At 37.7% G+C, this 57671-nt stretch carries 50 protein-coding genes (1 of these 50 running past the window's edge); 2 read left to right on the forward strand and 48 right to left on the reverse strand.

Annotated elements, in window-relative coordinates; translation table 11 throughout:
- From IJ535_RS01235 to IJ535_RS01435, 41 genes are all read right to left on the reverse strand, one after another.
- A partial coding sequence (locus IJ535_RS01235) for a hypothetical protein (protein ID WP_294297670.1) occupies positions 1 to 333 on the reverse strand: 333 nt, incomplete at its 3' end.
- Positions 334 to 400: 67 nt separating this feature from the next.
- Entirely contained in the window at positions 401 to 1762 is a 1362-nt protein-coding gene (locus IJ535_RS01240; RefSeq protein WP_294297673.1) for a hypothetical protein, read from the reverse strand.
- Between the two features lie 18 nt (positions 1763 to 1780).
- Positions 1781 to 2266: a hypothetical protein gene (locus IJ535_RS01245; protein ID WP_294297676.1), complete on the reverse strand. Its 486-nt coding sequence runs from the start codon at positions 2264 to 2266 to the stop codon at positions 1781 to 1783.
- A gap of 15 nt (positions 2267 to 2281) precedes the next feature.
- Complete coding sequence (locus IJ535_RS01250; RefSeq protein ID WP_294297681.1) at positions 2282 to 2593, reverse strand: WXG100 family type VII secretion target; 312 nt, start codon at positions 2591 to 2593, stop codon at positions 2282 to 2284.
- 1 nt (position 2594) lies between these two features.
- Positions 2595 to 7127 carry a type VII secretion protein EssC gene (essC, locus tag IJ535_RS01255; protein ID WP_294297684.1) on the reverse strand — a complete coding sequence of 1511 codons (4533 nt, stop codon included), beginning with the start codon at positions 7125 to 7127 and terminating at the stop codon, positions 2595 to 2597.
- A gap of 10 nt (positions 7128 to 7137) precedes the next feature.
- Positions 7138 to 7389, reverse strand: a complete 252-nt coding sequence (locus tag IJ535_RS01260; RefSeq protein WP_294297687.1) for an EsaB/YukD family protein — start codon at positions 7387 to 7389, stop codon at positions 7138 to 7140.
- 9 nt (positions 7390 to 7398) lie between these two features.
- A complete protein-coding gene (locus IJ535_RS01265) occupies positions 7399 to 8460 on the reverse strand; it encodes an AAA family ATPase (protein ID WP_294297691.1) in 1062 nt (353 codons plus the stop codon).
- A gap of 8 nt (positions 8461 to 8468) precedes the next feature.
- Positions 8469 to 9398 carry an FHA domain-containing protein gene (locus IJ535_RS01270; RefSeq protein ID WP_294297694.1) on the reverse strand — a complete coding sequence of 310 codons (930 nt, stop codon included), beginning with the start codon at positions 9396 to 9398 and terminating at the stop codon, positions 8469 to 8471.
- A 9-nt stretch (positions 9399 to 9407) separates the two neighbouring features.
- Positions 9408 to 9869, reverse strand: coding sequence for a hypothetical protein (locus IJ535_RS01275; RefSeq protein WP_294297697.1), 462 nt, complete (start codon positions 9867 to 9869; stop codon positions 9408 to 9410).
- An 8-nt stretch (positions 9870 to 9877) separates the two neighbouring features.
- Entirely contained in the window at positions 9878 to 11560 is a 1683-nt protein-coding gene (locus IJ535_RS01280; protein ID WP_294297700.1) for a serine/threonine protein kinase, read from the reverse strand.
- A gap of 3 nt (positions 11561 to 11563) precedes the next feature.
- Positions 11564 to 12355 (reverse strand): PP2C family protein-serine/threonine phosphatase, encoded by a 792-nt coding sequence (locus tag IJ535_RS01285; RefSeq protein WP_294297703.1) that lies wholly within the window; start codon positions 12353 to 12355, stop codon positions 11564 to 11566.
- Positions 12356 to 12365: 10 nt separating this feature from the next.
- A complete protein-coding gene (locus tag IJ535_RS01290) occupies positions 12366 to 13868 on the reverse strand; it encodes an FHA domain-containing protein (protein ID WP_294297706.1) in 1503 nt (500 codons plus the stop codon).
- Positions 13869 to 13996: 128 nt separating this feature from the next.
- The gene (locus tag IJ535_RS01295; protein WP_294297709.1) at positions 13997 to 17719 is read right to left on the reverse strand and encodes an Ig-like domain-containing protein; all 3723 of its coding nucleotides are present in this window, start codon (positions 17717 to 17719) and stop codon (positions 13997 to 13999) included.
- Between the two features lie 242 nt (positions 17720 to 17961).
- Positions 17962 to 18738: a class B sortase gene (srtB, locus tag IJ535_RS01300; RefSeq protein WP_294297712.1), complete on the reverse strand. Its 777-nt coding sequence runs from the start codon at positions 18736 to 18738 to the stop codon at positions 17962 to 17964.
- A gap of 6 nt (positions 18739 to 18744) precedes the next feature.
- The gene (locus tag IJ535_RS01305) at positions 18745 to 19779 is read right to left on the reverse strand and encodes a MucBP domain-containing protein (RefSeq protein WP_294297717.1); all 1035 of its coding nucleotides are present in this window, start codon (positions 19777 to 19779) and stop codon (positions 18745 to 18747) included.
- A gap of 2 nt (positions 19780 to 19781) precedes the next feature.
- Positions 19782 to 20609 (reverse strand): hypothetical protein, encoded by an 828-nt coding sequence (locus IJ535_RS01310; protein ID WP_294297720.1) that lies wholly within the window; start codon positions 20607 to 20609, stop codon positions 19782 to 19784.
- 17 nt (positions 20610 to 20626) lie between these two features.
- Positions 20627 to 21355, reverse strand: a complete 729-nt coding sequence (locus IJ535_RS01315; RefSeq protein WP_294297766.1) for a hypothetical protein — start codon at positions 21353 to 21355, stop codon at positions 20627 to 20629.
- 12 nt (positions 21356 to 21367) lie between these two features.
- Positions 21368 to 21865, reverse strand: coding sequence for a hypothetical protein (locus IJ535_RS01320; RefSeq protein ID WP_294297769.1), 498 nt, complete (start codon positions 21863 to 21865; stop codon positions 21368 to 21370).
- 4 nt (positions 21866 to 21869) lie between these two features.
- Entirely contained in the window at positions 21870 to 22919 is a 1050-nt protein-coding gene (locus IJ535_RS01325) for a DUF5979 domain-containing protein (RefSeq protein ID WP_294297772.1), read from the reverse strand.
- Between the two features lie 151 nt (positions 22920 to 23070).
- Positions 23071 to 24423, reverse strand: a complete 1353-nt coding sequence (locus IJ535_RS01330; protein ID WP_294297774.1) for a SpaH/EbpB family LPXTG-anchored major pilin — start codon at positions 24421 to 24423, stop codon at positions 23071 to 23073.
- Positions 24424 to 24446: 23 nt separating this feature from the next.
- Complete coding sequence (locus IJ535_RS01335) at positions 24447 to 28100, reverse strand: DUF7604 domain-containing protein (protein WP_294297777.1); 3654 nt, start codon at positions 28098 to 28100, stop codon at positions 24447 to 24449.
- Positions 28101 to 28363: 263 nt separating this feature from the next.
- Positions 28364 to 29245 carry a class C sortase gene (locus tag IJ535_RS01340; RefSeq protein WP_294297779.1) on the reverse strand — a complete coding sequence of 294 codons (882 nt, stop codon included), beginning with the start codon at positions 29243 to 29245 and terminating at the stop codon, positions 28364 to 28366.
- 116 nt (positions 29246 to 29361) lie between these two features.
- Positions 29362 to 30378: a glycosyltransferase family 2 protein gene (locus tag IJ535_RS01345; protein ID WP_294297781.1), complete on the reverse strand. Its 1017-nt coding sequence runs from the start codon at positions 30376 to 30378 to the stop codon at positions 29362 to 29364.
- Positions 30379 to 30502: 124 nt separating this feature from the next.
- Positions 30503 to 33424: a glycoside hydrolase family 3 protein gene (locus tag IJ535_RS01350; RefSeq protein WP_294297783.1), complete on the reverse strand. Its 2922-nt coding sequence runs from the start codon at positions 33422 to 33424 to the stop codon at positions 30503 to 30505.
- A gap of 223 nt (positions 33425 to 33647) precedes the next feature.
- Positions 33648 to 34205, reverse strand: a complete 558-nt coding sequence (locus tag IJ535_RS01355; protein ID WP_294297786.1) for a GtrA family protein — start codon at positions 34203 to 34205, stop codon at positions 33648 to 33650.
- Positions 34206 to 34445: 240 nt separating this feature from the next.
- A complete protein-coding gene (locus tag IJ535_RS01360) occupies positions 34446 to 36806 on the reverse strand; it encodes a glycoside hydrolase family 3 C-terminal domain-containing protein (protein ID WP_294297791.1) in 2361 nt (786 codons plus the stop codon).
- 97 nt (positions 36807 to 36903) lie between these two features.
- A complete protein-coding gene (locus tag IJ535_RS01365) occupies positions 36904 to 39939 on the reverse strand; it encodes a glycoside hydrolase family 3 N-terminal domain-containing protein (RefSeq protein WP_294297793.1) in 3036 nt (1011 codons plus the stop codon).
- 94 nt (positions 39940 to 40033) lie between these two features.
- The gene (locus tag IJ535_RS01370) at positions 40034 to 41284 is read right to left on the reverse strand and encodes a GHKL domain-containing protein (RefSeq protein ID WP_294297795.1); all 1251 of its coding nucleotides are present in this window, start codon (positions 41282 to 41284) and stop codon (positions 40034 to 40036) included.
- Positions 41285 to 41288: 4 nt separating this feature from the next.
- Positions 41289 to 41993, reverse strand: a complete 705-nt coding sequence (locus tag IJ535_RS01375; RefSeq protein ID WP_294297798.1) for a LytR/AlgR family response regulator transcription factor — start codon at positions 41991 to 41993, stop codon at positions 41289 to 41291.
- 123 nt (positions 41994 to 42116) lie between these two features.
- Positions 42117 to 43475, reverse strand: coding sequence for an ATP-binding protein (locus tag IJ535_RS01380; RefSeq protein WP_294297802.1), 1359 nt, complete (start codon positions 43473 to 43475; stop codon positions 42117 to 42119).
- A 9-nt stretch (positions 43476 to 43484) separates the two neighbouring features.
- Positions 43485 to 44207: a LytR/AlgR family response regulator transcription factor gene (locus IJ535_RS01385; protein WP_294297805.1), complete on the reverse strand. Its 723-nt coding sequence runs from the start codon at positions 44205 to 44207 to the stop codon at positions 43485 to 43487.
- A gap of 315 nt (positions 44208 to 44522) precedes the next feature.
- Positions 44523 to 45455: a cysteine synthase A gene (gene cysK, locus IJ535_RS01390; RefSeq protein WP_294297807.1), complete on the reverse strand. Its 933-nt coding sequence runs from the start codon at positions 45453 to 45455 to the stop codon at positions 44523 to 44525.
- A gap of 143 nt (positions 45456 to 45598) precedes the next feature.
- Complete coding sequence (locus tag IJ535_RS01395; protein WP_294297810.1) at positions 45599 to 46933, reverse strand: O-acetylhomoserine aminocarboxypropyltransferase/cysteine synthase family protein; 1335 nt, start codon at positions 46931 to 46933, stop codon at positions 45599 to 45601.
- A 170-nt stretch (positions 46934 to 47103) separates the two neighbouring features.
- Positions 47104 to 47844, reverse strand: a complete 741-nt coding sequence (locus IJ535_RS01400) for an amino acid ABC transporter ATP-binding protein (protein WP_294293958.1) — start codon at positions 47842 to 47844, stop codon at positions 47104 to 47106.
- Positions 47844 to 48518 (reverse strand): amino acid ABC transporter permease, encoded by a 675-nt coding sequence (locus IJ535_RS01405; protein WP_294297814.1) that lies wholly within the window; start codon positions 48516 to 48518, stop codon positions 47844 to 47846. Before IJ535_RS01405 ends, IJ535_RS01400 begins: the two co-directional genes overlap by 1 nt.
- Complete coding sequence (locus IJ535_RS01410) at positions 48499 to 49158, reverse strand: amino acid ABC transporter permease (RefSeq protein ID WP_294297816.1); 660 nt, start codon at positions 49156 to 49158, stop codon at positions 48499 to 48501. The genes IJ535_RS01405 and IJ535_RS01410 overlap by 20 nt, the downstream gene beginning before the upstream one ends.
- Before the next feature lie 25 nt (positions 49159 to 49183).
- On the reverse strand, positions 49184 to 50101 hold the full coding sequence (locus IJ535_RS01415; protein ID WP_294297821.1) for a transporter substrate-binding domain-containing protein: 918 nt from the start codon (positions 50099 to 50101) through the stop codon (positions 49184 to 49186).
- A gap of 19 nt (positions 50102 to 50120) precedes the next feature.
- The gene (locus IJ535_RS01420) at positions 50121 to 50738 is read right to left on the reverse strand and encodes a GDSL-type esterase/lipase family protein (protein WP_294293937.1); all 618 of its coding nucleotides are present in this window, start codon (positions 50736 to 50738) and stop codon (positions 50121 to 50123) included.
- A gap of 138 nt (positions 50739 to 50876) precedes the next feature.
- Positions 50877 to 51269, reverse strand: coding sequence for a C-GCAxxG-C-C family protein (locus IJ535_RS01425; RefSeq protein WP_294297826.1), 393 nt, complete (start codon positions 51267 to 51269; stop codon positions 50877 to 50879).
- A gap of 3 nt (positions 51270 to 51272) precedes the next feature.
- The gene (locus IJ535_RS01430; RefSeq protein WP_294297829.1) at positions 51273 to 51857 is read right to left on the reverse strand and encodes a 4Fe-4S binding protein; all 585 of its coding nucleotides are present in this window, start codon (positions 51855 to 51857) and stop codon (positions 51273 to 51275) included.
- On the reverse strand, positions 51858 to 52055 hold the full coding sequence (locus IJ535_RS01435) for a 4Fe-4S binding protein (protein ID WP_294297831.1): 198 nt from the start codon (positions 52053 to 52055) through the stop codon (positions 51858 to 51860).
- Between the two features lie 114 nt (positions 52056 to 52169).
- Here IJ535_RS01435 and IJ535_RS01440 point away from each other — a divergent pair, with 114 nt between their 5' ends.
- Together IJ535_RS01440 and IJ535_RS01445 are read left to right on the forward strand one after the other, a co-directional pair.
- Positions 52170 to 52502: a winged helix-turn-helix transcriptional regulator gene (locus IJ535_RS01440; RefSeq protein ID WP_294297836.1), complete on the forward strand. Its 333-nt coding sequence runs from the start codon at positions 52170 to 52172 to the stop codon at positions 52500 to 52502.
- Between the two features lie 152 nt (positions 52503 to 52654).
- The gene (locus tag IJ535_RS01445; protein ID WP_294297839.1) at positions 52655 to 53056 is read left to right on the forward strand and encodes an RrF2 family transcriptional regulator; all 402 of its coding nucleotides are present in this window, start codon (positions 52655 to 52657) and stop codon (positions 53054 to 53056) included.
- Here the strand turns inward: IJ535_RS01445 and cobA are convergent.
- The 7 genes in view from cobA to IJ535_RS01480 are tightly spaced (at most 18 nt apart) and all read right to left on the reverse strand, a layout consistent with a single transcriptional unit that may run on beyond the window.
- Entirely contained in the window at positions 53053 to 54561 is a 1509-nt protein-coding gene (gene cobA, locus IJ535_RS01450; protein WP_294297842.1) for a uroporphyrinogen-III C-methyltransferase, read from the reverse strand. The genes IJ535_RS01445 and cobA overlap by 4 nt on opposite strands.
- Before the next feature lies 1 nt (position 54562).
- Positions 54563 to 55468 (reverse strand): hydroxymethylbilane synthase, encoded by a 906-nt coding sequence (gene hemC, locus IJ535_RS01455; protein ID WP_294297846.1) that lies wholly within the window; start codon positions 55466 to 55468, stop codon positions 54563 to 54565.
- Between the two features lie 2 nt (positions 55469 to 55470).
- Complete coding sequence (locus IJ535_RS01460) at positions 55471 to 56049, reverse strand: biotin transporter BioY (protein WP_294297849.1); 579 nt, start codon at positions 56047 to 56049, stop codon at positions 55471 to 55473.
- An 11-nt stretch (positions 56050 to 56060) separates the two neighbouring features.
- Entirely contained in the window at positions 56061 to 56492 is a 432-nt protein-coding gene (locus tag IJ535_RS01465; RefSeq protein WP_294293908.1) for a M67 family metallopeptidase, read from the reverse strand.
- Positions 56479 to 57318 carry a thiazole biosynthesis adenylyltransferase ThiF gene (thiF, locus tag IJ535_RS01470; protein WP_294297852.1) on the reverse strand — a complete coding sequence of 280 codons (840 nt, stop codon included), beginning with the start codon at positions 57316 to 57318 and terminating at the stop codon, positions 56479 to 56481. Before thiF ends, IJ535_RS01465 begins: the two co-directional genes overlap by 14 nt.
- Positions 57318 to 57524: a sulfur carrier protein ThiS gene (gene thiS, locus IJ535_RS01475; protein ID WP_294297855.1), complete on the reverse strand. Its 207-nt coding sequence runs from the start codon at positions 57522 to 57524 to the stop codon at positions 57318 to 57320. Before thiS ends, thiF begins: the two co-directional genes overlap by 1 nt.
- Before the next feature lie 18 nt (positions 57525 to 57542).
- Positions 57543 to 57671, reverse strand: the end of a protein-coding gene (locus IJ535_RS01480) for a thioredoxin family protein (RefSeq protein ID WP_294297858.1). It continues 189 nt past the right edge of the window; the window shows 129 of its 318 coding nt (coding positions 190-318); its start codon lies beyond the right edge, outside the window; the stop codon is at positions 57543 to 57545.

Raw genomic sequence — 57671 nt, forward strand, 5'->3', positions numbered from 1 at the left:
GTTACCAGTTAAAGAACCTAAGCCTTCCATTGCAATACCGTCACGGCCCATTTCATTCGGCAAAACTATTCTAAATAAAATATCATTGTACATACTGTATATAGATGCATTTGCCGTTGTCCATCTAGTTGACCAAATGAAGAAAAAGAGCACTATCACAACAGCCAGTATTGCTATACCTGTCATATCTTTTCCGGTAGCTTTCTCCATATGACTAAAAAAAGCTACTGCTCCAAAACCGAATAAAGTCAAAAAAATAGCTCCATATTTAAAAAAATTTGAATAGGAATCATTATCAATAAAAACCTTGTTTTTAAATAAATTTTTCTTCATCTTAATATCCTCTCAATTGTGTCCTTTTTTTGCCCCTCTGGTTCATTTATTAAGCTAAGATTTCTACCTAACAAAACAGAGGTGAACGTGGTCTTGAATTTAGCTCTCTCAAGTTATTTTCGAAATTTTGTCCAAATAAACTTACTTTATAATTAAACTCACTAAATTGATAATGTATAGCGTTATTTGAATAAGAATTAGGCGGAATTTTCCCTCCCTTATCCATTGTTTTTTGTATCTTATCCTGGAACTTATATGTCTGTGATGTAGATAATGCTCTACTTACAGGATTATATTGCTTAAATGCATCTCCCAAAGTTTTATGGCTCATGGCAAGTCCAACTGCAACATCAAAATCCTTCTGCATAGTTTTTAAACCTGTACCAACTGCCTTATAATATTTTGATGTTTCTTTTGTTAATCTAAAACCGCCTTTAAAACCAGCATTATATAATCCCTTAATGTCATCCACCAATCTTGTAGAATTAGGCTTTAAGCCTCTAATAGTTCCTGTAAATGATTTGTATAATCCTTCTCCACTTCCTAGTGAATTTATTTTATTAGCCATATTCGCAATAGAAATTGTATCTGTTACAAATTCTGCAGTATCTACAGCATCTGCTCCCACGTAACTAAGAGTATTTCCCAACTTAGAATCAAATCTTGTCAACCTAAGCCAATCTGATGCTTTATCGGTGTCTCCATATATTTTTGCCCAAGCTGGGTCTCCACCATTTCTTGCCTCTAATGCCTTTTTTGATGTATATATGTTTGCAAAAGCATTTACAACTCCTATAGCACCTGAAACAACAGCAGATATAGATACTATAGCTTCAAACAATCCTGCTGCCAACGAGAGCGGAAATGCTGCTAATAATATACATACTGATGCTGCAAATAATAAGGCGGCTCCTACAATCTGGCATAGTTCCTTTCCACCACCACACTCATAAAAATACTTCAGCGCATCATACCCACTAGATATCTTATCGTGTACCCATACAGTTGCATCACAGAATAAATTGAATATTGGTCTTGAATTTTTAGCTTCTATACATAAGCTAATCATCAATGCCTCTATTCCTTCTGCCGCTTTTATTTCACTATGGTTCTTCAAAAAATCTTCTTGATTGTTTTCAATTTTAGTGGCCACATCCAAATCAGCTTGAATGGCATGCGCCATTAAAACTCCAACATTTTTTGCAAATGTTGCGTATTCATTAGCCTTATCTGCTAACTGTTGTTTCTTTGCCTTTACATAATATTGAGCCGATTCCAAAACATCATTCACTCCTGCTGTAACGCCGCCGAAGGAATTTATAACATCATTCTGGAGGCTCTCATAATATGACTCCGCCTTAACCGCAAGTGTATTAGCGCTGTCTATAATACCTTGCAAATTATCATAATCAATTGTTAACTCTGCCATTTTATATTTCCTACTACTTTATTTTCTTGAAGCAGCAGCTGCTGCCGCTCTTTCTGCGGCCTGTCTTGCCGCTTCTTCAGCTAATCTTCTTAACTCAGCTGCAATCGCATCCTCTGTTGAGCGTATATTAGCATTGCATGTCTGCAAGTCAGAATATAATCCATCTAGAATTCTATCAATTCTATTAATCTCGTTAGCTAGTTCATTTAAGCCGCTAGAAATAGATGAATCCGATGAACTGGCTTTTTCCAGCTCATCATTAACCTGACTAGAGATTTTTCCAACACTGGAAGTACCTTTCATAGCACTTGCGAAATTATCAATTATTTTATTTCCCCACTTATTAACTTCACCGTAGTTATCATCTCCAACGTTTGTTAAGTCCTTTTGGATTTTTACTACATCTGCTCTACGCTGCTTGTATTTACTTATTTCAGCTTCAATGTGTCTCTTCTGAGCTTGTAATGAAGCCAATCTTGATTGTAAGTCTGATAAGTAACTCATACCTTTATTCTCCTTTTATGATTGTGTACTAGCAAGCTTTGCTATTTCTTCATCAGTCTTTATGTAGGCTGCTTGAGCGTCAACTAAAGCATCACGCAAATCATAAAGAACATCTGAGACATCTTCCAACTGCCTATAAATTTTTGTATAGTCCTTCTCAAACTGTTTTTTACCTTCACCTTGCCAATACATAAACAATGTTGATGTTGTCGTCTTAACACCATCAATGATTCTCTCATATTCTTTGATGCCACTTTCAAAATCTTTAATAACTTCACCAAATCGTTCACTATCAAGATGTTTTACCTGTTCATCATTAGCGCCCATCCTATTGTCCTCCTTCATAAACTACTTTTATCTTAGAAACATCCTGTCCCTTGAATAAATAAGCATCACCAAGCTCTATAGGCTTTTTATATTGTTTTGCTGCACCGTTAGGCAAATCAACATTCTTAATCGCACTAATATCTTCCATTGCAATCATTGTATTAATTTCCTTCACCTGTTTGAGCATCTCTGATGCACCAAAACCTGTGGCAGCATTTTCAACATCTGCAAATACAAAAAGTAGTTTCATATTCTTGTATGTCTTTACTATTCGCTTGTATACCTCCACTGTAGCCTTGCTAATTCCATCAGTAGCAAATATATCCTTATTGTTTACAAGAATTGTAATTAATGGAAATGCATTAAGTGCATCAGCGCCGCCAGCCTTTACCATATCCATCCTTGTGATAAGTTCTTGTTCTACCTCTTCTAATATGAGTTCAAAGTCATTCAAATCAACTGAATATTTTTCAACTATTCCCATTGAAGAAGCACTCTTTAATTTCTGTTCGAAGCTATCTATTACATAAACCTTAGAATCAAAATTAAAGATATTTTTCTGGAGATAATTCAATAAATACATAGCAAATGAAGACTTACCAAAGCCCTTACGACCTGTAATACCCAAAGTACAAGTATTTAATAAATCAAGCTCAACAAAATCGACTAAATTGTAATCAATACCAATTGGGACTACATAATTTTCATTATCAAAGTAATTTGTCTTTACATAATCCAAATCAAGTACCTTTGGTACCTCTGGAATTCTTACAGCCTTTTCTGTAGGATTCTTACTATTGATAGATGCAATAAATTCTTTAATCTTTTGAACTCTGTCTATTTCCTTTTCACCCTCGAATGCAAGATATGTCTGCATTTCATATACAGTCTTATCAATTGAATATAAACATCTACCTGGGACATTCTTTGGAGACATTCGGCATCTATCAAACAATGTGCTATATTCATCGCTCTGGTTACAATACAAGCAAATTCTATTTGCGAAATTACTCATGTATTTATAACTGATTCCAGATGTTTGGATAGAAGTAAATATTAAACTAATACCAAGTGCTACACCTTCACGGCAAATATTTATTATGTCATCCTCATATTCTCCATAGAGTTCTTTAAGGGCAAGGAAATTATCAACCATGATTATAATCTGTGGGATGTCTGTATTTCCTGCCTCTTTATAAGATGAAAATGAAGTGATTCCCATATCGGCAAAACGCCCTTTTCTACGGACCATTTCCTTTCGAATCATTCTTATAAAATTCTTTAGCTTTTCATCATCTGCTGCAGAAATAACACCACCAATATGATTCAAATCCGCAAATACATTCAGTGCCATAGAAGCAAAATCCAGAATGTACATATTAACCTCTGAAGGTCTGTAATTTGTAGCAACAGCCCTGATAATCATCTGCAATAGGTTTGTCTTACCATACTGAGATGAACCAATAATAATTGTATTACCACTTGAAATATCCAGCTTTGCCACACCCTGATACTGATTATCCGGGTCATCATAAATTCCCAAATCTATAACTACACTGATATCATCATGTGATTTATCAGAATCCGCATATACGATAATCTCTTCCAAAGGTGGAAGGCAAATTCCTGGCAATCTATTGATACCATTTTCACTACAATACTCAGCAATATAATTTGTTATTGCATCAAGCTGAGTCTCTGATTCTTCATCAGATTTTTTCTTCTTTCGTGTATATACCGGAGTATGCTTACCCGCTAAATCAAGTGAATATATAGTAAACGGTTTCTGTTGTGCACTTGCATCAAAAGTAGCTGGTGCTCCACTGTATGCAGACTGGAATAATTCAAATATCTCATTATTACCTACTTGCAAATATGCACGACCTGGCTCTTTAATCTCTGCTGCAACTGGTGTCTTTAATACTTCATTACTGTCTTCCTTATTCTGAACCTTTAAGCAAAGCTTAAATTTAGAGTTTGACCAAATCTGTGCATCTACTACACCACTAGGCTTCTGAGTTGCAAGAATCAAATGTACACCAAGGCTTCGACCTATTCGAGCTGCAGAAATCAACTCTTTCATAAACTCTGGCTGATCCATCTTAAGCTCCGCGAACTCATCTACAATAAGAATCAAATGTGGAAGCGGAATTTTTGCCTCTCCCTTTTTGAAGAGCTTTATATAGGCATCAATGTGGTTAACATCATATTCTGCAAAAAGAGCCTGTCTTTTTCTAAGCTCGGCCTTAATTGATGAAAGTGACCTATTGATTTCTCGACCATCAATATTTGTAATAGCACCTATAAGATGGGGAAGATTCTTAAACTGGTTAACCATTCCACCACCCTTGAAATCGATGATTACAAAACCTACATCGTAAGGGTGAAATAATGTCGCCATCGATAAAATATATGACTGAAGTATTTCTGATTTACCTGAACCTGTTGTACCAGCCACAAGTCCATGTGGACCATGATGCTTTTCATTAAGGTCTAAGCTAACCACCTGACTTTTAGACTTTACACCAAGTGGGGCTGCCATAGATGTATATACCTGTGACTCTTCCCAATTCTTCGACAAGTTTATATCTTCAACATTGAGAATATTCATAAGCTCAAACAATGTAATATTTTTTGTTAAAGATCCTTCTAAGCTTACTTCCTCGCAATATACAGGTGCTAATTTATTTGAAATAAAAGCTGCTTCATTGTTATTTACAACTTCATATTCAAATCTAGAAACCAAGTTTTTATCGTCCGTATCTGTCACAATTCCCCTTGTGCCTTCAATCTGAATCACGCTATTACATCCGCTTGGCAATAGTTCCTTGTGCTCTTCAAAGAAGATAAATGAAACTCCTACCTGATTAGCATAATCAATAAACTTTGATATTGGATGATTCTTTATGCCATTATCTCTGTAAACCATGATTACATAGTTTGGATGAGTCTGCTCAGCTGTCTCTCTACTAGAAAGCTCCTTGTACAAGAAATCAAATAGAATACTTCTACTATCAGAATCACATACAATATTTCTCATATTAAGCTGCTCGTTTTTTATATGTGGTAAAAATCTGAGCCACTTAAAGTCCTCTTCATCATCTTCATCTAAAACGTAGAACAACTTAGTATCTGTGTAATACTGTCTTACTGCCAAATCAGTTGTTAAAGTCTTAATAAATGCATATAAATCATTTCTATTACCAATTACGCCAACAGCATTATTGTTCTTTAAATCAAGTGTAATTGGCACATTATGAACATCCCTATACTGAGCCTGAAGTTCGGTAGGAATCTTCATTAGCTCATCTGTACAGTTAAGCTCTTCTTTCTTTTTAATGCTTAATTTCTGAACTGCATTTTTCTTTCCGTTACCAAGACGTACTACTAAATAATCTTCATCCTTTGTACTTCTATCAAAAAGATAATCTGAAAAATCCCTAACAAATGCCTTTTCCTTGCTAATAGAATAATATGTATCATTCAATAAATGTTCTTCATTGCTCCGGCATTCTTCTATAAAAGTCTTCTTGTTTGCTATATATTCTGTATAGCTTGCTATTCGCTCATCAGATTCCTTTTTATAATTCTTCCTAGCATTAATAATACTTGTTACTGATGTAACAATACCTATACTCATGGAAATTACGCTAATCCATATATACGCACCGCCACCATTTCCCATTATTCCTCTAAGAACAACTGTTACAGCAAGCATAATAATAGCTGGTAATAACTGCATTACAATATTTCCTTCAGGCTTCTGTGGCTCCGCTGGAGGATCTAAAATTTCAATCTCATCATCTGGTAATACGGCTTTAAAACGTGGATTTCTGTTAAATTTAGGATATTCCAATTCATTTACAGAATCCTCTACCTTTTTACTAACAATAGAGTTGATATTCACTATTTTGGCTGAGTTACAGTAAAGCATATTATCTTTGAGGCACATTCCAAAAGTAGCAAATGATATAAAATCATTTTCAGCAATACCAACACTTTTTTCTATTTTAATGCCATTTACTCTAACGCCATATTTAGTATTGTTATCTGTAACAACATACCCGTTTTTCGTTCGTTCAATGGATATAAAATCGCTACCAATATATTCATCATTTATCTGAACATTGCAATCACTTCCACCGCCAACTAAAACTCTCGATTGATTTGTTAAGTCTAACGCTAAATCATAAGATTTTTTCTCATAGTCAAAATCAATCAATAACTCAACACTAAATAATTCTATACCAGAAGACTGATAACAAACAGAAACTGTATCTCCATGCTGTAATTCCTTGGTGATTAACTTTCTTACATCACCTTGGCTCAAATAAAGGTTATCCGAGCAAACTACTACCCACTTTTCATTTCTAGAAAATACTATTTCAAATTCTTCAAAAAAATTGTCTTTGTTAAGTCTAATATCACTCTCAATTCCAGTACCTACTCTAAGTGTTTGAACTTCAGGTGATATTTCTATCTCCCTATATATGTTTTTTTTTGATAATATAATTCTATATCTGTTAGTTTCCATAAGTTTCAACCTACTCCGTGAAATTTATTACTGTTCCATTTCTTACACCAAAATCAGATAGTTTTTTACTCCCCTTTAATAATGCAAATGGATTTTCTGCTTTTAAAAAACATTTCTTCTGATCCGATGTATCTATCCCTAACTCATACGCCGTATTAAGTCCTATTACCAAATCATTTGCAGTTATATCAAGTGGAATTTCTAAATCTATGCTTTCATTCTTTTTAATATTATTAAAAATAATTACTGCTGAATTTTCCATTTAAAACACCTACATTACTAAAAAAGCAACCTTTCTCATATTGTTATTTGCTTCCAAATTCTTTGGTTTTACCAAATCAACATCATTAATCATTTCTATGTATTCATTAATGCTAAATTTCGATATTACTTCCGTTGCCAACAATGCATTAAATTTGCTTCTTTCAAACTTATTACAAATGAATATATATTTTTGAGCGGTAATACCATTAATATTATTAACAAGATAATTAGTGCTATTAACTGCTGCAACAGATTGATCTGTTACCAAGATTACTTTATCTGCTGCATCCAGCATATTCAGTTTTTCCTCACTGAAAGTAGCCTCAGCATCAATAATTATGAAATCATAATCACTATTCTTTTTTGCTGATAAAGCAATTTTTAAGAATATCGAAAAATCAATTCCTAGAGATGGTAATGCAGCTTTAAATTCAGGAAGATAATCAAATCCATCATTTTTGATTTCAGATTTAATATCTAAAAATACATTATCAGTAGGACTGTAAAGTGCCGAATATATACTAGCTCCTGTTATTTGTTCTTTATCCTCTAAGAGATATTGAAAATTCTGCAACATTGCTGCATTTATATACAATACCTTCTGATACCCAGCCACCAAACTGGCAGCTAATCCCATGGCAATAGTTGTTTTTCCTACTCCGCCACATGCAGATGTAACAAGTACAATCTGTGTTTCCTTCTTTTCTACTGCGCCTCCCACAAGCTCTGATGCACTCTTAGCAACTACTTCACTAAATATTTCCATAATACTGGTATATTTATATAGTTTAGTAATGCTTAGATCACCTGTAGCACCATCATCAATATTTTCAGACATAACAAATACATTTTTTATATCATGTCTTTTTATCGAATTATCATATAAATCTTCTGACACGATTAGTATCGCTGCGCTCTTCGGTTCTGAAAAATATTCGGCAAAATAATTTCTATCTGTTATTATTTCTAAATCTATATTATTCAAATACTCGTTTATAAATTTATATTGTAAAGGAGCAATATAATTAACATCTGTATCTGCAATTATTACTTTTGGATTCGCCATCATACACCTTCCTATTCAACCCTAAAATCACTATTTGCAAGCTTAAGCGTATCACCTGGATTTAATGGCATTCTTTGACCTACCTCAACACGAGCTCCGTTTACATACGTTCCGTTTGCGCTGCCTTCATCCATTACATAAAAAACTCCATTTTGTCTAATAACTCTACAGTGTCTTCTGCTTATTGCACTGTTGAAATCAATGACTTTATCCACTAATTCAGCCTTCTTACCAATCAATACATCTTCTTCAGATATTTTTAATTCAAATGGATAAGGACTATCACACGCTATAAGCTTTAGGCAATTTAGATTTCCTGACATTCCTGCGCTTGATGGCATTGTTTGATTTATATTCGTAGTCTGCGTTTGTGCTGCTGGAACAATTTCTCTACATTTCTGATATATTAACTCCATTGGTAATCCTGCTTGTATATCCGCAAGAATAGCAGCCAATTGTTCACTTGGCATAGCACTGACACTATTAAGTAACTCACATATTAATTCTTTAAGGTTATGCTCAAAATCTTCTACATCCATGTACAATTTCTTCTCTATAGGTATGTACATCATTTTTACTTGCATGGTGTTTCTATCTACAAATATTTTGCGCTTCTCTAAATCTATACTTTGACATGTTAGGAATCCGTTTTCCTTAACCTTCTTGATTATGCCCAAAATATCTGCTGCAATCGAAATGGCTGTTTCAGATTTCATACTTTGCATCATTACGTCTAAAGATGTATAGTTCTCTCCTAAATAGCAAAGTGATGTCTGACCATTTCTTGTTATTTTTACGCATTTTAAAAAACCATCATTGCTTTGATTCTGAAGTACTTTATAATCTGTCTCTAGAAATGGCACTTGATTATTAATCACGTATTCTAAATTATTTCCATATACCAATTCTGTTATTACATTGTTCTCTATCAATCTATTCATTACTATTACCTATATATTTTTGTCGGAGCCTGTGATTTTAATATCATCCTGCATCTGAAATACCACGTTTTCATTTCCTGTATTAAGCACCGTTGTCTCATCTGATGCAAGCACAGTGGTAGCATCATTATCCATAAGCACTGTAGTGGCATCTGAGTCTATAAGTACCACCGTTTCATCGTTGCTTAACACTGTGGTAGCATCTTCATTTTCTTCTTTTTTCAGGAGCTTTGAAGTTCCCCAGCTTATCTTAGCCTTTTCCTTATCTCGTTCCTTTGATGAGTCTTTTTTTGATTTACGCCCTGCTCCAACACCTGTTAGCACTCTGAATGAATGGGGAATATCAAAAACTATAAATATTACAACCGCTGCAATTACCAGTACTATAGCGACAAGCAATAGTAATATCGACAAATTATCATAAAATTGTGTTTGTTCTGTTATCGCTTCAACATTTGAATTTATATTCATATCATTTCCTACTCTAACATTGAAATAGTTTGTTTTGCTTTTTCTATATTTGTTGCTAGTTCTTCCTCAAGCTCAACAACTCTATCAGTCTTTTCTATGCCTGAACCATCAATATCTTCCTTAACATGCTTTTCTATATCCATTAGGGCAAGCTGCATGTCTGATACCGATACTCCGGCTTTTTTGAACTGTGGAGCATTAACACAAATCTGCGATGCCATCTCTTTATAGATTGCAAGAGCTGTGTTTGCATTATCTGATTCAGTAATATTGCCATCACATAACGAAACTAAGTCATTCCAATAATCCTTGAAGGTTACTTCACTGTCTCCAGCCTTGTCCACTGAACCCAGCGTCACATAATACTCTGCAATAGCACCAAGCAACTTTGCTCGTTCCTTCTGATTTGCATTCAGATTTCCCTCAGTAGCCTTGTTAAACCAATATGCTGACTGTTGCTTATTGCCTTCACCTTCGTAGCTATAATAATATGCAAGACCTAATCTATATGCGAACAAGCTATAGCTATCAACATCCTGCGCTAGTATTTGCTCGTATGTATTCTTACCACTTGTCCTAATTAACAGTTCTCTAAGCTCTGCTGCTTCATCTGCCGAAAAAATCTCATCAGATAAATACACATTATCAATAAGACTATTGTATGAATCCACCTGAGAAGGATCTACAGCAATAGAATTAATCAAAGCTTCTTTTGTATCAGCTGCTGTTGCTCCTCTATTAGCATTATCCAAAAGCATTTCGTGACTGACTGTCTTTATATGGTTTCCGTAGCTATATGACGAAAACGAACCTATTCCAGCTGCCAGTGCAAGCACAGCGGTTATAGCAAAAATAGCAAGCTTTGTTCTTTCTTTCTTTCGATATGTTTCATCTAATTCATCATAATGCTCAAGAGCATATAGAAGCTCATCATCATTCTGATATCTTTTTTCTGGATCTAGCTGTGTACATTTTGCAACAATCTGCTCTAATCCTGTGGATAAGGATTCATTCCAGTACCTTATATTTCTAATCTCATAAGGTGGCTCACTTGGGTTCTTACCGGTCACAAGATGATATATTGTTGTTCCTAAGCAATATATATCCGTCCTTGCGTCTGTCTGTCCCTGTCCACCAAACTGTTCTGGAGCTGCATAGCCTCTTGTTCCAAGACATGTAGTATCTTCTACGTTCGTATCCTTATACTGTCTAGCCGTTCCAAAGTCAATAAGGACTATTGTTCCATCAGGCTTTAGCATTATATTTCCAGGCTTTAAATCCCTGTATATAATTGGTGGATTTTGAGAATGTAAATAACCAAGCACATCGCAAAGCTGCTTTGCCCATTCTATAACTGCCTCCTGAGGTTGAGGACCATATTCATCCACTGCTTTCTTTAGGGTATTACCCTCTATATAATCCATTACAATCAAAATCGAATCGTCATAATCAATGATATCGATGATGCTTGGCAGGTTGGGATGATTAAGATTTTTCAACAGCTCTGTTTCTGTCTTTATGCTATTAAGATTTATCTCTGAAGCAGCTGCTGCATCTTTTCTGATTTCCTTTATTGCCCATTGTTTATTAGCCCTTTCATTCATTGCCAAATAAACAACGCTCATTCCACCTTGGCCTATTTTATTTAATATTTTGTATTTATTATCTATTACTGAACCTATTTCCAACATAATTTATACCGAAATAATAAGACTTGAAATATTGTCGTTCTCCCCTCTTTGCATTGCCATAAGCGCTAGTTGTTCCAGCCCTTTTGGCCGAGAGGCTATTGATACTATCTCTTGATTACTAATCTTTCTCCAGAATCCATCTGAGCATAAAATAAAGTGACAACCTTTACGAATTTTCCCCTCGAAAAATTCTGGAATAACTTGTTCTGAAGCCCCTACACACTGAAGTAACACACTTTTCTTATCGCTACGTTCAGCCTCTTCTACAGTCATTCTCCCTAGCTCAATCTGTTGTTGCACATAACTTTGATCGTGTGAAATCATTTCAATAGATTTTTTATCAAATATATACCCTCTAGAATCTCCTACATTCATAGAAAGATATATGTCACCGATTATAATAATTGCCACCACTGTTGTTCCTAAACGGATATGATTATCTTCACCATAAGCTTTAAGCTTATGGTTCATTTCAGTCACAAGTTGCTTCCAGCTTAGTTCAATTTTTTTCTTTAAAGCTTCTTTGTCATAGCTAAAAGTATCACCGCCTAAAGAAATGGTTTTATCATTATCAATCAATAATGTGGGAAAAATATTTTTAAACCATTCATCCATTCTATCTATGAATGAGGAGCTTGCTACTTCTCCGCATGATAGCCCGCCCATTCCATCACAAAGAACACCCAGGCAAATATTTCCAATTCCATTGACACTAGCTTGTTTTACAAGTAATGCATCTTGATTAACTTCTTTTTTTATACCCTTATCTGAATAGGCATCTACTAAAAAACCCATAATTCTATTCCTATGCTTGATATTCAAATTCTTCATTAGACAGCTTAATAACGTCACCTGTATTTAACAGTACTGAACGTTCGCTCTCTAATTTCATACCATTTATGTATGTGCCGTTTGTTGAACTACAATCTTGTATATACACACCATTTCTGCCATAACTAATGATTGCATGTTTACGACTAATTGAACTATTATTCTCAATGCAATAATCTGAATGTAATGCATCTTTTCCAAGAATGAATTGCTGTTTATTGAGCGCAATTCTCTCTGATGTTCTTTTTCTAACAAGAGTTCCCAAATTTGAAGGTGCGTTTAATTCGCCACTTAATAATGTAGTCTCACCATCATTATTAAAAGATGTCTTACTAAGTATGGTTGTTTCATCTGATGAACCACCATTTGCTCGATTCATGCTATCTACTGGAATTGAACTTTTAGCACCTGTCATTTTTATAGAATTCTTATCAATATCCATGCTGAATACTGGTCCATTGTAGGTTGCCTTTTCCTTCTTAGGGCTTTTTTCGTCCTTCTTAACTACAGCAATAATAATTATTGCTATAACCGCAATTATTAATGCGGCAGCGCCTACACATATTCCTATAAAAAGAGTATTTGATGAGCTTTTCTTTGTATCAACAGATTGTGCTTTTAATTCTTCTTGTTGATCAGTTGGCTCCACTTCTTCCTGCTTAGGAGTTGTATTCACCTGAGAATACTTGACACCAAGTCCATCTAAAATCCTGACTATTTTTGTAGAATCTAATGAATATGCTGTTCCATTTTCATCAACATACATATTCAAGCCAATAACATAACCATTTTCATTAACGAGTGGTCCACCATTATTGTTAAAATCGAATGCAGCATTACTCTCTACTACCTGAACACCATCCTGTTGCTCCATTGCCAGGATTTCACCCGATGCTACACGAATATCCTGCTCATTGTAATAAATCTTTGATGAGTCGTAACTAACAGCCGCATCAAATCCAAGCTGAAAAACAGCGTCTCCCACAGAATATGGAAGATTTTCAACATCATAATTCTTGTTTGTTAGAATTGATAAAGGCGTTTTAGTAAATATTGGCTGTGGTAGCTGAAGTACAGCCATGTTCAACTCTTTACTTTCAGTAAGCACTGTTGCAGTTAACGCAACATCATTTTCAATGGCTACCTGTGTTTCTACTTGATAATTGCTTTTATTATCGTCTGTAATAGAAATGCCATAATATTCATAAGCTTCCTGCATAGTTTCCTGGCTTGGATTAACAATTTGTTCACTTGTAATTACATATTCCGTTCCTTCTGAATCTCCAATCAAAAATCCAGCTCCACCTATTACAACATGATTACCAGTTTCTGCGTCAACAATCACAGTGTTAACTTGAACCATTCCTGATTTAGCTGATTCAGCTGTTGTGTTCTCCTTTGCGTACACTGGAATAACTGTCATTACAGCCATTCCTAAAGTTAATACTAATGTGCTAATCTTTCTTAATACTTTCATCTCTATCTCCATTTCATTTAATATATACTGCCTCATCTAAAAGCTGATATATCAGTTCTTAAATCAAACAGTATATAAAAAGAATCACGCTACGGCAGACCCAATTTGTCTGCCGTAACGTATATTAACTATTTAGTCTTTTTTCTATTAGTAATAACCACTACTGCACCAATCATCACGATAGCTGCAATAATACCTGCGATAGCAATTACCTTAGAAATATTGTTTATAACACTTGTACCTACAGCTGCTTTAGCATCATTGTCGCCTGTAGTAGGTGTCAAGTTATCTGAAATCAAAAGCTCTTCGGCTTTCTCTGATACAAGAATGTTGTTATATGCAAGATTTACCTTGTTTCCAGCAATATCTGAACAGATGATTTCTACCTTCTGGTAATCATCCTTTGATGGTATTGTAAGTACTACTGTTCCACCATTTTCTGAAAGCTCTTTAGCTGAGTACTCACCAAGCTTATCCCCATTTAATAGAACAGACATCTTCTCAACACCCATTGTATCTGCAGCATTGACTGAGAAATCATGGCTTGCTTCTTCATATACGCCTTCATCCTCAAGTCCAGAAACTACAACGCTAGGTGCTGTTGCATCCATAAGGAATTTAACTTCTGCATCCTTTGACTGGTTACTCTGTTTATTAGTAGCCTTGTCCTCAGAGAATACTGTTACAGAATACATTCCATCCTTCTTGAAGTTAGAAGCATTAACTGTGTAGCTGATTGAGTGCCATCCCTTGTTGTTTGTAAGGTCACTTACTTGATAGCCTCTACCCTCTGCCACATTCTTAACATTACCATCGTGGGCAACTGAAACTTCCTTGCTTGTAAGGGCATCAACATTAATCTCTGTGATAACAACATCCTGTGGTCTTGTTACATAGTAGTTATCAACCATTTCCTTTGTTGCATCACTAAGAACAAAGATTGAACCGAATCTGTTAAGTGAATACTTGTAAGTCTTCTCAACCTTGTTACCTGCCAAGTCTGTAAGCTTAACATTAAGTGTATATAAATCGTCGTTAACCTTTTCATGAGCTATATCAGCGATTTCATATGTGAACAAACCTGTGCCACTTGTCTTTGAAATAGATGGGCTGATTGTTCCGTTGTTTGAGCCTGTAAGTGTAATCTCTGTACATGCATCTGTAAGGTTCATATCCTTAGATTTGATAACTGGTACAACCTTACCATTGTTTGCAGACATATCTGTTACACCTGTAATCTCAAGCTCAGGGGCTGTCATATCAATTACGAAATCATCACTTACATAAGTGTTTGACATGTTACCAGCCATATCCTCACATGAAAGTGTGAAGCCATACTTACCGTCTTTATCAAATGTAATCTTTGTGATATGACTATCATCTCTATCTGTGTAAGCAGAAAATCCTGGAACTGCTAACTCTTCACCAGAGTTCTTCTTGACAGAAACCTGGTCACTTGTAAAGTTCAACTCCTTAAAATCAATTGTTGCTACGCGTGCATCCTTATAATAATTACCATTTAAGAAGCTGTTGTTATCAAACTCAACTGTGATAACAGGTGCAGTCTTATCGATTACGAATTCCTTATTGTAATCATCCTGCATGTCTGAAGATGCAACCCACTTGTTACCAGCCTTATCTGCAAATTCAATATTTCCGATTGAATATGTTCCGTCCTGGTCAAACACAATGCTTCCTGTGTAGTTTCCATTAGAACCTGTCATCTGGTTAACAGTGTGCTTGCCGCCCTTTGCGTTAACTGTAACCTTGCTCATGTCTGCTTCTTTTGAATCAATATTTACATCTGTAAATGTAAATGTTGCTGTTCTGTTAGCCTTGAAGTACTTATCATGCTTAAATTCGTTGTTATCAAATTTGATAGTAAGCACTGGTGCTGTCTTATCTACGATGAACTCTGGCTCATCCTTAATCTCTACTGAGTTACCAGCCAAATCGTAAATTGTACCAGAAACTACATGTGCACTCTCTTCACCTACCACAATTGATGTAGTGTTAGAGCCTTCTGCAAACTTGCCTTCGCCATCAACGTTTTTATGATTAGAAACTACGATAGCTGATTTTGCTGTATCTATATGTTCTTCAACTGCATTTACCTCTACAGTAACATCCTGGTTGTAGTACTTGTCATTCATCTTTGTAGCTGCTGACTTGTACTCTACTGTAGCTGTTGGAGCTGTGTTGTCGATGTATACATTAATGTCATCTGAAAAGTTTGAATTTGTAAGGTTGTATGTTGTTACACCATCTTCAAACTTGTCACTAGAATCGATCTTGTAGCTTAGTGTATTTACGTATGTTATATAAACATTATTCTTAAAAGCATTACCCCAACTATCATAGGTTTCTTTTACAGAAGGATTGTAAGGGATTTGCTCTACAGTTCGCTTGCTTCCCTTTGTTGCTGTTAATGCAACAGCTGCATTAGAAATAGCTTTTCCTGTCTCGGCTGTGATTGTTACTACTAAATCATTGTTGCCATTAATCTTCTTTGAATACCAGTCGCTATTTGCATTAGCGCCCTGAGTCCATGAACCATCTTCATTTGCGACAACCATTTTTGCATTTTCCATATGCTTCTCAGGATTGCTGTTTCTGATGATTGATGAAAGCTCGATACTACCATTACCTTTAATAGTTCTTGGTAAACCAATTATACCAAGCAAACCATATGATTCCTTGAACTCATAGCTTGCCTGTACACCTGCTATTGTTAAGCTCTTGCTCTCTGGTGCATCTACGATACACTCAAATTTTGCAGTTCCATCAGTTGTTACTGAACCACTTACTAAGGACATCTGTTTAGTATCTTTATCTGGAGTATTTACGCATAATGTTAATTGCATATTATCCTTCCAGAACTGCTCATCTTTTCCATTATTGAAATTTTGGCACTTAACAGTAACAACAAGCTTTACACTATTATCAAATACCTTATGTGCATATCCATTTTTGTCTGTTACTGTCTCTGTTGGTGCTAAAGATGAACCATCAGCATTTTGATATTCAACATTCTCAATCACCACTGAAGCTTCTCTTTGGTCATTAATACTGTGACAATCCTTACATCTTTCTAATCCAAAGAATAGTTTTTCAAAATTACATGGAACATTTTTGTACTGTGTCACTCCACATATAGAACATGTTCTCTCTACCTGGTGTTCATGACTCCACCAGCTAATCATTGTAGGGTTTCCCCACTCACTGAAATCGCAATCTTCTTCCTCTGTCATTGATTGACCGCAGATTTTACACTTACCTGTAATTAAATGCTTGCCATTATAGGTTTTCTTAATTGCTCGGCTATCTTCAACCATTTCGCAATCGCTAGTTTTATAATTCTGTGTTTCTCCACAGAGCTCACAAACTTCATAGGTTGCATGCTTATTATTACCAAGCCCTTCAGTTACTGTCTTCCACTGATGCTCACATGGCTGAACGTCGTCATCATCGTCATCATCATGGTCGTCATCCTTGGCTAATTCTTCCTTAGCCTTTTTTAACTTATCATCATCTGCTGGCTTCTGAGTTTTTGAATCCGCATTTAAATCAGAAGAATCACTATCTCCCTTATTTGTGTCTTCTCTATCATATTCAGTTGTTGTAGTGTTGCTATTATCTATGCTGTCTCTACCAGAAACGGTATCATTTTGATTAGTGCTAGAATTTGTGTCGTTAGATGTATTACCTGTTTCAATTACTACTTCTTGTGATGTTTTCCCATCATCCTCTGCCGTATCGGCATATACGGCGGTACTACTTAATAACAATGTGGAAAGCATTGTCAACGCCACTAGCCGTCTAACAGTGGCGATTTTGTGTAACCTTTTCAATTGTAAAACTACCCTTTCTAAAATTTCGTGTTCACATTTTGAACACAAACAGTAATTTATCATAGAAATTGACTTGCTTCAACAGATTTTCTTGCCAGAATTTCGACATTCGTGCCAGCCCATAGAAGGGTAGTTTGTGGCATAAAAACTCTCAAATCTTTGTATATAAAAGAAAACAACACCTTTGCAAAATACAAAAGTGTTGTCATATACACATTATAAATTATATGATGAATTTAAAATTATTGTACTTTTTCAACGTCTATCATCACACCATGAACAGTAAATCTCATTTCTGATGAAGAACATGTGGAAAGGGTAACAATTTGATCAGAGGCTTTAACAGCTATATCATCTGCATCAATATATGAATTAGTCTTAAGCGTCCCAATATATTCTTCAAATTCAGGGGAATCTGAATAAGGCACTGTATAAACAAAAGATGCCGGGTCCGTATCAAAATAAGAAAAGATTTCAAATCTCATTTTCTTATTAGGTGTTATTATCTGAAAGTATTTGTGCTCGTCATAATAATTATCATTTGATTTATAATATTTTAAAGTACCAAACATTGACAGGTTACGCATATTATGACCATAGATAATATTATGACTATCAGTAAAATCAGGAAGATTATAGCCCTCTAAGAAAATGGAGCCTGCTTTAGCATATTCTTTATTAATGTCCCTTCTTAGATACCCCTCATCATCACCACTATACATTATTGGATAGCTTATATCTGTCCCTTCTACATAAATCCATCCAACCACATCAGGATTAATCTTAGTCAAGCTGTCAAAATCCACATCTAACATATCCTGCCAGCTTGTGCTAGCTGTATATTCCAGATTACTTTCCGTTATATTAGCATATAATTGATTTGTTTTCTCATATCCCATGATAATATAAACAAGTCCTGCAATTGATGAAAATACAATCAACAAACCTACTGCTAAAATAATCTTGTAATTAAATATTGATTTCTTAGTAGTCTCTTTTAGTTCCTTATCCTCGTTCATAATTTGCTAGTTTGCATCTTTCCTCTCTCTTTCTGCCTTCATTGCTGCGATTACAGAAATAATTACAAGTGTTATTCCAAGTATAGCTATTACTATGCTATATCTTCTCATCCATTCCTGCTTAGCTTTGTCATCAAATATACTTTTTGCTGTTTCTTCATCAGGTATATCTACCACATCTTCTCTTGAAGCTGGAACACTATCATCATCTATCTGCTCTACATTTTCCTCTTCTTGGGAAGCCTGGTCAACTGCATTTTGTTGATTTGTATTAGTTCTATTAGTTCTATTGTTAACTACGCCACCCTCTGGAACAGGATTAGCATTATTGTCAGATGCCTGGTAAATGTAGCTTGTCCCACCCTGAACTGTGCTATATTCTGTCCTGCTATCGTTTATGTACTGAGTGCTTCCACTTGGTACTGTAGCCTTATCATACTTGAATTCTATAACCTGATTTTCCTTTAGAGATTCAATATGATAATTGTTTACCTTAGGAGTATAACCTTCTATATATTTGTATGGAACGTATACTTCCTCGCCTAATGCCCCATAATAAGTAACGCTTTCTGCTAAGGTGTTGTTACCTGCATCCAGATATCTTACTTCATAAGGTACTACCGCTCCTACTCCATAGGCTATTACATAGGAATCATCCTTTGTAACTGCAAATGCTGATTTAGAGCTGGCATCATTTGAACCACTTCTTCTACAGCCCTTTACATAATATTTCGCTGCTTCTGAATCAGTTTTATCTATCTTAACCCCATCCTTTGGATTAAAAACTATCTCATCGTTATACTGAAGATTTATAACTGTAACGCAATCATCAGCTACTGTTACCTTGGCATCAGGATTACTGATTTTAAGATATAAGTCATAGTCAGGTATAAAGCTTGCGCCTACATCTTCGGTTCCGCCTATAACAAAGCTTACCTTATAGGTGTATGCAGCCTCTGCTTTAGTGCTTATTGCTATCATCATGCATGCCATAATAAGAATCATTCCAAAAGAGGTTCCTAATCTTTTTACCTTCTTCATAACTAAGCCCCTCCTTTTTGTCTTTTTTCTAAAATTAAATATATAACAACAAGCATAATTCCAAATATCATTGTGCATGTGCAAATGATAACCGGTAAAAGTGAATCCCCTGTCACTGGATTTCCTCCTGCCTGTGGAACTTTTGGCTCATCTATTGCAACAACCTCTACACCTCCTGGTGTTGTGTATACCACATGATTAACAGATGTATTTCGTACCACATTATTCTGTGGGGTAGGAACATTCTCAGCACCAAATTTCACATCAAGTGTGGCCAGCTTTTCCATATAACCATTGTCCTGTGAATTACCGTCAAGCTTAACGGTGATAATAATCGTTCCACTTTGACCATTGGAAAGCCTTCCTACATTAAAATATGGTACCTTTCCATCCTCAAGATTTCCTACCGCCTGATTCAATCCGATGATTGTATCATAATCACCACCTACGGTTTCGCTATCATGAATAACTGTTTCACTGTCCCCTATCTTATATGAAAGCTTGTAGGAATATGCTCCACCACTAGCACTGCTTTGTCCACCACCAATACTTTTTTCTTCCAACGAATTAATAACATCTGTGCTGATATAAAAATCTGATGTAGTGCCAGAAGCATTCTTATAATTAACTTCGTAAGATATTGTATCTCCTGGCATTGCACTTGTAATGGTAGATTTGCTTATATCATAGTCAGATACAAACTTTCCACCATCGTATATCACATTCCATCCTGTAGATTGTGTTGCTGCTAATGCTATTGATGTGTTTAACATTATTCCTACTCCCGTAATAGCCAGAGCAAGAAATAAACTTCCTATTCTATTTTTCATCGCTTGCTCCTTTCTTATTACTGAGTATTTACTCCATTGATACTAACAATATTTCCATCATCTACTGCGTCACATTTAACATTTACACCCCAGGCTGCATATATTGCATCCTCAGCATTATGTGTCTGCACCGCATCCCCTTGGATTTCTATCTTCAAGGATTCACCAGAATATAAATATTCGCTTTCAATAGATGATTCAGTTTCCTTTTGGGTGACAAGTGTAGTCACCTTATTATCAACTGTTATGCCTGTTAAAAATGGGGTTGCATTTCCGCATCCCAGTGGAGAAGTCTTGTAATAAACTGACTGCTCTGCAGTTGATTCTGATTCATTTAAGAACCATCCATCTGCTATATCAAGCTTAATAAGGGAAGGATCTAAATTGGTATTTTTGCCATCCTTGTACCAGCTTTTTCTTACGATAACTCTTACATATTCACTATAGCCTGTTTCTTCATTGGAGTTATTAACAATCCTAACATTTTCAGAATAGTTCTTACCTATTTTGAAGGAATCATCATTTGCTATTTCTGGAAATGTAAGTCCATTTTGTTCTCCTACTGAAATAAAGCTATCATCTACCAGTTCTTCAACATCCACTGAAATCTCAGCTGTAGAGAAATTAACTCTTTCTGCTGCACTTTGGTATACCATAGCAGCCCTTGTAGCTGTAATAGAACCTGCTGATATTACTACTAATCCCAGTATCAAAATAAGAAGAGGATTTTTATATAATTTTTTCATATTCATCCCTCCTTAGTTTCCTACTGTGTAGCTGTCTTCGTTAGCTACTACAGCGTTCCAATCAGCGTAGGCCTTGCCATCCTTATCGTATAATACCTTGGTTGCTTCCTGCACTATGATTACATTGAAGTTACCTGACAAATTGTTATTGATTCCAAGAATCAACTGACTGGCTGTGGCCTCCTTTGGAGCTAATGGATTAGCATAATAGTAATATCCATCATCACCCTTGCTCCAGCCTTCCTGTTCAGTGAATGTAATAACACAGCTTTCTGGAGCTATAGCCTTGACCCTGACAAAAATGTCATAATCACCAGTGTTTGTGATGGTAACCTTCTTCGTCATGTTTTCCACCTGCTCGTCAATCTTAGGAATACTATCACCAAGCTTTAATTCAATCATTCCTTCAGTTGCCACAGAGTCTGTGAAGTACGCCATAGCTGGCTTTATAGAACTAATGCCTATTACCATTATCGCTGCAGCAACTACTAAACACAACTTTGATTTCATATTGCTACCTCACTCTCACTTCCTGCTTTACCCTCTGACCGCTTTCATCTATCCAGAACTGTTCTCCGTCGTCTTCAACGAATTCATTCACTGCACTTATTCCACCTGTTATCATCTTGCCATCATAAGTATTTTCAAAGCTTGCTGTAGGTATTTCTTCATCAGGATTAATAATGATACCTGTAACATTTTTTTCTCCAACTGCCTCATAGCTTGCTCCATCATATACTTCTGTAACAGTAACCTGCGCCTGTGCTGGAATATTATCAATCTGCTTTGTCTTTGTTCCTGCCCCATCAAAATCTATGGTATATACGTTATCAAATACAACCTCACCTTCGATGGTTCCTACAACACTATATACAAATGATGCTGTATTAAATGCTGAATTATATTGATCTAATGTCTTGCTGATTATTACACTACCAAATCTTTCTTTTGCTGTAGATTTTAGGCTAAATGTAGGATTGTAATTCCATTCATCTGAACCCTGACCAAATGCTACGTAATCACTTGTTGGAGCGAGAATCACATAAGGTGTAAATGTATATTCGTATTTATCATCCATTGTATCAAGTGGAATATATAAATACAGGCCAGCTCCTGCTTCAATCTCTATACTGTTTCCTGCCATAACAATTGCATCAGATGTGCCGGACTTTGTTCTAGTAAGTGAGATTTCTGCATCCTTTGAAGTGTTCTGGGCTACCGCTTTAGCTTTTTCCACTATATTAGTATTTACAGCCTCTACAGTAGGTTGATTCTCAAGAATACTTAAATCAATTCCACTTTCTTTAAATTTATCTGTAAGGGTTAGCCCACCAGTAGAATCCATTTGGGCTATTTTGTAAATCTCAATAGTTAATGTGCCCTCATACTCATTTGCAAAAACCGAACCGTCAGCTTCGTTGATTTGAGCAGTAAGCTTTACTGTTTTTGTAGTATCCACTCTTTCTGCTGCCATTAATGAATGCCCGCATACCAAGGAAACCACAAGACCAGCTGCAGCCATAATACCTATAAAACTCTTTTTTACTAATATATTTCTTTTCACTGGCGACTCCCTTCCAAGCCACTAGGCCTATTTCTTAATAATATACATTGCCTAGAACAAAGTATTATATAATGCCCTCTTCTAATCAATGTAGCAACTAGCATTTATTGTCTCCTCCGCCGCCTTTTGCGGCGGAGAGACAATTTATCTATTACTTAGCAGATTTATTCTTCTTATTTGTGAAGTACAAACCTGCTGAGATGCTCATTAGAAGCACTCCAAATCCTGTAAATGCTGCTGTACCCTTACCACCTGTGAAAGGTAATGTAGATAGCTTTGAATCGTGCATTGTAGCCTCTGCTATCTGCTCGTTGTCAGCCTTGCCTTCCTGCCACTCTGCAGTTACATCTTCTGGATTTACCTTATAGCCTTCTGGAGCAACTACTTCATGGAACTTATAGGTCTTATCTGGATCAAAGCCTTCTACTGTAGCTGTTCCATCAGAACCTGTGGTGATTGTTGTAGCATCATCTACTGTATCTACCCATCCTGAAAGAACTCCACCTTCAAGTGTTGCAAACTTTCCATCAGCGTTTACTACTACAAATTCTGCACCTGCCAAAGCCTCTGGTGAATTAGAGCCAGCCTCGTTCATCTTTGTAATCTTAAGCTTTCCTGTGTAAGATTTAACAACTGTTGCTGGATTATTTCCAATAGCAGCTTTGTTATCAATCTCTGTACCAGTTACGATTGCTACATAAGTAAGTGTAACTGTCATGTTTGCATATTTGTTATCTTCTTCTGGGTCATCACTGTTAATGATAAGTGAAGCTAAATCGATTGTAAGCTTATTTCCCTCTGGGGCAATTTCCAATGTTGGCGCATCCCCAACATCAACTGTAACTACTGCCTTGCCTGCATCATTTACCTTAAACTCGCCGCCTGTTAGTTCATCAGTAATAACAAGTGTTGTCTGGGAACCCTTTGGCGAATAAGGAATTGTTGCTGTAAGTGTGTAGGTTACTTCATCACCAACCTGTACAAACTTATCTGTCTGCTCATTCACTGTCTTTCCTACAGTCTTAGGTGTCTTCTTTGCCTTAATTGTTGTGTCAACAAGCCCCTTCTCTTCACCTGTCTTATCATCAAATCCAACGTAAGCAAGCATTGGGTTGTAATCATATCCTTCTTCTGTTCCATTGATAAGATATAAGCCTGCCTTGCTAACTGTCATTGGATTAGTGAACACATCACTTGTTGATACATTTGCAGCTTTAATTGCAGTTGCTCTTGCTGATTCACTTGCTGCAATATACCCTTCAATCTGTGATTGTTCGTCATCACCAAAGCTTGCAAACAGTGCCTCGTATCCAGGAACGATTGCCCAACCAGTGGCTGTGCTGGTGTCTGCCTTTATTACCTGTGCATAGGTAAATGTAGCTCCTTCACCTGCACCAGTAACGGTAATAACAGCACTCTTTTCTGCTGCAGATGATATGATGGTCATTGAAAGCATCATCATTACCGCAAGCATAAGCGTTAATAACTTCTTTACTCTTTTCATATTGAACCCTCCTTATTGTCCCTTTATGCCATTTTTTGTTTTTTCTTATTTTTATAAAACAGATAAGTTGAAAGCATGATAAATGTAAATCCTATTGCATTGGTATTATCTGTTCCAGTACCACCAGTATTTGGCAACTCAATTGCCTGCAACAAATTCTTATAGTAGAACTTGTAGGTTATAACATTTTTGTTTCTAACCACTTCACTCTCACATTCAGCAGTTTCGCCTTGTGGAGTGTAGGCTGTAACGGTAGGCTTGTTGTCTGCATCAAGCGCTATCTCCCAATACTCACCGCTCTTTGCATATCCTGTAGGTGCGCTAACTTCTGTAAGCATGTATGTTTTTTCTACAGGAACAGCTTCATCTTCCTTAAGGTCCCATGTAATCTTACCTTCTTCATTTCCCTTGCTTTCTCCAAGGTATGCACTCTGCGGATTGTCTCCTGCTTCCTTAAGTAAGAACTGGGCTCCATCAAGTCTTACACCAGCTTTTCCATCTCCATCTGTTTTGTAGATTTCCCAAACATTTTTGTAGTAAACCTGAATAACTGGATGTGGGAAAAGCTTTTCGTAGTGATTAGATTTGTATGTGTAGTCTGCCGTTGCCTTTGTATTTGATCTAAAGCCTTCCTTGCCAGATGATGTAGGAGTCTGTGCTGTTACGTTGTCAGTTCCTTCATCACCTATTGCATTATAGCCTGATTCTAAATATGTATCATAGGCCAGGTCTGATGGAACTACCTTAAAGGTAACACCGTATGAATACCTCTTATCTAATTCATATCCATCAGGGAAGCTTATAACCATCTTGCGCTCAGCTGAATCATAAGTTGCAGTAACTATAATGGTTTCGTCTCCATCATATACTTCATAGGTAGCTGCATTTGTCATTGCACCATTTGCATCTATATGACCATCCAAGCCATCCCATTTACCTTTTCCTATATCCTGTAACTCAGCATCACCATCCATAATACTTAGGTAGAACTCTGAGTTAGGCTTTATATCAACATATTCACTTAGGTAATCTGTAATAACAACATTTGAAGCGTAATAGTTTACTGTGTGAATCTCGTCCTCACCAGTGGTGGTGGTAGAAATAGTACCTGCTAGGTTACTAAATTTAGCTCCAACCTCTGATGCCTTTATATTAGTTGCTTCTTTTGTTTTTGCATTAGGAACTGCATTTGCCAGGTTTTCCAATAAGGTAATACCGTACATATTAATTCCATCAATATAACCTAATCCCATACCAACTGCATAAAAGGCGTCGCAGTTAGTAAGCGCTTTGGCTGCATTTATTGATTCGTTGTAAACTGTTCTGCTGGTTGAGCTACCGTTTCCTCCAACAGAGCCATTGTTGTTCAAATAATATGTTGGTTGACCATCTGTAAGGAAGATAACTATTCTCTCAGCTCCAGCTCTTGCTCCTGCCATTTCGCTTTTAGCCAATGTTAAGCCAGCATCGTAATTAGTTCCTATATTACTTCCTATTTCAATGGAACTAACCTCAGGATATACATCCTCTGTGTTTATCCATCCTCCTGCGGATGCTCTGGTTCCAAACTCTAGAATCTTCCATTTGGCATCTACATCAGGCTTTGATTCAAATACCTTTACCATTGCCTTGGTAGCATCCTTAACATATTTGATATTTTCACCTGCCATTGATGATGAAACATCGATGACCATTATAATATCAACTACTTTGTTGGTAACAACCTGATCTTCTTCCTGACCATATATTATGGTTCGTACTGTTTCATCAGGTGGCAGATATTTTAGTGAAAGATTGTAGTCATCTGAATTACTGTTGTACTTAATAAACTTTGACAGCTGTTCGTCTGACTTAGATACAGGGTAGGTATAGGTTAACATGTTCTTAAATACCACCTGTGGTCTAGTAGCATCTGTTACTGTTACCTCATACTCTCTTGAACCTGTATATGTAGCTGCATATTCAGCCTTTGGTACCTTATCCGTTCCTAAATATACCTTAGTAACAAAGTTTTCAAAATTGTAATCAGAGCTAATAATAGCTGATTCTATTATCTTGTATTTTCCTTCGTTAAGGGCGTCAAACTCAGCCTTTTGAGAAGCCTTTAATTTGAAAATACCATTTGCATCTGTGTGATACTTGGTACCATCTATGCTATAGCCTTCGTTAGCTACTGGTGCTCCACTTGCATCAAGCAATTTGAATTCATACTGGGTGTTTGTATCTGTAGCTGCAACCCCTGTAACCTTTTTGGTTACTGATAGGTTACTATCTTCCTTATAATATGCCTGAATGTCTACAGTCAGCTTGTTGTCTACATCCCTGGAATCCAAAGTAGCTATCTCTACATCATTTTTAAGAATCCTTACTCTATAGTATGTAGTCCTATAGTAGTATCCTACTTCGTATGCTTCAATCTTAATTTCGTCAAAAACCTGATTGTTATATTTAGCTTCTATGAAAGTATGATTAGCTATGTGCTCAACCAAATCATTTACTAACTGTGCCTGCTCATCTCCAAATCCGGTAAGATCCTTGGTTCCATTTCCAACTGCTAATTCATTTCCATCAATATCTCTGTTTTTAATATTAAGTATTACCTTGGCATTGTTTGTTGATACCCATGTAACTACGAAAGTAGAAAAGCTATCTGTAACTATTTCTGCCTTTGTTAATGCACTATTGTTATCTAGCTCTAAATCAGCTTTTTTCTCACCTGTTAAATTATCAATCTTGTCTGTCTGCTCGTTAAAATGTAGTACTGAAACATCTACCTTATCTTTTCCACTAACATCTATTGGTAAAACCGCTTGCTTATACTCTAGCTTCACTGTTACATCACCATTTGGTTCTACCTCTTCAGATGTTTCCTGATTAATAAAGCAAATGTCATAAGCTACAAATCCGTAATTAATGTTGTCGTTTAATTCTGTTTCACCATTTAATTTTTCTTTAACCTTTGTATATTCTTCTGCGGTGTCTTCGCTATCTGCCTTGATAGGCTTTACCTTAAGATCCGCCTTCTCTGGAATCGCTCCGCTTACTGTAACAATTACTTCATCATCCTCGTATGTAAGAATTGATTCTGGAAGTTTGTGGTAACCACATTTCTTGCAAATACCTTGCTCATCAAATTCACAGCTTTCTGTGTATTTTTCAAAGTCTTCACATTTGCTGCAGGTTACTTCATGTGTTCCATCATTGTTTGAAGTGTAACTAAGCTCATGTTCACATTCTGTTTTTTCTTCTTCCTCAAGCTCCTTATCCTCTTCAGCTTCTAATTGGTCTTCTTCTGGTTCTTCGGATTCTTCTGTTTTTGTTTTATCACCAATTATTCCATCAACAGCTTCTTTGATTTCTTCCACTATAGGAGTAACAACCTGCTCTATAGCGCCGCCAGCTGTAGATGCCTCTTCCGAAGCCTGGGCCTGCTCATCTGTGACTGGCTCGTTAGTTGAAGCTGTTTCATTAGCCTCAGTTGATTCTACTGGGGAAGCTACAGCAGTCTCTTCTTCTACTTGCACTTCTTCTGCCTTCACTTCTTCAGTCACACTTTCATTCTGTACAGGTAATGCATCTGTATCTAATTCTGCGTATGCACTTGCTGACATAGATGAATATAAAGCGATAATAAGAGTTAATGAGATGATTTTATTGAATAAACGATTTCTTTTCATATAATTCTTCCTCACTAAACACGAACCAACTAAAACCAAAACGTTATATTGAATAACTTGTAAGGTAAGTATAACAAGAAAATTGTGAAAAATCTGTGTATTGGCACGATGTGTCAGAATTTGGCAAGATGTTTTTCATTTCAATACACAATTTTACACTGTAACATTTACAAATGCTCTATATAACTTTTTTATTAACTCTTTGCATAAAAAGAACCCTCCTTACTGAACTTTTCATTGTCCAGTAAGGAGGGTATGTCATGTTACGATTCTTTCCTGTTAATCAAACGCTTTATAATCATTACTATAATAAGTACCAGAATAATTCCAATAAATGTTATTACTAGATAGTAGCTTTTTACTGTTTCTACTACCAGCTTGCCTCCCTTAGGTGGATCATCCTCACCTAAGTACTCTACCCTGGTTCCTCTCACCAACAGTCTGTGAGTGTTAACACCATAAGGTGTGCAAGTAAATAAGGTAATATAATCCTTTCCCTCTTCTACCTGCATTGCAGTTGTCAATGTGTCTATATCATCAGCTTCAATCTTGGGATGAATCATATCTACTTCGTATGCATGGGTCTCATCTAGTACATGTATATAGAATTTGTCTCCAACCTGTAGCTGATCGATATTGGTGAACAAATCTGCTGTTGGCAAGCCTCTATGTCCTACAATAACAGAATGAGTTCCCGCTCCACCAATAGGTAGTGCCGTACCATTCATGTGACCAACTGCTGTTTGGATTTGTTCATCAAAAGTGCCATGCATAATAGGAAGCTTCAGGTTTATCTTCGGTATAGAAAGATATGCCATGATACCATCGCCATTAAGATTTAGCACTGAATAATACTTGGATTCATAGAAATCCTCCGATGGCTTGGTCTCATCTTCGTCTGAATTAACCCCAAACACATCTGTACCAAGAGCATTTTCTTTGATATTGCTGTTGAAATCCAAGGCTGCATTCCATTCTGCTTCATACTCAGTAGTATCCATTGTCTCTATTTTGTTTTGATAGTTTCCTATTAATTTGCTCTGAACATAATTGTTCCATTCATTAGAAAGAATTGGATAAGAAAGTAAGCCAACCCCACCTATGAAAAATAAAAACACTAATACCTTTACGATTATTTGTCTCATGGTAATCCCCCACTCCCCTATGTACTAATTTAACCTTACCATATTTTAGGCAAAAATAAAAACACCACTTTTGTTTCCAAAAGTGATGCCATGTACGGCTTTAACTAATCTGATGATTAGTTAAAGCCTACTACCTTCTGTGCAATCTTGTAGGCTGTGATGGAAATGGCTCTACCGCCATGTCCTGGAAGGTTAGTAGTGGCACACATGATACCATATCTAAGCTTGCGATAGAGATAATAATCGTGTTCCTTAATATACTTCCACAAATCGCGACGCTTCTGTTGATGCTCCTTAGTACCACTCTTCATAAGAAGTACTGTGGAAATAACAGTAATCATCTCAAGGTAATTGAACATATACTTCTTAACATGTTCATCCTTAATGTTCTTATAATCATAAGCTTCAAACATAAGCTTATTAACCTTAATCTGCTGGTCAATACGGCTAATCATAACCTTTTCATTAACTGACTGATCATCTCTTCCAATATAGTAACGATAGAAATCCACATCCAAATAATAAATGTTCTTAACATAAGGCAGTGGATAAAATACATAAAGGTTATCTACATAGAAGGTATGCTTTGGAAGCTCTAATCCACAATCTCTAAGAAGCTTTGTACGATAGATAACTGAATGCATCAATATGTACTGGCCCTTCTTAAAATGCTTTGTCTCATCCCATGTGAAATACTTATTTACAGGAAGATTTGAATAAGACATTACCTTTTTATGGTGTGCCCCTTCCTTATCATATACAAAATTAGAAATAAGCATATCAAGATTCTTACTATGCTCTACTGAGCTACGAAGCACCTTTAAAACCTTGTCATAAGCTTCCTCATCTACCCAGTCATCTGAATCTACAACCTTAAAGAACAATCCTGTAGCATTCTTAAGACCTGTATTAACAGCTTGACCATGGCCCCCGTTTTCCTGGTGAACAGCCTTAATAATAGTAGGATGCTCTGCTGCTAATCTATCAGCTATTTCAGCTGTGTTATCCTTTGTACTTCCATCATCAACGATGATGATTTCCACATCCTCACCGCCATGAAGTAAAGTCTTAACACAATGCTCCATATAATCTGCAGAATTGTAACAAGGCACTGCAAAACTTAATAACTTCATAATAATATCTCCTATAAAATGGGGACGGTTGCCCGTCCCCTTGTTAAGTAACCTTTATGATTTTAACAAATCTAGTAAATATCATCAACTAAATCAAGTTAAATGCATCTAAAGATTTCCTAATCTATTCAGCCTCAACAGTTGGTGCCATTTCTTTTCTCTTTGCAAGATATTTCTTGATTGCAAAGTATTCAAGGCAAACGATAAGTAATCCAAGGATTACATCGATAAGGATGAGAACCTTCTCCCATGTAGGAAGACCTGCCTTGATATCGTTATCATAAGCACGGCTGTTTACTACTGTGTAAAGAATGTTCTTAGATGCCTGTCTCATAGCAATTACTGATGTTGCAGATGTCTGGTCTGTAACCTTAGACTGATCTGTTGAGTATGTTGCAAGCATAAGGTCGCAACCATTTCTAATCATTCTATCAGCATCCTGATATCCGTATCCACCGAAGTAATCTGTTTCAGCAAATCCACGGAATCCCCACTCACCTCTAAGAACGTCGTTAAGAAGTTCTGGGCAAGCCTCTGCAGGTACTGTACCGATGTTGTTGAAAGCTACCATTGTTGCACCTGGGTTAGAGTTCTTAAATGTAATTTCGAATGACTTTAAGTAAATCTCACGCATTGACTGTTCGTTGAGCCATGTGCAAAGAAGGTTAGTTCTGTTTGTTTCCTGATCATTTGTAGCAAAGTGCTTAACGTATGAGTATACGCCCCACTCTCTTGCACCATTTACAGCGTTTGCACACATCCAACCTGCAAGTACGCCATCCTCTGAGTAGTACTCAAAGTTACGTCCTGCAAATGCTGAACGGTGTGTGTTTGTAGCTGGAGCATACCAACCAGATACATCCATATCATTAGCCATACGACCAATTGACTGACCAAATGCAAGTGCCATATCCTTATTCCATGTGCAAGCAATCATAACTGCTGCTGGGAATCCGATAGAACCCTGGCCTGTAAAGTTATTGTTGATTGAAGCAGGACCATCGCAATCGTATGTCATAACCTTATCAATAGACTTAATTGCTGATGTCTCATATCCACCAAGTTCGATAAGTGTGTTCATGTCAGCTACTGACATTTCGTCAAGAAGCTCTTCCCACTTAGGATCATCATAGTCAAGACCACGAAGTTCCTTAAGCTCAATGCCATTCTTTGCTTCTGTTGTTGGCATTTCATCTGAAGAGTTGTTGTAATCCTCTTCCTTATAATTGTTGTTATTTACATAAGCTGACTTGTACTCATCTGCAAGCTCAAATGATGTAGGAGCAGCTGTAGCCTCAGCATAGTTAGCAAATCCGTCTGCACGTGAAAGATATGTTACATCACCCTCTGCAAAACCAAACTGGTTTGTAGCTGCTACTGCATCGCTCTCACGCTTGTTAGACTCGTCATATACGATATCTGAAGCAACATTTACTGTATCTGTAGCAATCTTGTTATGTGAATCTGAGTTAATAGAAATCTCATAATCACCAGCTTCAAGTACATAGCAGCCCTTGCCATATGTATCATAAGAAGCCATATCCTCAAGTGCAAATGAGATAGAAACTGTCTCAGAAGCACCTGGCTCAAGTGTCTGTGTCTTTGCAAACTGAATTAAGTTTGCAGCTGCCTTCTCAATGCCGCCGTTTGTATATGGTGGGTTGTAGTAAACCTCTACAACATCCTTACCAGCAACATCACCTGTGTTTGTAACTGTTACATCAAATGAAACTGTCTTACCATCATTTGTTACAGGACCCATTTCCTGCTTAAATGTTGTGTATGATAATCCATAACCAAATGGATATACTACTGCTGAATCATAATCAAATTCAAATCCGTTCTCTGCTTCAGCTGCTGCTGTCTCATAGAACTTGTATCCAACATAGATACCTTCTACATAATTTACAAATGTAGGATATGCCTTGCCGCCTTCAGCGAACATGTTATCTACACCAAACTCTTCCATGTTTGTGTAATCGAAATCCCCAAAGTTGTTAGCTGTTGGTGTAGCAAATAAATCTGCTACAAATGTGTCAGCTGTCTTACCTGATGGGTTAACCTGACCTGCAATAATCTCGCCAAGTCCATCAAAACCAGTCTGGCCTGTACCTGGGCAGTAAAGAACTGACTTAATTTGTGAGTAATTATTAACAAAACCAAGCTCCATAGCATTTGCTGAGTTAACAACTACGATAACCTTATCAAAGTTAGCTGTTACTTCGTCAAGAAGTGCCTGCTCTCTGTTAGAAAGCTCAAGGTAAGACTTAGAAGCATCTAAATCATCCTTCTGATCAGAGTAACGAACACCTGATGCACCGAACATTCCCTCTGTTGAGAATGTGTCTTCTCCATCATAAGATGCTGGAAGATCTGCACCTTCACCACCTGAACGTGCGATGAAGAAAATAGCTGTGTCTGAATAGTTCTTAGCATCTGAAATAAGGTTGCCATACTCAGAAACCTTTGGCTCAGGAATTGTCCAATCCTGTCCCATCATACCTACTGTAGGTCTGGCATCTCTCCAACCCTTGTAGAAATCTACAAGATCCTGGTTGTACTCGATACCTGCGTCTGTAAGACCTGTTAAGAAGTCTACTGTTGGGTATGCATCTGAAAGTGCACCTGAACCTGTACCACCATAGATAGGGTTAGTTGAAGACCAACCAAATACATTAACCTTTGCACCCTCAGCAAGTGGAAGAGCCTTATCATCATTCTTTAAAAGAACGATACCTTCCTCTGCGATATCTGTACAAAGTTCCTTAGCCTCTGCGATGGCATCATCTGAAATCTTGCCACCACCCATAGCCATGTTAATCATGGAGAACATAGGGCCAAGTACGATAGTGTTTGCAACTACAACCACTACTAATAAGAAAGCAATCCAAGCTTCCTTTCTGATGAAGCCCTTAAGAGGCTTCTTTGCCTTCATCGCACAAATAGTAACGATGATTGCTGCAACGAGTGCCACGCCTAAGATAATAAGCTGTGGAATCATTGTTTGTAGGACGGCAATGACGTCCGCAATGTTGATTGATAACATTCTCTCTTCTCCTTCCTATTAACTCTTCATTAATAGTAAATTTATCTCAAAAGCCTAGCTCGCTGGACTCCAAGTACTCCGTGCTCCCGCAAGCCATCTCCCATACTGTCATTCCGGTGCGGTAGCTCCTCATTCTGTATGGGGCCCTCTTGCTCGCGCTTGCCGAGGTTGAGTGTCCAGCTAATATAAACTTTTAAGTGCATTTAATAAGTCGGCGTTTGAATTACGCTTCTGTCTGCTTTGGGGTTTCTGGGAAGATGATCTTGTTTACGAAGAAGAAGACCACCATTGAAACTCCGCCGTTGAGTATGGTTGTTCCGATATTGTAAAGCCATGCTGGAACGAAGATGCCTGCTACTGCAACCCAGATACAGTTGATTGAGTTTACAATGCAAGTGATTACGATGAATGCAAGGATGTACCATGCAATCTGCTTGCCAGGCTTATCGTGATTACAGAATACAAAAAGCTTCTGAATTGGGAAGTTAATGCACTCACCAATTACCATTGCAATCATGTAAGCTGTGAAATATGCAAGACCGCCGTGTGCCTGGTCGTAACCTAAGATGTTCCACTGGAATGTTTCACCAGCGATTGTAAGTGGAATTCCTGGCCAGCCAAAGCTTCTATCACCTAAGAAAGCAAAAGCTGCAGGTAAAAATGTAAGAAGTAAATACTTAAACACTGTAATTAAGTTACTTACGATTACGAATAAACCACCCTCGCGAACCCACTTAGCAACTGCAGGGTGCTTTTCAACAAAATTATTCCAAAAATTCATATCCATTCTCCTTCTCTCGGCAGTTACGCTTACAATCCTGAAAATACTCCGCTCAACTACATGTTTCGCTTGAGTATTTTCAGAGATTGTCAGCTACTGTTTATTTATAGGTTTTTGATTTTCATCAGAAAATCAAGAACCGGACATAGACCAATATTTTCTGAAAGAAAATATTGCTTGGCGAAGCCAAGTTCTTGTGGGCTTTTTCCTTAAGTAGCCCACAAGAAGTCATAGTTTTTGTTATTCCTTATGATTAAGACGAGCTTCATATTTCTTGTTGGCGCGGGCGTTTTTGAAGAAGCCACCGATTACGCCGCCAAGGCCACGGAAGAAGTGTCCGTTGGCAATCTTTACAATGCTTTCTACCATTTCACGGCTTACCATTCCGCCTGACATCTTACAGATTGCTCTGAAAGGCATGTTGTAGATGAACATTGTGTTAAGATCAGGTACGCCCTTTTCATAAGATTTATCAAGATTGTTCTTAAGTACCTTGTAAACTAATCTGCAAATTCCGCTCTTAGCATCCTTCATCTGGCAGAGGGCATCGTTGATATCAAGTGGTCCAACCTTTTCCTCTGGAAGTGGTGCAGCGTAAAGCTTTTCGAACTCTTCGTAGTGAACGTTTCTAACCTTACCTGTCTTGTAGCTTGGTAGGCTTTCAATATCGTAAGGTAATTCAGTAATAGTGCCTGCCTTTGTGATTCTGCCTGTAAGCTCTATGTCACGAACATTTCCACCTACATATATCTCATACTCACCACCTTCAATTTCCCACTTGTTACTTACAGTTGAGAAATAGCGGAAGGTCTTATCATCAAATGGAATCTCTACATCTGCTGATTCACCAGCCTTAATCCAAACCTTCTTGAAGCCCTTAAGCTCCTTCTTAGGACGGATAAGTCCTGATTCGGATTTACCTATGTACATCTGAGCTATCTCAGCGCCGTCGCGATTTCCTGTATTCTTAATAGTGAACTTAATTCCCTCTTCTGAAACTGAAAGAGCTGAATATTCAAATGTGGTGTAGCTAAGTCCAAATCCAAATGGGAACTGCACTGCCACATCAGCTGTATCGTAATAACGATATCCAATGAATGGTCCCTCGCGATACTGAAGATTTCTCTTTTCTGTATCTGCGTAGTTTACAATCGAGCAATCCGTATATGCGAATGGATAAGACTCTGAAAGCTTACCAGTTGGAATTTCCTTTCCAACAATAATATCAAGTAATGCTGATGCTCCAGCCTGTCCTGTTAAGTATCCGTGAAGTAAAGCCTGTAAGTTGCCAAGCCATGGCATCTTTACTGATGAACCTGCACTCATAACACCAATGATGTGCTTGTTGTAAACTGTAAGCTCCTCAAGCTCCTTTATCTGATACTCAGGCACATCGATTGACATTCTGTCTGCGCCTTCGCTTTCAGCGATTTCATCTAATCCGAAGAAGAATAAAACTACATCTGCCTTCTCTGGATCATCTGTTACATTTAAATCGTAGTTTGCAATCTGCTCTCTAATAGTCTCAACCTTTGTTGAATTAACCTGTGAACTACCAGAACCCTGGTAACGTGGCTTATCAACAAATGGTCCGCGTAAACAAACTGTTGTACCTGCCTTAAGTGGAAGGATATCTTCATCATTCTTAAGAAGCACCGCTGAGTTAACAGCTGCCTTTTTAGCAATCGCGTGGTGTGCTTCCTTATCGAATCCCTTAGTATGGTCATTCTCCTTGAAGTAGATAGCTGCTTCTATAATAGGAAGAATTGCCTTATCGATTTCCTCTTCTGTGATGCGTCCTTCGCCTTCTGTAGCTGCCTTGATAAGCTCTCTTGCTGAATCAAGACCAGGATTTGGCATCTCTACATTGGACTGACATTTAACACCAGCCACGTGGTCGTTACTAGCGCCCCAATCTGTAACAACGATACCGTCAAATCCCCACTCTTCTCTAAGGATATCTACAAGAAGATGCTTGTTCTCGTTTGCATACTGACCGTTAACCTCGTTGTAAGCAGACATAATTGTCTTTGCCCCACCTTCCTTAACAGCGATTTCAAATGCTGTAAGGTAAATCTCACGAAGTGTACGCTCATCAACAACAGCGTTCATAGCCATTCTGCGATACTCACGAGAGTTGACAGCGAAATGCTTAGGGCAAGAATAAACATGCTTGCTCTGAATACCTCTTACATAAGCTGCAGCCATCTTACCTGCAAGGATTGGGTCTTCGCTAAAGTACTCAAAGTTTCTTCCACAAAGTGGAGAGCGTTTCATATTAAGACCAGGTCCAAGTAAAACATCTACATTCTGTGCCACTGCTTCCTCACCAAGGGCTGCACCGATTTCTTCACCAAGGCTAGGATCCCAGCTATTAGCAACTGTTGCTGCTGTTGGGAAGCATGTAGCTGGAAGCGATGCGTTAAGTCCTAAGTGATCACCAGCCCCCTCTTGACGACGTAACCCGTGAGGGCCATCAGAAAAGGTAATTGACTGAATCCCCAAGCGTGGAATGTCACGTGACTCCCACTCATTCTTACCGCTTAAAAGTGCGGCCTTCTCCATCAATGTAAGCTTTGAAATTATTTCTTTAGCGTCCATAGTTATCCTCCATTAATCTTGATTATAATTTACCACCACATTAACAAAACAAGTTGTCCCGAAGGACAACTTGTCAAAATTTAATGATAACTTGCAATTATTCTACTACAACAGTTACATCGGTGTTCTTCCTTAATCTAAGTACAGAAAGAAGAATAAGTATTACTATAACAATTCCACATACCAAATCTATTGCATAAATAATATACTGATAAGGCTCTACAAGTGGAACATATCTACTACCTGGCATACCACCATTCATAGCGTTTGAGTTTGCAATAGTATAAAGGATGTGGTGTGCAGCAATTCTTCCATAGTGATAATCACTAGCATTGTTGATATCAAATGTATATCTTGCACCATCCGGTACATTTGTAAGCTTACCATCTGCGCCTGCCTGTATCATCTGACCTGCATCCATAAACACACCAGTATTAGCATTATCAGTTATGATAAATCCATTGAATCCCCATTCATTTCTTACAATGCCTGTAATAAGTGGATAATCACCACCTGCCCAAGTGTAGCCAATTCTGTTAAATGAAGTCATCATACCCTGACATACTGGAAGTTCAGCTGTAGCATTTTCATATGTACCATCTTCATTTGTCTTAACATAATTAACTGTAGTATTGCCACCCTTCATACAAATCTCGAAAGGCTCTAAATAGATTTCTCTTGCAGCTTGTTCATTTAAAAATGTAGCAAGTGAGAACTGACCTACAGTATCACCTCTATGATTTTCCTGATCATTAACTGCAAAATGCTTGATAAATGCGTATACGCCTTTACTTGCAGCTGTCTTTATTTCCTCAATAGCCATTGAACCAGAAAGGAATGGATCCTCTGAATAATATTCATTATTTCTTCCTGAAAATGGAGTTCTATGAATATTCATCGCTGGTGCATACCAGCCATTTACACCAATTTCGAATGATGTATTTCCTACCATCTGTCCAAATTCTGCTGCAAGTTCTCTATCCCAAGACTGTGCCATTACAAGAACGCCACAATAAACATATCCATAAATATGGAAGCCATCAGCATCCATTGCATAATTAATTAATCCTGTAGCTGCATCTCTATCTACTGCAGCTGGCTTGTCTACTGACTTAAGTGAATATGTACCATATCCTGATTGTGTAATAAGAATTTGGTAATCCTCTGGAGTTAATTCATCAAGAAGATCATCCCAAAGAGGATCATTATAATCAAGGCCTCTAAGTTGTATAAGTGTTATATCTTTCTTCTTTCCATACACAATTTCCTCATCAAAATCATTGGATTCTGTGCTCAATGAATCAAATGAATCAAGCTTGCCTAAATCCTCTTTAGAAATAGTCTTTTTCCATGTATAAGACTTTCCATCTGAACCATTAATTCTATTTCCCCAAGTACTAATCACATCACTTGGCTCACCATCTGTTTTAGGGAAAGTGCCTATCCAATCATTTCTTGTAAGGTAAACATCACCAGATGAAGCATGGTCAAGCTGGTTTGTTATTTTCACGCCAGTCTGAGAATCTACTGCATAAGTTGTGGTATCTACCTCTGTATTTGCTGGAGTGTATTCATTAACAAGAGCATCATTTCCTACATCTGTCATGCCATCTTCCACAGTCTTACCCTTGAATGCAAGGATGTTATTGATAGCGTTGTGAGAATCCTGCCCAGCTGTAATATAATAATCACCTGCATCAAGGATATATGTCTTCGCATTTACGTAATCGTATGACTTTAACTGTTCCTTGTTAAATGTAACAGATACCTTCTGGCTCTCTCCTGGAGCAAGCTCCCTCGTTCTGTCATAACCTACTAAAACTACTGATGATTTTTCTACCAAATTAGCTTTGTCGTAATCTGTGTATGGGCTCTGTGCGTAAATTTCTACTACATCGGCGCCAGCTACATCACCTGTATTTGTAACAGTTACAGTAGCTGTACATACATCTTTGTTCCAAGTTGTATTGAAATCAGACCACTCAAAATCTGTATAAGAAAGACCATAACCAAATGGATATACTACCTCAGCAGAATAATCAAAATCTCCTGCATTTCCTTGACCTAAAACTACATCTTCATATCTTGTCTCATAATATCTGTAGCCAACATATATACCTTCACGATAGTTTACATAGTTATACTTTGTAGCATTTCCTGCCTCATCATAGTAAACAAAATCGCCAAAGTTCTGCGCTGCAGGAGAATTTAATGCATCCGCCTCATAAGTATCAACTGTGTGTCCTGATGGATTGATTTCTCCAGCAAAAATCTTTGCTACTGACTTTAATCCCATTGTTCCCATATTTGGAACTGACACAATTGTGTGAATACTCTCATAGTCCTTTGTCCAAGATAAATCAAGAGCAGCCCCTGAATTAATGATAAGAACCACATCATCATATTTTTCATTTAAGTAATTAATGATTTCTAATTCAACAGAATCAGGCTCGATATATGTCTTATTCTGATCTTCCTTCTTATCTGTATGGTTAAACATTGAACGAGGCATGTCTCGTCCCTCACCAGCTACGCGACTCCATACAAAAACCGGTGTAGTACCATCGATACTATCTAACAAACCAGATTCGTCCTCAAGTTTTGAAAGAGGACACTCATTTATAGAGAAGTCTTCATCAACACCATAGCCTACAGAACCTTCTCCAAGACCATAGTCTTTACCATTTCCTTCTGAGTAGAACTTCCAAAGCTTATCATTTACTTCAAAGCCCTCACCTGTAAAGCTATCAAAGATATTGCTTCCTGTTCCACCAATAAAGCTTACCGACGAATGGCCTACAAAACTTAATTTGCTGTTCTTTTTAAGTGGCAATGTTTTATTGTCATTTTTTAGAAGAACAACACCTTCTGCTGCCATTCTCATATCAAGAGCTTCCTTATCTGCCTGGGCAGCGTCAGCATCTGGATAATCAGACTTGGTATACTCTAAATCAAGTCCATCTGTTTTAGCCTTGGAATTATCAACTTTTGCTTGCTTAATTCCTAAAGCACTCATTACAGAGTTTGAATTTGGTGGTATGTACATATTAGCTGCAACTATAACAACCACCATTGCGATACAGACAATTGCAGAAACAACCGTCTTTATCAAGTTAACACTTTTTTTCTTCATATAATATGCAACCTCCCTGCTTCTATTTATGATATGAATACCATAGCAGAAGCAGGGAGGCTAAAACTCAAATCTGCATATTTTGTATTTTTAATTACATTTTCTGATTATTGGGAACTACCACTGTACACATAAATATGTTATTAGATGTATCTACAGAGAGACTTCCATCATATTTTTCTATAATATTTTGAATATATTGCAATTCATCTTTTTGATCTATTAGTGTCTCATAATAACTTTCACATTGAAAAATAGTAAGCCGTTTTTTTACAAAAGTTGTAACTGAAAGGACTCTCCTTTCACTAGTAGCTACTTTTTCCGAAAGGGATATTGCAATATCAAGTAGTCCATGTATTATGCTATATAAATCTGTGTTCTCTAAACTTTCAAAACCTTTACCATCAGCAATACATGACCAATTAATGCGATCCCTTTCACAACGCATACTTATCTCTGTAAGTATTGTATCCAAAATTGCATTACCTGTATTTTGAGTACTGTTATATAAAGTTATCAACTCCTTAGCATTGTGAATTGAGGTTCTTACGATTTCTGGGTCATCGGTGTTTTCTGCCTTCTCCAATTGATGTTTTAAATCGTGAAGCTTAGTGTTTATCAGTTCTATACTTCCCCGTGAAAAATTGAGTTGCTTATTTTGCTGTTCCCAAAGCATAGTTTGATTATCCAGCTTTCGTTGCACACTATATCTACGTTGCATAGTAGTGTTCCAAATTAAAATAAAAAAGCAACATGCAGCCCCGTAAAAGCGCATTATTTTAAATGCCTGAGCCATTTCTAATGGAGTTTCATAATATGCTGTTATACTGCTTAGTATCAAAGTGACAGAAACAACCACCGCAAAATACAATACAGCCTCAGTCCAAGGCGCATCATATTTTCCTCCATCAGAAGCTCTTTTGGATATTAAAAAATAAAAAATAATATATATTCCCAGCTGAAGTATTATTGTGAATGTAATTTTCAATGGTTGATTCTCTTTAGCATCAATTATTTTTGATAAATCATAAATTAAATTTTGAGTGGCATAAGCATTTGCTAAAACAACAAGTGCGTCCCAAAAACTGATATTACATAATAAGATGATGTAAACAAACAGCATCACCAACACTAGAGCTATGAAAGAATATCCGTATATACGATTTGAAACCCCATCAAAGATTTCCACTACAATATAATCTATAGCAATACTAAATATGAAATATAAAGTAGTTGCCACTATAAAACGAAGAATAAACCTACTCCTATGTATTAGTGGAATTATAAAAATGATACCTGAAATAAGTAAATGAAAAATAAATTCTTCAATCAAATCTACAATCATCTATCTATATTCCTTTCTTATAGTACTCAACCATTTTTTGCATAAAATCCTTTTTGCGAGGACGGCTGATTTTCAGTAATTCATCACTAATAACTACACAATCATCCTTAATCCCTTCAACATAACGTAAATTAACCAAATAACAGCTATTGCACTTTGCAAACTTGTCGGTTGGAAAATTACCTTCAATATTTTTTAATGATCCTTTATCTGTAATTATCTTATCTACAAGATGATAAAATATATCATGCTTTTGAACTTCCACGTATTTTATCGTCTTTAGGCTGATTTTACTAATTTCATCATTTTTTTTAATAATGATAAATCCATCTTCATTCATTTCATTTATCTGTCTAATTCTATCAAGCTTCATAGCAAAAGCAAAATACTCAACCGGCTTTATCACATAATCAATAGCCCTTACTTTGTAGCCTGATATTGCATATTGAGGAGCATTTGTAATAAACATCAAAGGAACATCCTCATCTACTCTTCTTAATTCACTAGCTGCTGCCATTCCATCCAAATGAGGCATTTCAATATCCATAAGTATAGCATCATAGATAGGCTTATAATTCTCAATAAAGCTCATACCATCAGAAAATATAGTTGTATCTATCTCTACTCCTTTATCTATGGCATATTTTTTTATTTGGTTTTCAAGTTGATTTACATATTGAATTTCATCTTCTACTATTGCTATTTTCATAAACATCCTCTAATGCCAATTATTTACATATTCTTTAAATCTAGGAAGTGGCACAGCAACTTTTCCTCTAACATTTGAAATTAACATATGATTTTTGATGATTCTATCTCTAAGAGAAGGGAATCATTTCTTGGTCGCTAGCAAAACCTTTACTTTGAACCAGCCATCTTCGTAGCTTACATTCATAGCACCATCGTATTTTTCTGCCACCTGGCCAATAGATTTTAGGCCGAAGCCGTGCTTTACATTATCTTTTTTGGTGGTGCCAGGTAGATTATCATTCTTAAAAATTCTTCGTCTTTGATTCTTTCTTAGCCTTACATTAGAGCTATCAGAGTAGTTTTCACACTCTACAATTATAAATTGATTTCGAGAGCGAACCGACATGGTGATTAGCCTCTTCTCATGATCCTCCACCTGCTGAGTAGCTTCTATTGCATTATCCAAAAGATTTCCAAAAAGTGAACAGATATCTTTTACGTGGATACCAGAAAGCAAATCACCGTCTACCATGGCATTGAGGGTGATGTTCTTCTTTTGACACTGTAGGCTTTTGGTGGTGAGGATAACATCTAGTACCTTGTTTCCAGTGTTCATGAAGGATTCCTGAATAGCAATAGCCTGCTCCATATCCTCTAGCACCTCAGCACGTCTTACCGGGTCATCCTCTTCCTTTAATGCCATTACATAATGCTTCATATCGTGCATTTCTTTACGAAGTGCCTCTGAATTGTCAACAGCCAGCTTGTACTGTTCATACTGCTTCTGGAATAGCTGATTAATGGCATCGCTTTCGTTTTTGGCAGCCATCTCATTACGACGTCCCATTTCTGTCATCAACATTAACATACCACCAAAATCAACAAGAGTTCTTACATATAACATGTTTTCTGAAGCAGAGAATGGTGTCTTTTGAGTTATAAAGCTAAGGTTTGACATGATAAACGCCCCGATACCTGTAACTATAACGCTTATAAGTTCATTGGTTTTTACATTAAGATTTTTATTTGGAGGGATGTTGCCTTTTTCAAAATTATAATAAGCAATAAATGTTATCGTATATACGATAACCATTACTACAACAGATTCGGTAAAATCAGCTACATCTGAAAAATAAACGCACCATACATACAACTGAATGTATAGGGATGCTGCAAATTCTGCCAAAACAAACGCATGAGTAGTAATAACTCCACAATCTCTCGGCTTAATATCTAACACAAAATACAAAGAAGCGTACATCAGTGCAACTGCGCCCATCATGCAAGGAATCCAGAATTCTATAGGAAGTAAGCCTGCTATAAACTGATATATAATCTGTATTGCTAATGTACCTATGCATTGGAAAACATACACCTTGTCGTGGCGTCTTCTTTTATAAATATTAAAATAAACAAAAACCGCTAGCCATTCAGCAATAGCGGTAAAAAGTCGCGGTGTATCCTGTAATTTCACTGGGTCTAAAAAAGCATGTAAGTCCATAAATATCTCCTATAAAATGTCCTCTGTAAGGGCTGCCATAAATTCCTTTTTTCTTGCTCTACTAATTGGAAGTGTTACGCCATCAGTAAGAATTACCTCTTCCTTTTGCACAGCCTCAACCCTAGAAAGATTAACAAGATATGCATTATGACATTTGCTAAATCCATGCTCCATAAGCATTTCATCAAATCTTTTAAGTGGGCCTATGGTAGTGTAGTCCCTTTCATCTGTGTGAATGACCACATTGTTTCGCTGACTTTCAATATATGAAATAGTGTCACAGTCAAGCTTCATCTGCTTGTCATCCACAGAAACCTTTACATAAATATGCTGCTTCTTAGCATTAACCCTGATGATGGCCTTATCAAAAAGCTGCTCAAACTGAGTGTAAGGAACAGGCTTAAGTACATATCCCAAGGCATCAACAGCATATCCCTGAACAGCATACTGCACAGTGGAAGTGATAAAAATAATAATAACATCAGCATCCACCTTGCGAATCTTCTCCGCAGCTGCCATTCCATCCAAATGCTTCATCTGAATGTCCAGCAAGATAATATCAAACTGCCCCTTATAATCATCTACAAGGTCTATTCCATCACTAAGATGTGTGATGTTAAAGGGCTGCTTGGTAGCATTTCCATATTTATTTATATAATTTTGCAGAAGCTCAGCCTGAGCTAACTCGTCTTCTACGATACATACATTAATCATGACTATAAAATAATACAAAAATAGATTGTGTGCAAGTGGTGATGTACTGAAGCTTTGTTGCTTCTGTCACAAGCTCAACGTATTTATTGCATTTGTAACTGATGCTGTGACAGAATTTCACTGAAATTGGGATATTTCTGTCATAAGACTCTCTGCGAAGCCAATGTTTTCGTTATCTCTGTGACAGGATTACTTAAAAATGGCCTTATTTCTGTCACAAGGTCAACGATTTTACTGGGATTGAAGCATTCGCTGTGACAGAGCTTGATTATTTCAGCAATAATTATGCAAAAAACAGCCAGAGCTCTATGCCCTGGCTGTCTGAAATCTAAATTACTCTGTAAAAAGTGGTGTTGAATAGTAGCGATCTCCTGAATCTGGAAGAAGAGCTACGATTGTCTTACCCTTGTTCTCTGGGCGCTTTGCAAGCTCGATTGCACCGTGAAGAGCTGCACCAGATGAAATACCAACTGAGATACCTTCCTTCTTGGCAAGAAGCTTAGCTGCCTCAAAAGCATCTGCGCTGTCTGCCTTGTATACTTCATCGTAAATCTTTGTGTTGAGAACCTCAGGTATAAAGCCTGCGCCGATACCCTGAATCTTGTGTGCACCTGCACGTCCCTCAGAAAGCACTGGTGAATCCTTTGGCTCAAGTGCAACTACCTGTACCTTAGGGTTCTGGCTCTTAAGATATTCACCAACACCTGTAACTGTTCCACCTGTACCTACACCAGCGATGAAGATATCCACATTTCCATCTGTATCATTCCAAATCTCTGGACCTGTTGTAGAACGATGTGCTGCTGAATTTGCAGGGTTTACAAACTGACCTGGAATAAAGCTTCCTTCGATTTCTTTAGCAAGCTCTTCTGCCTTTGCAATAGCTCCCTTCATACCCTGAGCGCCTTCTGTAAGAACAATCTCTGCACCATAAGCCTTAAGAATGTTTCTACGCTCAACAGACATTGTCTCTGGCATTGTAAGGATTGCACGATATCCCTTAGCTGCTGCAATAGCTGCAAGACCGATACCTGTGTTTCCACTTGTTGGCTCAATGATAACTGAACCTTCCTTTAATAATCCCTTTTCCTCTGCATCCTCAATCATTGCAAGAGCAACTCTGTCCTTTACAGAGCCTGCTGGATTAAAATACTCCAGCTTAACTAACACTGTAGCCTCTAAGCCGAGCTCCTTTTCAATATTTGTAACCTCAACAAGTGGAGTGTTTCCGATTAATTCACTTGCTCCCTTATATATCTTTGACATATCAATATCCTCCTGTTTTTTCTAGTAATTTACTCCGCCTGTTACGCTAACAAGCATTATATTTCTACGGTCGACAGCACGTCTCCCTTAAGAAATATAATAGCTTGTTAGCTACAGGCTCACTTAAATCTCATTAAAACTTATTATACCGCATTTGCGTTTTTCTCTGCATTAAAAATCTCATCTATTTTCTCGTCGTCGATTGCTGCGAAGCCTTTTTCCAAATCCTCGATAATATCATCGATGTGCTCAGTTCCAATTGAAAGGCGAATTGTGCTTTGTGTAATTCCCTGGTCTAAAAGCTCTTCTTCTGTAAGCTGTGAGTGAGTAGTTGTTGCTGGGTGAATTACAAGGCTCTTTACATCAGCTACATTTGCAAGGATTGAGAAGATTTCAAGGCTATCGATAAACTTGTAAGCCTCTTCCTTGCCACCCTTTATCTCAAATGTAAAGATGCTGCCGCCATCCTTAGGGAAATATTTCTTGTAAAGCTCATGGTCTGGATGATCCTCAAGTGATGGATGATTTACATGAGCTACCTTTGGATGATTATTAAGAAACTCTACTACCTTCTTAGTATTCTCAGCATGTCTGTCGAGACGTAGAGGCAATGTCTCAATTCCCTGCAAAAGGAGGAATGCATTAAATGGAGAGATTGTTGCCCCTGTGTCTCTAAGTAGAATTGCTCTAATATAAGTTACAAATGCTGCTGGTCCTGCAACCTCAGCAAATGAAACACCGTGATAGCTTGGGTTAGGATCTGCAATATTTGGATATTTGCCTGATGACTTCCAATCATATTTTCCAGCTTCTACAATAACACCGCCAAGTGTTGTTCCGTGTCCGCCAAAGAACTTTGTAGCTGAGTGAACTACGATGTCTGCACCGTGCTCAATTGGGCGAACCCAGTAAGCTGCGCCAAATGTGTTATCAACAACAAGTGGAAGATTTGCTTCGTGAGCAATACGTGCAATTGCATCAATATCCGGAATATCACTGTTTGGATTTCCAAGAGTCTCTAAGTAGATTGCTCTTGTGTTGTCCTGGATTGCATTCTTAACTTCATCTAAGTTATGAGCATCTACAAATGTTGTAGAAACGCCATACTGTGTAAGTGTATGTGCAAGTAGATTGTAGCTTCCGCCGTAGATTGTCTTCTGTGCTACGATGTGGCCACCGTTTGCTGCAAGTGCCTGGATTGTATATGTGATTGCTGCTGCACCAGATGCAACTGCAAGTGCTGCACTACCACCTTCGAGAGCTGCTACTCTGGCTTCGAGTACGCCCTGAGTTGAATTAGTAAGTCTTCCATATATGTTACCTGCATCTGCAAGACCAAATCTATCAGCTGCATGCTGTGAATCTCTAAACACATAAGATGTTGTCTGGTAAATAGGTACTGCTCTTGCATCAGATGCTGGGTCTGGATTTTCCTGACCAACGTGAAGTGCCAATGTTTCAAATCTATAGTTGCTCATATTCGTTTCCTCCTTTAGTTTCCTTAGTTTCTTAAGAATATTCTCGTTTGTTTTCTTGATGTGACTATAATAAACGGTATTGCCTACTAGGTCAATAGGTTTTATAATTGCTAAAAATTATAGCTGGCTATCAATACATTTTATAACCAGCTATTTTTCAGTATTCTTCACTATTCATAGTCAAATGTTTTCAAGAACTTCTTTGCCCTTTCCGTAGTTGGCTTTATAAAAAAGCTCTTGGCATCACTGCTTTCCTCAACTATCTCTCCCTTATCTAGGAAAATGATTCTATCAGCAATAGCTCTGGCAAATGACATCTCATGTGTAACGATTAGCATGGTGGAGCCTGACTTTGCAAGAGATAGCATAGTCTCTAGCACCTCATGGACCATCTCAGGATCTAACGCCGCCGTTACCTCATCGAATAGTAAGATATCAGGATGCATGAGAAGCGCCCTTACAATTGCCACTCTTTGCTTTTGCCCACCGGAAAGCTGTCTTGGATAATAATCCTTCTTGTCTACAAGTCCTACCTTATCAAGAAGCTCTAGTGCTTCCTTGATTGCCTCATCTTTACTTCGCTTTTGCACCTTCATTGGAGCAAGGATAATATTCTCTAGAACTGTCTTGTGTGGAAAAAGCTCGTAGGATTGAAATACCATACCAATCTTTTGACGAAGCTTGGTAATCTCCCTTTTACCTGCCTCTACCGGAAGACCGTCCACCACTATCACACCATCCTGGATTTCTTCGAGACCATTGAGGCATCTAAGAAATGTGCTTTTACCGCAGCCTGATGGACCGATGATTACAACAACCTCTCCCTTCTTTACAGACAGGTTTATATCCTTAAGAACTACATTATCTCCAAATTTCTTTTGTAAATGTGTAACCTTTAATAATTCGCTCATTACGCCCACCTTTTCTCTAAATATACTGCAAGCCTGCTAATAGGCCAGCAAACTATAAAGTATAGTAAAAATACAACAGCAAACACGCCAAATGCAGCATTTGGTGAAGCCTTTCTGTTGGCCTCGATTATCTGCTGTGCCACCTTTAGAACTTCCACAATTCCAATCATCATTACAAGGGATGTGGTCTTGATCATTCTTGTAATTAGATTGATAGAAAGTGGAATCAGTCGTCTAATTGTCTGTGGCAATATGATATAAAAGTAAGTCTGTTTCTTATCCATTCCAAGAGCGTAGGCAGATTCAAACTGAATCTTAGGAATGCTTTTGATGGAACCTCTTACCAAATCTCCCATTTCAGCAACGCCCCAAAAGCTAAATACAAATATAGCGGCAGCCTCTGCTGTAATATCCCAGCCAAACACTCTGGTTGTACCAAAATATACAATGAATAGCAGTACCATTTGTGGCATGATTCTTACAATCTCAAGGTAGATTTTTAGAATTGCTTTTAGCCACAGCTTATTTAATGTCATGAGAACACCAACAACAAGGCCTAGTAGGATGCTGATTGCCACCGATACAAGGCTTATTTCTACTGACACCCAAAGTCCCTGCAATAGTCTTAAGAAGTTTGTGCCCTTAAACAACACATCAATCCCCAAATTGGCCATAACGCATCCTCCTTTCTACAATACTTCCAAGAATTGAAACTGGAAGAAGCATTATCAAATAGAACACCACAAGAAGGAACAGGCACTCTATAGTCTTTGCGTACATACCAATCAAATCCTTTGCAGTGAACATCAAATCCATCAAACTGATTGTGGAGAACACCGATGTCTCCTTTAAAAGGAAAATGACATTTGCTAAAAGTCCTGGCACGCTCATGGAAATTGCCTGAGGAAGTATGACGTGGATAAATGTCTGCTCCTTTGTCATACCAAGACTTAGTGCACTTTCTGTCTGAATCACAGGGATTGATTCTAATCCACTTCTGATTGTTTCTATCATGTAGGCGCCGCCTAAAAGCCCAAGTCCCAGGACACCACATGTTTCTGCTGTAATCCTAATGCCCACCTTTGGCAATGCAAAATAAATAAAAAATAATTGCACCAAAAGTGGTGTGTTTCTAAAAATTTCAATGTATATTCCAGTTATAGCTTTAAGAACGGGAATTCTAAAATGAAGAATGGCAGCGCCAGCAAGCCCCAAAACCAAGCTTAATAAAATGCCCTGCCATCCAATCTTCATTGTAAGAAAAAGTGCGTCCTTATATAGTGGAATATAACTCTTAAGAATATCTATATCCATCACTAAATAAATAGCCTTTCAATTATTACTGTACTTTTCCGCCCTCGACTACCAGTGTATCCTCATAGTCTGCTCCATAAGTATCAAGAAGTGTAGCCTCATAATCTGCATGGAAGAACTGCTCATCACCTAATGATGTAATCTCATCATTGAGCCATGTGAGAAGTGTTTCATTGCCCTTTGTTACAGCTGGTGCGATGGTATCGTTGTCACCAAGTGATGGGATGCCTACTGTGTAGCCTTCGTTTTCAAGTGAGAATGCGATAACCTCAGTGTTATCATTTGCCCATGCTACGCCATTGCCATTTTCAAATGCTGTCTTTGCCTCTGCGTATGCATCATATTTCTGAAGCTTAATGTCTGGATAATTCTTTGTAAGATATGTCTCTGCTGTTGTTCCAGAAATTACAATCACCTGGTCATCAGCACCGATATCATCAAGGCTTTCAATAACTGCATCTGATGGTGATACCACTCCAAGGGCAACATTCATATATGGAAGTGCGAAATCAACCTCCTCAGCTCTCTCTTCTGTAACTGTAAAGTTTGCAAGGATAATATCTACCTTTCCAGTCTGAAGATATTCGATTCTGTTAGCAGCCTCTGTAGACACATAGTTAATTTCAACTCCAAGATCCTTGCCGATACGCTCTGCAAAATATACATCGTATCCTGCATATTCGCCGTTCTCATCTACATAACCAAATGGGCTCTTATCAGAAAATACGCCGATGTTGATAGTACCGCTTTCTTTGATTTCATCTAGTGTTCTAAAGCCTGCTGAAGATGAAGCATCAGATGTGCTGTCCTCATTAGACTCAGCACTAGCTGTTTCTGTTGTAGCACCAGCATCTTCCTTAGAGCCGCATGCTGTAAATGAAGCTGCTACCACAGCTGTAATAAGCAATCCACTTGATAATCTTCTTAATAATTTGTTTCTCATTTCAATCTTCCTCTTTCATTTATATTTTGATCAATTTTTCAATTGCCCCCGCAAGACTCTCATGGCTTCTATCATCCATGTGCTCTTGATCCAATTCTGAAGGCTTCGCCACATCAGATGCTGCCAAAAACTTACAATCATATTCCTCCGCAAGCTTTTTAAATACTGCCTTCAACTCCTTGGAGGTAACCACTGAATTTTCATTAAACTCTGGATCATACTCCTTCATCCAAACCTTTTCCCCAAGATGAATAGGGGATACCAAGATGATGTCCATATCTTTTTTATACGCTCTGATTTGTTTAAGAAGGATTTCTATTCCCCTACCTATTACGGTAGCGGAGGCATTATAAATAGTTTTGCAATCGTTAGTTCCTAGCATCAGCACCACAGTATCGATTGGATAATGTGACTCTAAGAAAACCGGTAAGTAAAGAGAGCCGTTCCTGCCAATACGTGTGCTATCTTCAAAAACAGTTGTCCTTCCACAAAGCCCTTCCTCAACCACACGATAGTTTGAGTAGCCCAGCTTCTTGGAAAGAATCCCTGTCCATCTCACATCACTTGAATATCTGTCTCCATTATCTGGCCTAAGTCCGTATGTATTTGAATCACCAAAACATAAAATGTTTTTCATGTGCTACCTCCTTTCTCGTTTCTATGTCAGATATAATAAATCTTATTACCTACTAGGTCAATAGGTATTATCATTATAAAAAATAATAGCCAGCTATCAATTGGATTTATAGCTGGCTATTATCCCTTTGTTTATATACTAATCAACAGCAACAGTCTCGCCCAACGCAAGCACTGCATTACGTACACATTCAGGACATTCGCAAAGCACCTGGCCTGTGGTGATTCCTTTAAGATCCTTGCAGATTGTGGCGCCACATTTTTCATTGAACTTAGCCACCATTTCCTTTGAGTATCTAGGGGTGCCTTTTCCTTCTGTAATCATACCGGCTGTCATTACAGCACCGATAAGAGCGCCGCAGGTGCTTTCCATACATCCCATACCTGCTGCGAAACCAGCGGCAAGCTTTGAAAGCTCCTCTGGGGCAATATCAATCTTATCCTCAAATGCCTTAAGTACAGACTGTGTGCAGTTGCACTGGCCTGTGGCCTTTAAATTAGCTGCTAAATCAGCTCTTTCCTCTAATGTCATTTCCTATTTTCCTCCTTTTATCTTGCATATACCCTGGGTCATGGTTCCCATAGGGCAGAATGTGCACCAGGTTCTTTCTTTATATAGTACCATTACTATCAGTCCAATCAAAGTGGAAGTGAGCATCAAGCTGTAGAATCCAAATCCGAATTGTGCCACCCAATCTGGGAAAGCACTGCCTGAATATGCCCACTGCCAAGGTACCTTGAATGTCCAAAACAGCTTGATAGCTTTTCTTAGTGTGCCAGCGCCAGAAAATACCAGGTAGGTCTGAAATACCATTGTACCAAACATGGTCAAGAAAAATACAAGGAATCCATATCTAAACCACTTGGATGAAAGCCACTTAGGAGCAGGCTTTTTTCTGGAGCAACCTACATTTCTTCCAAGTACCCAAAACAGCTGACCTCTTCCGCACATGTTGTTACAGAACCATTTATTACCGCCTACTACCGCAAATATCAAAGGCAGAATAAAATCTATCATTCCAAGCCAGGCAAACAATATATTAAAAAATCCAAGAGCAAAATAAATGATTGACCAAATCCATAGATAATTGTACCAATGCTTCTTTTTGTTATTTGCCATCTATATGCTCCTCTCTTTTAAATTAATTGCGCTTGCTGGGCAAGCTTTCTCACACAATCCACAACCAACGCAGATTTCCTCATTCACTAATGCATAACAGCCCTTGTAGATAGATATTGCCTCCCTTGGGCACTGCAATCTACAAACACCACAGGCTACACATATATCTGTGTTTACATTTGCTAATCTTTTTGCCATATCAACTTCCTTTTACTTTTTGCTTGTTATTTTTAAACGATACGCTTATTATATTTGGTAAGAAAAATATATCAAGTACGCAATTTTTATTAACCTGGTAAGGAAAAACTGACTATGGAAAAAGAACCTTTATGTGAAGAAATCGCAGGCAAGGGCTGCGGGTTAAAGAAAGTATTAAACATCATAGGTGGCAAATGGAAAATAATGATTCTATGTGTCATCGACAATAATGAAGTTGCCAGATATGGTGATTTAAGGCGCTCTGTATTTGGAATTACAAACACCATGCTTGCCCAATCTCTCAAGGAACTAGAAGCGGATGGATTAATTCATCGCACCCAATATGATGAAATGCCTGTGCGTGTGGAATACACTCTCACTGATCAGGCCAAGAGCCTAATACCCATTCTATTGCAGTTAAAAAAATGGGGAGAGGATAATCTATAGCGATTATAATATTCTTGCATTTACCTACTTACCTATCTTATAATATGGTAATAGGATGTGCCCACTTTAGTGGGAAGAACCTGTTACCCACAGCGCACCCATCGCGAAGCGATTTTAAATGTGCGCTTTCCCGTATAATAGGAGGTCAGAATATGTTTAGTACAAAAGGAAGATACGCATTACGTGTAATGATAGATTTAGCGCAGCAGCATTCTGAGGATTATATTCCTCTTAAGGATATTGCTGAGCGTCAGGATATTTCAAAGAAGTATTTGGAGATAATAGTAAAGGAACTTGTAAAGGGAGGACTTGTTGCTGGAGTCAGCGGTAAAGGTGGCGGCTACAAGCTTACAAGAAAGCCGGAAGAGTATTCTGTTGGAGAGATTATAGAATTATTAGAGGGCAGCCTTTCACCTGTAGCATGTCTTGCTGACGATGCGAAAGACTGCCCTCGTGAGGGTGTGTGCAAAACCCTGCCAATGTGGACTGAATTCTATTTACTTGAAAGAGACTTCTTCTATGGCAAGAAGCTCAGTGATTTGGTTAATAGCTAAGCCTTAAGCAGCAATTCAACTATTCCAGGATATGATGATATCTTAGCCTCTAAGATGTTATCATATCCTTTTTTTCTGATTTCATTGCTGCAGCTTTCGCCTATTGAATAGATAGTCTCAGGTAAATGACCTTCTAATGCATCGATACTAGCTACCGCAGTGCTTCCACTAGTAAAAATAGCTCCATCACAAGCAGCGATTCTCTCTTTAGTATCAACCTCAATTGGTGCATCAGTTGATATATTTTCATAGCTTATAAACTTGCTAAGCTTAAATCGAGTATCCAGGCTTTCTTCAAATCCCCCTGATACCTTCTTGGCGCAGAGCCAATATACATTTGCTTTCTCAGACACCCTTTTATTGATAGCCTCAGCAAGATTTGCGCCACTTTGCTTAGTAGAAATAATGTCTGCAATGATACCAAATGATGCCAATGTATCAAATGTCTTCTTCCCTACAACAGCAAAGTGGCAGTTAGGGATATATCTTAAATCCTTTCTTGCCCCTTCAAATAGATTATAGAAGAATGACTTCACTCCATTTGCGCTTGTAAATACTATTACATCTGATTCGCTGGCATTTTCCAAAAAGGAAACATCCACTTTCTTAGGAACAATCTGCCCTGCCACATAAGATATCACTTCTGCTCCAAGCTCTTCTAATCTAATCTCTAATTCATTTGACCTGGTAGCTTTGCTTCCCTTTAGCCCGTACTCAAAGCTTTTTATCTTAGGTAGGAAATAAGTCTTTCCAAACAAAGGTCTGCTTTCAAAAAATCCTAAGGTTTCATTTAAAGCTACAACTTCACCTACAACTATGGTTGCAGGTGATACAAGAGCTGCCTTCTCAACAAGAGCTGCTATATTATCAAGTGTTCCCACACATTTCTTTTGATGATTGGTGGTGGCATTTGATATTACTGCAACCTTGGTAGACTTGCTTCTGCCTGCACCAATTAGCCCATCTGCAATTTCTCCTACATGAGATAATCCCATCAAAAATACTAAAGTAACAGATTCATCTGTGAGCTTACTATAATCTATATCTGAGGCCTTATCTTTTCTGCTATGGGCAGTGATTACCTGAAAGCCCTTTGATAAACCACGGTGAGTTATAGGAATTCCTGCGGCTGTAAGTGCTGCCACTGAAGAGCTGATACCAGGAATCACATCAACCTCCACCCCGTTATCAAGCAAGAAGCAGGCCTCTTCACCGCCCCTGCCAAACACATAAGGGTCGCCCCCCTTTAGGCGTACCACCAGCTGATGTTCGCCTGCCTTTTGAAGCAACAGTTTATTAATCTCATCCTGTGGCATCACATGAAAGTGATTTTCTTTTCCTACGAAAATCTTCTCACATCCTACTTTTGTCAATTCTAAAAACTTTGCATTTAGCAGACGGTCATAGATAACGCAATCTGCCTTTTTTATAATTTCTGCTCCTTTTAAAGTGAGCAGGCCCCATTCTCCAGGACCTGCTCCAAGCAAAACAACTTTTCCACTCATATTATTTCTCCAACTGCTGCATTATATCTGCCACAGCTCTATCAATTAATTCCTCACTGGCATCAGGCGCCACCTGCCTAGTACATGCCAGTTTGCTGCCATCCTCTGTTCCAAACAATGCCCTAAGCTCGTAACCTTCATCGGTAGCAGATGCATAAGCACCGATAGGCAGATGACAATCGCCACCTATCTTTTTAAGGAAACCTCTTTCTAAAAATGTGATGTCCTTAATCTTGCTATCTGATAAGGAATTTACCATATCAAGAAGCTCATAATTATCTGATTTGAGCTCGATAGCAAGAGTACCCTGGGCAGGAGCTGGAATCATGTCATCCACATTAAAATACTCTGATATTTCATGGGCAAGACCAATTCTTTTAAGTCCTGCTGCTGCAATCACAATGCCATCTAGCTTAGTACCATCAGCAAGACCTTCTCTAAGCTTTCTTATTCTTGTATCAATATTGCCCCTGATAGGATAGATATTAATATCAGGGCGAAGCTTTAGTAGCTGATAGGAACGTCTTTTGCTTCCTGTTGCAACATTGGCACCTTTAGGCAAATCCTTAAGTGATTTATAGTGATTGAGAATCAAAACATCTCTAGCATCCTCTCTATCCCAAGGGTCGGCAAATGTAAGCCCAGCCTTAAGAGTGTCTGGCATGTCCTTCATGGAATGAACTGCCAGCTGTATCCTGCCATTTAAAAGAGCATCCTCTATTTCATCTGTGAAGATTCCCTTTGAGCCTATAGCATCTAAAGGCCTGTGCTGATCCAAATCACCTGTTGTCTTAATTACAACTATCTCATAATCATTCTCTGGAAAGTTTTGCTTTAGCTTTTCCAATACGTAATTTGCCTGGGCCAATGCCAGCTTAGAACCGCGAGTTCCTATTTTAATATCCATTCTTACTCCTGAACATTTACTAATACTAATTTCTTAAATGCTGGAATAAGCTGTGTGGATAGGCTTGCCGCCATTACACATAAGATGAAATCTGGTAAAACAGTGATCAAGCAATATTGAACCACTACAACGGCAAAGGAAACAGCTTCCCCAACATATAGATTTTTTATCAAATAAAAATATACCGCACCTACACTATAATATGCAATAAGTCCTATTGTAGCTGGCACAATAAGATATACTAATTTCTTTGATGGAAGCTTTTCTGTATATAAGCCAATTAAGTATGCTGCCAAAACAAATCCAAGTAAAAAGCCGAATCCTGGGCGAAGCACATATCCGATGCCGCCACCTGCTGCAAAAACTGGAACCCCTGCAAGGCCAACAATAATGTATGTAATTACGCTAAGGGCACCAAGCTTTTTGCCTAAGATAAATCCTGCAAGTAATACAAACAACCACTGAAATGTGAAGTGCATTGTATATAATGGTAGTGGAATATCAATCTTTATAAATGCTCCAACAGCAATAAGTGCTGCAAATAATCCTGTAAAAGTAATCTCTCTTGTTGTCAACTTCATTGTTAGTCTCCTTAAAAATAATATTCATCTGAAAAGATTCTTAAATCTTCTTTTTCGTACTGTCCATCCTCTATATGGAAGCTGTTAAGCACTGGATTTTCCGCCATAAGTGAGAGAATCATATAGCTTGCCTTTGAATCGTATGCAAGCTTGATGTCCTCGACAGATGGTCTGGATGGAGACTCAGGATGAGAGTGCCAATTGCCAAGTGGCTTTAGCCCCTCTTTTCTCATATCCTTTATGGCCTCCATCTGGTCCTTTGGATCCAGTGTAAAATGATCTGTAGCATGGTCCTTGTTTTCTAGATAGTATATCTTTTTTACTTCAATTTTACCATCAATTTCTGTACCTGCTACAAGCCCACAGGCTTCCTCTGGAAGATGTTCCTTTGCGTATGCCACAATACTATCGTATATACGATAATGCATTCTAATTGTTTTCATCTCTTACCTCGAATCTGCCCGCGGTTTCCTCGCAAACCTCCTGCTCATAATCGATAAGCTCTGTGATAGTAGGATTAGCTCCACAAACAGGGCATTTGCTGGTATCATGTGGAAGCTTTATCTTCCTAAATTCCTGATTTACAGCATCGTATGTAAGTAGCTTTCCTGTAAGCAAATCACCTACACCAACGATATATTTGATTGCCTCCATAGCCTGCAGCGAGCCAATCACTCCACCCATAGCACCAATAACACCAGCCTGCTTACAGGTAGGCACTGCATCCTTTGGAGGTGGATTTTTGAATACACATCTATAGCAAGGGCCTTCCCCAGGCACATAAGTCATTAGCTGTCCCTTAAATCGAATGATTCCTGCATGGCTAAATGGCTTCTTTTCCATAACACATGCATCATTAATTAGAAACTTTGCCGGGAAATTATCGGTGCCATCAATAATAAAATCGTATTCACGAATCAGCTCTCTGATATTTGTAGAATCCACAAACTTATGATATGTCTTAACCTCCACATCAGGGTTCATGGCATTCATGGTTTCCTTTGCAGATTTTACTTTTGGCTTTCCAATATCTGCTGTGCTATGGATTATCTGGCGCTGCAGATTGGACAAATCCACCTCATCTGCATCTACGATGCCAATCTTTCCTACTCCTGCTGCTGCAAGATACATAGCTGCTGGAGCGCCAAGTCCACCTGCTCCAATAATAAGTACGCTTGCGTTTAATAGCTTCTTTTGCCCCTTAGCTCCCACTTCCTTTAGGATGATATGTCTGCTATAGCGCTCAATCTGTTCATCTGTCATTGCCATTAGCAGCCACCTCCCATGAAATAAAGGAACTCAACGCTATCACCTTCATTTAACACTGTGGTATCACGATTTTCTGTAAGTACGAACTCATCATTAATTGATACAGTGACATACTCGGGAGTCTCAACATTCTCAAGCTCAATAAGCTCTGGGAGAGTCAAACCATCCTTATATTCTTTCTTCTCACCTGCAACTGTGATTGTCATTTCATTATCCTCCTATACTTAGATATAATCTTCTATCCAGTCCACTAAATCATCATAATCTCTAGGACCGATCTGCTTTCCTACTGCCTTACCTTCCTTGAACAAAATAAGTGTAGGATTTGCTTTGATTTCATAATCCTCTACAAG

Origin of the sequence: Pseudobutyrivibrio sp. (genome assembly GCF_017471675.1) — a bacterium.
Classification (GTDB): Bacteria; Bacillota; Clostridia; order Lachnospirales; family Lachnospiraceae; genus Pseudobutyrivibrio.

Excerpts from the sequence above, each read along its gene's own strand:
- IJ535_RS01240 (WP_294297673.1), bottom strand. The coding sequence starts at position 1,762 with ATGGCAGAGTTAACAATTGATTATGATAATTTGCAAGGTATTATAGAC.
- IJ535_RS01245 (WP_294297676.1), bottom strand. The coding sequence starts at position 2,266 with ATGAGTTACTTATCAGACTTACAATCAAGATTGGCTTCATTACAAGCT.
- IJ535_RS01250 (WP_294297681.1), bottom strand. The coding sequence starts at position 2,593 with ATGGGCGCTAATGATGAACAGGTAAAACATCTTGATAGTGAACGATTT.
- essC (WP_294297684.1), bottom strand. The coding sequence starts at position 7,127 with ATGGAAACTAACAGATATAGAATTATATTATCAAAAAAAAACATATAT.
- IJ535_RS01260 (WP_294297687.1), bottom strand. The coding sequence starts at position 7,389 with ATGGAAAATTCAGCAGTAATTATTTTTAATAATATTAAAAAGAATGAA.
- IJ535_RS01265 (WP_294297691.1), bottom strand. The coding sequence starts at position 8,460 with ATGATGGCGAATCCAAAAGTAATAATTGCAGATACAGATGTTAATTAT.
- IJ535_RS01270 (WP_294297694.1), bottom strand. The coding sequence starts at position 9,398 with ATGAATAGATTGATAGAGAACAATGTAATAACAGAATTGGTATATGGA.
- IJ535_RS01275 (WP_294297697.1), bottom strand. The coding sequence starts at position 9,869 with ATGAATATAAATTCAAATGTTGAAGCGATAACAGAACAAACACAATTT.
- IJ535_RS01280 (WP_294297700.1), bottom strand. The coding sequence starts at position 11,560 with ATGTTGGAAATAGGTTCAGTAATAGATAATAAATACAAAATATTAAAT.
- IJ535_RS01285 (WP_294297703.1), bottom strand. The coding sequence starts at position 12,355 with ATGGGTTTTTTAGTAGATGCCTATTCAGATAAGGGTATAAAAAAAGAA.
- IJ535_RS01290 (WP_294297706.1), bottom strand. The coding sequence starts at position 13,868 with ATGAAAGTATTAAGAAAGATTAGCACATTAGTATTAACTTTAGGAATG.
- srtB (WP_294297712.1), bottom strand. The coding sequence starts at position 18,738 with ATGAACGAGGATAAGGAACTAAAAGAGACTACTAAGAAATCAATATTT.
- IJ535_RS01305 (WP_294297717.1), bottom strand. The coding sequence starts at position 19,779 with ATGAAGAAGGTAAAAAGATTAGGAACCTCTTTTGGAATGATTCTTATT.
- IJ535_RS01310 (WP_294297720.1), bottom strand. The coding sequence starts at position 20,609 with ATGAAAAATAGAATAGGAAGTTTATTTCTTGCTCTGGCTATTACGGGA.
- IJ535_RS01315 (WP_294297766.1), bottom strand. The coding sequence starts at position 21,355 with ATGAAAAAATTATATAAAAATCCTCTTCTTATTTTGATACTGGGATTA.
- IJ535_RS01320 (WP_294297769.1), bottom strand. The coding sequence starts at position 21,865 with ATGAAATCAAAGTTGTGTTTAGTAGTTGCTGCAGCGATAATGGTAATA.
- IJ535_RS01330 (WP_294297774.1), bottom strand. The coding sequence starts at position 24,423 with ATGAAAAGAGTAAAGAAGTTATTAACGCTTATGCTTGCGGTAATGATG.
- IJ535_RS01335 (WP_294297777.1), bottom strand. The coding sequence starts at position 28,100 with ATGAAAAGAAATCGTTTATTCAATAAAATCATCTCATTAACTCTTATT.
- IJ535_RS01340 (WP_294297779.1), bottom strand. The coding sequence starts at position 29,245 with ATGAGACAAATAATCGTAAAGGTATTAGTGTTTTTATTTTTCATAGGT.
- IJ535_RS01345 (WP_294297781.1), bottom strand. The coding sequence starts at position 30,378 with ATGAAGTTATTAAGTTTTGCAGTGCCTTGTTACAATTCTGCAGATTAT.
- IJ535_RS01350 (WP_294297783.1), bottom strand. The coding sequence starts at position 33,424 with ATGTTATCAATCAACATTGCGGACGTCATTGCCGTCCTACAAACAATG.
- IJ535_RS01355 (WP_294297786.1), bottom strand. The coding sequence starts at position 34,205 with ATGAATTTTTGGAATAATTTTGTTGAAAAGCACCCTGCAGTTGCTAAG.
- IJ535_RS01360 (WP_294297791.1), bottom strand. The coding sequence starts at position 36,806 with ATGGACGCTAAAGAAATAATTTCAAAGCTTACATTGATGGAGAAGGCC.
- IJ535_RS01365 (WP_294297793.1), bottom strand. The coding sequence starts at position 39,939 with ATGAAGAAAAAAAGTGTTAACTTGATAAAGACGGTTGTTTCTGCAATT.
- IJ535_RS01370 (WP_294297795.1), bottom strand. The coding sequence starts at position 41,284 with ATGATTGTAGATTTGATTGAAGAATTTATTTTTCATTTACTTATTTCA.
- IJ535_RS01375 (WP_294297798.1), bottom strand. The coding sequence starts at position 41,993 with ATGAAAATAGCAATAGTAGAAGATGAAATTCAATATGTAAATCAACTT.
- IJ535_RS01380 (WP_294297802.1), bottom strand. The coding sequence starts at position 43,475 with ATGGACTTACATGCTTTTTTAGACCCAGTGAAATTACAGGATACACCG.
- cysK (WP_294297807.1), bottom strand. The coding sequence starts at position 45,455 with ATGTCAAAGATATATAAGGGAGCAAGTGAATTAATCGGAAACACTCCA.
- IJ535_RS01395 (WP_294297810.1), bottom strand. The coding sequence starts at position 46,933 with ATGAGCAACTATAGATTTGAAACATTGGCACTTCACGTTGGTCAGGAA.
- IJ535_RS01400 (WP_294293958.1), bottom strand. The coding sequence starts at position 47,844 with ATGAGCGAATTATTAAAGGTTACACATTTACAAAAGAAATTTGGAGAT.
- IJ535_RS01405 (WP_294297814.1), bottom strand. The coding sequence starts at position 48,518 with ATGGCCAATTTGGGGATTGATGTGTTGTTTAAGGGCACAAACTTCTTA.
- IJ535_RS01410 (WP_294297816.1), bottom strand. The coding sequence starts at position 49,158 with ATGGATATAGATATTCTTAAGAGTTATATTCCACTATATAAGGACGCA.
- IJ535_RS01415 (WP_294297821.1), bottom strand. The coding sequence starts at position 50,101 with ATGAGAAACAAATTATTAAGAAGATTATCAAGTGGATTGCTTATTACA.
- IJ535_RS01420 (WP_294293937.1), bottom strand. The coding sequence starts at position 50,738 with ATGAAAAACATTTTATGTTTTGGTGATTCAAATACATACGGACTTAGG.
- IJ535_RS01425 (WP_294297826.1), bottom strand. The coding sequence starts at position 51,269 with ATGACATTAGAGGAAAGAGCTGATTTAGCAGCTAATTTAAAGGCCACA.
- IJ535_RS01430 (WP_294297829.1), bottom strand. The coding sequence starts at position 51,857 with ATGGCAAATAACAAAAAGAAGCATTGGTACAATTATCTATGGATTTGG.
- IJ535_RS01435 (WP_294297831.1), bottom strand. The coding sequence starts at position 52,055 with ATGGCAAAAAGATTAGCAAATGTAAACACAGATATATGTGTAGCCTGT.
- IJ535_RS01440 (WP_294297836.1), top strand. The coding sequence starts at position 52,170 with ATGGAAAAAGAACCTTTATGTGAAGAAATCGCAGGCAAGGGCTGCGGG.
- IJ535_RS01445 (WP_294297839.1), top strand. The coding sequence starts at position 52,655 with ATGTTTAGTACAAAAGGAAGATACGCATTACGTGTAATGATAGATTTA.
- cobA (WP_294297842.1), bottom strand. The coding sequence starts at position 54,561 with ATGAGTGGAAAAGTTGTTTTGCTTGGAGCAGGTCCTGGAGAATGGGGC.
- hemC (WP_294297846.1), bottom strand. The coding sequence starts at position 55,468 with ATGGATATTAAAATAGGAACTCGCGGTTCTAAGCTGGCATTGGCCCAG.
- IJ535_RS01460 (WP_294297849.1), bottom strand. The coding sequence starts at position 56,049 with ATGAAGTTGACAACAAGAGAGATTACTTTTACAGGATTATTTGCAGCA.
- IJ535_RS01465 (WP_294293908.1), bottom strand. The coding sequence starts at position 56,492 with ATGAAAACAATTAGAATGCATTATCGTATATACGATAGTATTGTGGCA.
- thiF (WP_294297852.1), bottom strand. The coding sequence starts at position 57,318 with ATGGCAATGACAGATGAACAGATTGAGCGCTATAGCAGACATATCATC.
- thiS (WP_294297855.1), bottom strand. The coding sequence starts at position 57,524 with ATGACAATCACAGTTGCAGGTGAGAAGAAAGAATATAAGGATGGTTTG.